The following is a 57,671-nucleotide window of genomic DNA, read 5'->3' as shown; positions in this document are numbered from 1 at the left end:
CACAAACTATATTTTCTCGTTATTTGCAGAAAAAGAGAAAAGACATGAAAGGATTAACAGCAAAAGAAGAAGAAATCATGGGATTCTTCTGGGAGAAAGGTCCCTTGTTCGTCAAGGAAATACTGGCGTTCTACGATGATCCGAAGCCGCATTTCAATACGTTATCGACTATTGTGAGAGGATTGGAAGAAAAAGGATATCTGGCACACGAAGCTTTCGGGAATACATACCGGTATTTTGCGGCTGTCACGCAAGATGAATTCCGATCCAAAACACTCAAGGGTGTGATCAGTAAATACTTCAATAACTCCTACCTCAGCGCTGTTTCTACGCTGGTCAAGAAAGAAGAAATTTCGATAGAAGAATTGAAACAGCTTATTCAGGAAGTGGAAAACGCTCATCGCACATCTAACCCTTAAAATAATTCATACCATGGGAGTTTTTATTGCGTATATGATTAAATCCGGCTTCTGCTTGCTGCTGTTCTACCTATTATATAAATGGCAACTGGCAAAAGAAACTTTTTTCCGACTAAACCGGATCATGCTGCTTGGCTTTTGGATATTGGCATTCCTATTACCGGCCATTCCGTTAGTCAACTGGGGAAATACGGATTTACCGGCAGGGTTGGATGTAAACAGGCCGGAAATCTTGAATTCACTGACGAACATTTCTCTTTCTGCGGAAACCAATACCGATCATCAAGCCTTCATTTGGACTTGGCTGATCTGTACTGGATATATAGTAGGTGTTGTCTTGATCGCAAGTAAACAGCTTGTTTCGTGGACCCGACTTTATTTACTCATCCGGCGAGGGCGGCATATTGAAAACGGGCCTTTTCATCTGATTCTGATCGAAGGGAATCAACCTCCATTCAGTTGGATGCATTACATCGTCTTGTCAGAAAAGGATTACCGGGAAAATCCGACGGAAATCTTAACGCACGAGATGGCGCACATCCGGCATCACCATTCATGGGATCTGTTATTGGCAGATATTGGTATTCTGCTGCAATGGTTTAATCCGGCTGCCTGGCTACTCAAACAGGAAATGCAGTCGGTACACGAATACGAAGCCGATGATGCCGTGCTTGCCGCCGGGGTCGATGCCAAGTCCTATCAGTTATTGCTTATTAAAAAAGCTGTCGGCACCAGTCGCTACACTATGGCCAACAGCTTTAATCACAGTTCACTTAAAAAACGTATCACTATGATGTTAAAAGAAAAATCAAGCCCGCAAGCTCGTGCGAAGTACATCTATATACTTCCACTGGCAGCCTTATCGGTGATGGCATTTGCCCGTCCCGAAGTATCAGACGCATCAGCCGTCTTAACAAAAGCCAAAGTTACAGATTTGTGGACAATTCCGCAAGAAAAAACTCCGGAAGTGAAAGCGCAGTTCCCGGGCGGAGAAAAAGCTTTTTTAAATTTTCTGGCCCGCAACGTAAAATATCCGACACTCGCGCTGGAAGCTGGTAAACAAGGTCGTGTTGCATGCCTCGCAACTATTGGGGTAGACGGAACAATAAAAGAGGTTGAAATCACCAAGAGTGTGGATCCAGCATTAGATGCAGAGGTAATCCGTGTCATTAAAAAGACACCGAAATGGGAACCGGCGCAACTCGCCGGAAAAACTGTTGAATCAAAAATTCCTTTAGGCTTCTTATTCAAAGTTGAAGGTAGTGATTTACAAACAGAATCTGATACCGATATCGTTATTGTGGGATATGGACCTCAACCCAAAGAGAAATAAAAACAACGTTGCTACGGCAAACGGGCAATCGGATTGAAAACTCATTTTTATTGATATGATTTGATTGCTCTCTCTCTGTTGTGCAAATTCGCTACTGCTCTGTTCCGAGTTTGCACAACTTTTTATAGATCTTATTTATATATAAATTATTCTTTTAAATATACTTTACTTGCAGGAAACTACACATCCCTTGTTGAATTCAACAGGTGGCTTTGTCGGAATCAACATACCCTTTGCTGAAAACAACTACCTTTCCCCCTAAAAACGGCAGTGTCTGCAACCAGCAAAGGGCATTATCACCGTGAAAACCTACATTATTACCGTAAAAGCCCGAATTATCACCGTGCAAACTCCCATTATGTCAATAAAAACGGCAATTATCACAGCAAAAAACCGTAATAAGTACAGCTAAAAGCCACCCATGATAATAACTTTTATTTGAGTGGCGAAGAGTATTTTATCATATAGCTGTTTAAACTATTGATAAAAATCGAGTAATCATGGTGAAAGCGGTCTCGCGTCAGGAAATAATTGAATAAATTCTTCGGTTTGCATACCTTTTCCAGTACTTCGTCACAATAAGCAATAAAAGCCTGATGAATCGATTCGAACCCATAACGGGTTTCCAGATCCAGAAAACCTTGCTTCTGCTGGTTCGTCAATACCACTGTTGTCGGATGTAGCTTACGGGTCGGCTTTATATCCAGCTTTCCATTATTATACATTTCCCGCCGTTCGTTTAATGTCTCTTCCAGCATCACCCGGATTTCTTCAATCCGTTTTTCCTCCTGATTTTTCTTGGGCTTTTCCTTAACTGCCGAAGGACATAGAGCTTTAAACTCCTCATCGGCATGATATTCCATATAAGCACGCATCGCCTCGAATAACGTCGATTTTTCTCGAACCAACTTGACCAACACCTCTTCTTCGGCTAGTTTCGGGAAATTCACATAAAAATAACGGATCTGTCCTTCCGAATTCGGCATCTTGTCAACATAGGTTTGCAGAAACCCCATTTCCTCAAACTTCTTGATGATTGCCTCATAACGGGTCCGTTTCACACGAGTCTCCTTCTCGATTCGTTTTTGGGAATAAAAGAATCTTTTATAATGAAATGATATGGCCTTCACAACCAAAGAATCAAAAATAATCAATTCGTCGGGCGTTAACAAATAATCATGTACGCGTAATACATTCGTACAAAGAGGACAAATTGGCGCATCATCTGTTTCTTGAGCTTTCATAGTTACTTATTTTTAATTAAACAATATGTAAAAATAAAAACAATTTTATAGACAGCCAATTATTTGAGGAAGAAAAATGTTGTAATAACCAAAAAAATTCATGCCTAAGAAATCTTCAAAACACGCCGGCTTTTTTATCATTCACGCCGGCTTTTCATCAAAAGACGCCGGCTTTTCAGGAAAAAGCTTATAGGTTTGAAAAAGGATTCCCGAGGGTTTTAAAAAGGATTCCTATGGGTTTCGATTTCGATCCTCGTGAGTTTCGTTTCAAAAGTAAATAAAAAGAATTTCCTGCTGCTGATTTCCGGAAAATCCGTTAATTTTATCCCGCAAACAATCATATATTATCATGGGTAAAAAAGAATATATACAAGCCAATCAGGAATGGCTGGCGGCGAAAGCGCAGGAAGAAGGGGTGAAACCGCTTCCGAAAGGAATTTATTACAAAGTGCTGGCGACTGGAAAGAATGACGGGAAACATCCTACGCCCCGAAGCATCGTTACGGCGCATTATACCGGATGGACCATCAACGGAAAGAAGTTCGACAGTAGCCGGGGCGGCACACCGATTGCTTTCCGTCTGAGCGATCTGATTGAAGGATGGATTATTGCCATGCAACAGATGTGTGTCGGCGACAAATGGGAAATCTATCTTCCGGCAGAAATGGGATACGGGAAATTCTCGCAACCGGGCATTCCCGGAGGTTCAACCCTCATTTTTGAAATCGAGTTAGTAGGCATTGCCTGAAAGGGGAAATAATATTTTCCCCACTTATTTCCCCTGACAGACAATCGGGATTGTTTCTATCCCACCTGATATTATTTTAATCCCAGTTCATACAGACAGGCTTCCACTTCGCGGTCACTACCCATGTGTTTGCCCATATCGTCAGAAAGCTTCACGCATTCGCGCCACGGCTGATTTACATTCATCTTGCAACGGGCCAGCTTCATCACGACATTCGATGGCTTATAACCGGCATCGTTGGTCAGATTCGTTCCGATACCAAAAGCACAGCGAATCTTTCCCTTGCAATATTGCTGAATGCGCAGCGCCTTTTCAAAATCAAGCGCATTACTGAAGATAATGGTCTTCGTTGTCGAGTCAATACCAAAATCCCGATAACGGCTTACCAGTTCATCCACAAAAGCAAACTCATCACCCGAATCACAGCGAACACCGTCAAACAACTTCGCCTGCTTACGACTCAAATTCGTCAGAAATGACTCCGACGTATACGTATCTGCCAAGGCTGTTCCCAAATCGCCGTCGTACACATTCACCCAGTTTTCGAGCGCCATATAATTGGCATGCTTGTAACCAAACTGGGCTCCGTGGAACATAAACCACTCGTGTGGATGCGTTCCCATCATTTTCATGTTGTATTTCATGGCGAAATGGCAATTGGAAGTTCCCGTACAATAAAAAGAGTTTTCGTTCAGATAATTGATCACAGCATCCTGAACTCCCAGCGAAAAACGGCGGCGCGTACCAAACTCGGAAAACGAAATCTGATGCTTGTTCGACAGTTCTACCTTTTCAAACAGCTTAGCCAGTACCTGATCCTTGTCGGCCACATTTCCCAAAGTCAGATTCTGCAATTCTGTGACAATTGCCAGCAAAGGCACTTCATAAAGCGTTACCTTATATAAATAATCGGTCACCTCAATATGAAGGTGTTTTTCATCGTCCAGATAAATCTGAACCTTTTCAGGATCAAAGCGAAACGACGAAAGCCACTCCCAATAAACACGAGGCACAAAGCGGCAATGCGAACACATATACTCCAATTCGTCAGTACGCAACTGCACGTTGGCCAAATCATGTACTTCAGCTTTCAAACGGGAAAGGAACTCATCCGAGCAGATGGTTTCGTCGCGATCTTTAAAAACAAATGTACCCCAGGCATTTGGAAACAATTTCACGTATGCGTATGAGGTCGTAAATTTATATAAATCCGTATCTAAAAGACTATTTATAATCATAATCCACTGAAATTTCTTTTCTTTTTGTAAAAATACATCAAGTTTCTTTATCCGTGTATCTTTTCCCATAAAAAACATGTTGGAAATAAAAAAAGCTACCCAAAACATTTGCATGTTTGAATAAAAGCATTACCTTTGCAGCGCATTTGAGAGAAAATGCAATAGAAAAGTAACATGTTGCCCAGGTGGCGGAATTGGTAGACGCGCTCGTTTCAGGTGCGAGTGGCTTTGCGGTCGTGCAGGTTCGAGTCCTGTTCTGGGCACAGAAAGGTTGATTCAAAAGAATCAACCTTTTTTATTTTCCACCTTTCCTAAATCACCATACACCGGATTCCTCTCTTCGAGGTATGAACAAAATGGCAAAAAATCCGTAAGTTTGTCGGCAAAAAAACAAAACACATGATGTATAAACGCTATTTCATTCTGCTGTTATTAGGTTATACAACGCTTGGATGGAGCCAGGAAAAATGGCGTAATCCGCTGGAGTTTCCTTTATATCTGGCCGGTAATTTCGGCGAATTACGAGCCAATCACTTTCATTCGGGTATTGACATGAAAACGCAAGGAGTAACCGGCAAAGCCGTTCATGCCGTTCAGGAAGGCTATGTCTCCCGTGTATCCGTCAGTCCCTGGGGATATGGAAATGCATTATATTTATCTCATCCCGACGGAACTACGACCGTTTACGGACATCTGGATCATTTCATTCCCAAGATAGCCGATTATATCCGCCAGCAGCAATACAAACTCGAACGTTTCCAGGTAGATTTAACCCTCACGCCCGATCAGATTCCGGTGAAAGAAGGAGAAATCGTTGCATACAGTGGAAATACCGGAAGTTCAGGCGGCCCGCATGTTCACTTTGAAATCCGGGATACAGAAACAGAAGAAGTAATGGATCCCCTACCTTATTATAAACACCTGATCAAAGACAACAAGCCGCCCAAATTCGCAGGCATTCTGATTTGTCCGCAACCGGGAAGCGGCATTGTCAACGGAAAGACAGGCAAGACAGAACTGAAGGTTACGTATGATGCTAAACAACGGCCGATAGTCAATGCCAAAATCACAGCCTGGGGAAAAATCGGCTTTGCCATCAAAGCCAACGACTACATGAACGAAACCAGCAATGTATATGGAGTCCGGCAGATCAAACTGACGGAAGGGAAACAAACCCTCTTCCTTTCCGACCTGGATCGTTTTGCCTTCTCAGAAACCCGTTATCTGAACAGCCTCATCGACTATTCATACTGGAGCAAGCATCGTTCTTTTTATACCAAATGTTTTATCGACCCAGGCAACCGGTTGCGCTTTCTTTCTGCCAAGAACCGAGGGATCATCGATATTGAGGAAGAAAAGACATACACCTTTACCTTTACAATTACCGATGATTTCGGTAACCAAAGCCGGATGAATCTGCAAGTAGTCGGAAAGAAACAGGCGATTCCCGCATCCAAAGATCAGGGAACAGAGTTATTCCACTGGCATTGCAGCAATCAATTCGGAGCCAAAGGAATCCGGTTATTTATACCCAAGGGAAATTTATACACCGACCTGGACTTTGTTTATCGAGTCAAAGAAGAAGTCGGCCGACTGGCAGACATCCACATTTTGCATAACGAACCGGTTCCACTCCACGAAAAGGCCAAATTGTCTTTACGGATTTTACGTGATACGTTAGAACACAAGAACCAGTACGGTATCGTACAATGGAAAGGAAAACGGGGAGCATGGATCGGCGGCACTTACCGGAATGGCTGGATAGACGGAAATATCCGCGAACTGGGAACTTATACCGTTTCGGCTGATACGGTGGCTCCGAATATCAAACCCATCCAACCGGAGCAGTGGAACCGGAAGCGCATCATCCGTTTCCAACTGACCGACAATTTGAGTGGTGTTGATACCTACAAAGGAACCATCGACGGAAAATTCGTTCTCTTCCAGATGAACAACCGTTCCGTTATCAGTTGCCAGCTCAATCAGGAACAAATCAAACGAGGCGACAAGCATCAGTTACATCTGGTCGTTACGGATGCCTGCGGAAACCGCTCGGAATATAACTATTCCTTTGCCTGGTAAAGAAATAGATACACTTTTTTACGAAAAAGATTGGAATTGACTGAAAAATCACTACATTTGTTAGTCTATAATTTTATGGAAACATTTCAATCAAAATAACATTGTGCAAGACATGGAAAACAATGAATTATTACAAGCAGTAAGAAGTAAGGCACAAGGTTGGCTTACTGACAGTTATGACGCTGAAACAAAAGCAGCTGTACAAGCATTATTAGACAAAGAAGATCCTACAGATCTGATCGAAGCGTTCTACAAGGATCTGGAATTCGGAACAGGTGGTCTGCGCGGTATCATGGGCGTAGGTTCTAACCGGATGAACATCTATACAGTGGGTGCAGCCACTCAGGGTTTATCCAACTATCTGAAGCAAGAATTTGCGGATCTGGATCAGATTAAAGTCGTTATCGGTCACGATTGCCGTAATAACAGCCGTAAATTTGCTGAAATATCAGCTGATATCTTCTCAGCCAATGGTATCAAGGTATATCTGTTCGAAAGTCTGCGTCCGACACCGGAAATGTCATACGCCATCCGTAAAATGGGATGCCAGAGCGGTATTATCCTGACGGCTTCACACAATCCGAAAGAATACAACGGATATAAGGCTTATTGGAGCGACGGAGCCCAGATGATTTCTCCGCATGACAAAAATACAATCGCCGAAGTGAATAAGATCCGTTCGGCAGCAGATATCAAATTCAAAGGTAATAAGGATTTGATTGAAATCATCGGTGAAGAAATTGACAGTGCATTCGTTAATGACTTGACGAAGATTTCATTGTCAAAAGAAGCTATTCAGCGTCATCATGACATGAAGATCGTCTATACACCGATCCATGGAACAGGTGTGAAACTGATCCCGCGTGCTTTGGCAGCATTTGGTTTCACCAATATTATCCATGTACCAGAACAAGATGTTGTCAGTGGAGACTTCCCGACTGTTGTTTCTCCGAACCCAGAAGAACCGGCAGCTTTGTCTATGGCAGTTGAGAAAGCCAAGGAAACAGATGCCGAACTGGTATTGGCTTCTGACCCGGATGCTGACCGTGTAGGTGCTGCAGTTAAGAACAATGAAGGCGAATGGGTATTGCTGAACGGTAACCAGACTGCATTGATGTTCGTTTATTATCTGATCACCCGCTGGAAAGAATTAGGCAAGATCCAAGGTAAAGAATATATCGTCAAGACGATTGTAACAACAGAAACAATCAAGACTATTGCCGATCGCAACGGTGTTGGTTTCTATGATGTTTATACCGGATTCAAATGGATTGCCAACGTCATGAAACAGAACGAAGGTAAACTGAACTATATCGGTGGCGGTGAAGAAAGTTACGGATTCTTGTGCGAAGATTTCGTACGTGATAAAGATGCCGTTTCAGCTTGTGCCGTATTGGCTGAAATCGCAGCTTGGGCGAAAGACCAAGGCATGTCAATGTATCAGTTGCTGCAGAAGATCTATGTTGAATATGGATTCTCGAAAGAAAAAGGTATTTCTGTTGTGAAGAAAGGTAAGAGCGGTGCTGAAGAAATCGAAGCAATGATGAAACATTTCCGCGAAAACCCGTTGAAGGAAATCGCCGGTTCTAAAGTAACTTATTTCTACGACTATTCAACATTGAAAGGAATCGACTATCTGGAAAACGAAACACTGACACTGGATATGCCGGTTACTTCGAATGTTCTGCAGTTCTTCACCGAAGACGGAACCAAGGTTTCTATCCGTCCTTCCGGAACAGAACCGAAGATCAAGTTCTACTGCGAAGTACATTCTAAAGTAAACAGCGTAGAAGAATTGGATGCAGCCGATAAAGCCGCCACAGAAAAGATTGAAGCCATCAAAGCTTCTTTAGGTATCTGATAACCAAAGTTCATCTCTTATAAAGCAAAGCCGGGAGTTCTTCTTCCGGCTTTTTTATTAGATTATTCCGCCGAATTTCCGTAAGTTTGCAATGTCGAATGACAGATTTCCAATAGTAAGCATATTTTATGAAAGAGAATGAAATGATATTCGGCATTCGTGCCGTGATTGAAGCCATACAAGCAGACAAGGAAATAGACAAAATCCTGGTCAGAAGAGATCTGCAAGGAGAACTGGCCAAAGAACTGTTTGACGTATTGCATGGGACAACCATTCAGGTACAACGCGTGCCGCAAGAACGGCTAGATCGTTATACCCGTAAGAATCATCAGGGTGTGATTGCTTTTATATCAGCCATTACTTATCAAAAGCTGGAAGACATTATTCCTTTTGTATATGAGCAGGGCCGTGATCCTTTCATTGTCTTGCTCGACGGTGTAACGGATGTACGCAACTTCGGAGCCATTGCCCGTACGTGTGAATGCGCAGGCGTAGATGCCATCGTCATCCCGGCCAAAGGAAGTGTGAGTGTCAATGCCGACGCCATCAAGACTTCGGCAGGAGCTTTGCACGTATTGCCGGTATGCAAGGAGAAAAGTATCAACCAGGCGATCCGTTTCCTGCAACAGAGCGGGGTAAAAGTCTATGCGGCTTCCGAAAAAGCAGCCGAGAATTATACACACATTGCCTACGACGGTCCGACTGCCATCGTCATGGGAGCTGAAGACACCGGTGTATCCTACGAAAATCTTCGTATCTGTGATGCCATGATCAAGATACCGCAATTCGGAACGATCGGTTCACTGAATGTATCCGTGGCTTCATCCATCCTGATTTATGAAGTCGTACGCCAGCGAATGAACAAAACAGAATATGAACAATCATAAAAACAGACAACAATGAAAAAAGTAATTGCAACAACCAAGGCACCGGCAGCTATCGGTCCGTATAATCAAGCTATTCAAGTAGGAAACATGTTGTTCGCTTCAGGCCAGCTCGGTTTGGATCCGGCCACAGGCAATTTCCCGGAAGGCGGTGTAAAAGAGCAGACCATCCAGTCATTCCAGAACGTAAAGGCAATTCTGGAAGAAGCCGGTTTCTCAATCAACGACGTGGTAAAAACAACGGTATTTCTGGCAGACATGGCTGATTTCGCCGCAATGAACGAAATCTATGCTTCTCAGTTTGAAGGTGATTTTCCGGCTCGCTCGGCTGTAGCCGTAAAGACACTGCCGAAAAACGCTTTGGTAGAAGTAGAAGTGATAGCTGTTAAAGCATAAGAGCAAACACCTCTCCACATAAGAAGAAGGCGTGCCTCCAGCATCTGTCATAAGCTTAAGGCACGCCTTTTTTATAAATCTTCTCTCCTATCATGACCGGCTTTCCAAACTCACTGGTTTCAAAAGCAATTCCCGGGAGTTTCCCAATCAATTCCCGTATCTTTTGATTCCAGACTTCGCCGGAAACGCATCAGGGGAATTTAGGATAATCTTCAAACCGCGGACGACGTTTTTCCAAGAAAGCTTTTCCGCCTTCCTGCGCCTCATCCGTGAGGTAATACAACATCGTGGCATCACCGGCCAATTCCTGAATACCCGCCTGACCATCCAGTTCGGCATTCAATCCGGCCTTGATCATTCGTAAAGCCAACGGACTGTGCTGCATCATCGTTTCTGCCCATTCCACCACTTCATCTTCCAGTCTTTCCAAAGGTACTACCTTATTCACCATGCCCATTTCATAGGCTTCCTGCGCTGTGTACTGGCGGCACATAAACCAAATCTCGCGAGCCCGCTTCTGCCCTACGCAACGAGCCAGGTAAGAAGAACCGAAACCGGCATCAAAACTTCCCACGCGCGGACCCGTTTGTCCGAAGCGTGCATTTTCGGAAGCAATGGTCAAGTCGCAGACCACATGCAGGACATGTCCGCCACCGATAGCATATCCATTTACCATGGCAATCACTGGCTTCGGAAGAGACCGGATCTGCTTCTGTACATCCAACACATTCAAGCGTGGAACACCATCTGTTCCGACATAGCCGCCGCGCCCTTTTACGTTCATATCACCACCGGCACAAAAAGCCTTGTCGCCGGCTCCCGTCAAAACGACCACATTGATATCCTGCCGTTCCCGACAGATATACAACGCATCACTCATCTCCGTCGTTGTGGTCGGCGTAAAAGCATTCCGGTATCGCTCCCGATTGATCGTAATCTTGGCGATTCCATTATACAACTCAAAAAGGATCTCTTTATACTCTTTTATCGGTTTCCATTCACGTTTCTGCTCCATACCATTTATTTTTATTAGTAACAGACAAAGATAGCGTTTTTCTTTGGAAAGCCTTCCATACGATCTCCAAGACGAAGTGTATATCTTTGATTTCCATCCGTTATTTTCAAGATAATTCAAAACTTAGGAAGAAATTCGACAAAAAATTTGGCTCTTTCAAAAATAGTCCATACCTTTGCACTCGCAATCGAGAAACAATTGCATATAGGTTTGATTCGCTAGCTCAGCAGGTAGAGCACAACACTTTTAATGTTGGGGTCCTGGGTTCGAGCCCCAGGCGGATCACGGAAACAGCTGATAATGAATCATTATCAGCTGTTTTTATATCCATACCACAAATTGGAGCAGTTTCCTCTTTCCATACATTATATTCAGAGAGGAAGCCGTTATACCGTATTCAACTAGATCTACAAGTAAGGATAAAAAAGAAGTATCATGACTTACGCAACTCTTCTAACTTTAAATCTAAATCTCTTAAAAAAACGTGTACAAAGTCACCTCTTTCATTACTTAGAAATTTAAAATTGATTGACCCTACATTATATATAAAAAACTTCTGACCCATCAAAAAGCTAGTACGTGTCGAGAAGTAGCTGGAACAATGTTAGCAGTTACGAGACAAATATACCAAAGTTTTACACGAAGGTTCCGAACAAATCATAGAGTTAAAAGTAAAACATCTGTTATCTTCTTCTACCGAACAACTCATCGGAAATATCATCATGGCTGGTGGCTTTGAAGATACTAGTTATTTTGTACGCTCAATCAAACAAATATTTGATGTAACACTAGCTCAATTCAGTCCCCCCAATTATTGTATAACGTCAAATAGAAAAATCATTTTTAAAAGTAGGATAACTAAAACACTGAAAATTATATATATAATATTTTTTTATATCAAAATAATACTAATTACACCAACGAAAAATAGTCCGAAAATCCTGATATTTAACCTGATTATCCTAACCCTCGGACATAAATTCTGATACTTTTGCGACTATAGTTATAAAATAAGTGTATCGTAACATTGTGAAGCACATGAACACTTATTTATATGTATTAGACGAAAAGAACATTAGTATTGAAATAGATGAGTATTTAATTACTAACCAAATTATTACATATATGAGAACAAGAGTAATCATTACAATGCTGGCTCTAATCGGTATTTTCCAGTTTGCCGGTGCACAAACTATTCGTGACAACTCCAACGTTACTATTGGAAAAATTGAACGTGACGGGACAGTGAGAAATGCTGGCAACATTAAAATTGGGTCTATTTCATCCTCAGGAGAAATACGCAATACTGGCAACATCTTAATAGGAAAGATTGACAGTAACGGGAAAGTGTGGAACAAAAACAACAGTCAGTTGGGATCCATTGACAGCGATGGCACTGTAAAAAACGCGTCCAACATTAAAATTGGAAAAGTAGAAAGCAATGGCAGTGTGAAAAATGCGTCCAACATTACAATCGGGAAAGCCGAAAATGTTTCCACTAAGCATGCTGCTCTCTTTTTCTTTTTCGGCTTCTTTAAATAGAAGGTGGGGTTAAATAAATTAAGTTATGAAATAAAAAAGCGGAATTACCACAAGCATGGTCTCATATTGTATAATAAAAAATAGTGGTGGATCTTACCGAAGGGAATCGTACAGCAGCCATGGAAGTGGAAGCTATAGTGGCAGCAGCTCCTGGGGCGGAGCTGCTGCCAGTAAATTACAAAATCAAATTTAGAAGGAATATGACAACGACAATACTTACTTTTGCCATTACCCTATTATCCGTAACAGGTGCATGGGCATACGATTTCAAAGTCGGTGATTTATGTTACAATATTACCGACAAAGACTCAAAAAACGTAGAAGTGACGTTTGAGCAAGAAAGTCTTGAGAATAATTACAGCTATCTTTCTGTATTGTAACCATCCCATTCACAGCAACTTATAATGATACAGACTTTAGTGTGACAAGCATTGGTGAGTTTGCGTTTTACAATTGTTCCGCTCTCACACAAATTACCATATTGGCTGCCGAGCCTCCAAGAATATCAACATTCCTTTTTATAATATCAGTCCGGATATATTTATATCTGTGCCCGTTGAAGCATTGGATGCATATCAAAAGGCAGAAACTTGGAAAGAATTCAAATTACAAGGATTCCCATAATAGTTATAGACTTTTTATACTCTTCAAGTTTTTCAAGTTCAACTTTCAGGAGTTAAAGAAGTTATACAAACTGTAAAACCTAAAATATAAAATTATTATTGAACGGTTACTTAATGGAATATATCGGGATACAGACACAGAAAAGGAGAAACGACTTCCGTTCGACGCTCCTGCTTTTTATGTTCCCATGTCTTGTCTTAGGTGTGGTGTACATTTTTTTCATTCTTTTCGCATGGCTGGGTTTTATTGAAGAAGCTGAGACAGAGGGGCACTTCTGGCTTTCCGTCAACTCAGTTTATTCGAACTCGGTTCCTTATGTTCTTGGAGTGATTTTCGCATGGTTCACCATAGCCTATTTTTGGAATACGTATATAATAAAAGTGTCAACAGGAGCAACGACACTTGAAAGAAAAAAAAACAAACGTGTCTACAATCTGGTAGAGAATCTTTGCATGAGCCAAGGTATGAAGATACCGAAAATCAATATTATAAATGACGAGTCGCTCAATGCCTTCGCAAGCGGAATCAATGAACGGACATATACGGTTACGTTGTCGAAAGGGTTAATAAATAGACTAAAAGATGATGAGTTAGAAGCGGTCATTGCGCACGAACTGTCGCACATACGCAACCACGATGTACATCTGCTCATTGTTTCTATTGTGTTTGTAGGTGTGTTTTCTATGATTGCACGTTTAGCATTCGAGTCAATATTTTCTTCTTCTGATAGCAGTTCCAATAAAAAGGATGGTAATAGTAATGGAGCTGTCATAATAGTACTGCTTCTGGCACTCATAGTTGCCCTGATAGGTTTATTGTTTGCTAAACTGATGAGGTTCGCCATTTCACGAAAAAGGGAATATCTGGCTGATGCCGAAGCAGCTGAAATGACAAAGAATCCGCTTGCGCTTGCTTCTGCCCTACGCAAGATTGCCAAAGACCCTAACATTGAGGCAGTGACACGTGAAGATGTCGCCCAGTTGTTTATTCAGCATCCGGGGAAGCAGGCTGTAGGTTTTATCGGAAGTCTTGGAGGTATATTCGACACACACCCTCCGATTGAAAAAAGAATAAGCATTCTTGAACAATTTTAATTATCGAATATCCTGATATAGATGTATCAACTAAGAAACAAATTCAAATTCAAACAGAAAAACAAGGGAAAAAATTTCCGAAGTAACCCACTAAACGCCTGCCAGGCAAAGAATATAATGTTAACTTTGCTAACAGAAACATATGTGATTTTTATTAACAGAGCGATGAAGCTCTTTACAAGTCAAGTCAGAATGTAAGTTGTATAAAAAATACAGGAACGGTTTATGAAAACATATCTATATATCCTTATTACAGGACTCTCAATATTATTCGCTTGCCGGAAGAGTGATTCGCCTCTGTATTCGGAAGAGGCTAGAAAAGAAATTGATTCGATTTTACAAAAAAATTGTAACACAGATTCTTTATTGATCTTTCTTGATTCTTTTAAAGTAGCAAACAATATGTACGGGCAGGTTGCCACGTACGGACAATTAGGAAAAGTATATCGTGAAAATGCCTCTTTTGACGATGCCATTCAATATCATAAAAGAGGTCTGGAGATGGCTACTCAGATGAATGACACGCTTGAAATCGTGAAGGCGCTGAATAATCTTGGAACCAACTACCGGCGTATCGGGATATTGACCGAAGCTTCCGAATACCATTTCAGGGCATTGGGCCTGATAGAGAAAATGAAGGGAAGAACGTATGACATCAAGAAAAACCGGTTGGTTGCCATGAATGGAATCGGGAATATTTATCTCTCCTTGGGGAATAATAATGCGGCTGAAAGAGTTTTCCGTAATTCCTTAGCCGGAGAAAAGGAATTGAACAGCGCATTGGGACAGGCAATCAACACGGCCAACTTAGGTTTTATATTTGAAAGCCGTGAAGAATACGACTCGGCTTATATCTATTTCAAGCAATCTTTGTCATACAATCAGCAGGCTAAATCCGATTTAGGAATATCCCTTTGCTATAACCATTTCGGAAACCTTCACGAAAAAAAAGGTGAACTTGATGAAGCTCTAGCCAACTACCACAAAGCCTATGACATAATGAAAGGGAAAAGCGACCATTGGCATTGGTTGGAGTCATGTATTTCGATGGCACGTGTACTTCTCAAACTTAACAACCCTGCCCTAGCACAAACTTATTTGTCGCAGGCAAGGAAAACGGCACGGGACATTAATTCATTTGAACATCTGAGTGCGATCCATAAGCTGGATTATATATACTTTTTAGGGCAAAACGACTGCAAAAGAGCTTTGGAAAGTTACATACAGAGCCAGGCATATGCTGACAGCGTGAAAAATGAGGAAAGCATCAATCATCTCCAAAATCTGAGAATTAAATACGAAATAGAAAAAAACGCACAGGAAATTGATTTGGTTAAAAAGAATTTCATTGAGGAACAACGCAACAAGCGAATCATCCTAACTGTGAGCATTCTGATTCTTTTGATGACTTGTTCGGCCATAGCATTCCTTTGGTATGCTTTGCGGATGAGGTCAAAAACAAACCGTACTTTACGACAGGTAGAACAGATACGTACCGGATTCTTCACCAATATCACACATGAGTTCCGTACACCGCTCACCGTAATCCTGGGATTGGTGGAGCAAATGCGGAATAACGATGTATCTAAAGACGAGACGGAACGTTACCTTAACTCCATTCAACGGCAGGGCAACAATTTGCTGGAATTGGTAAATCAATTGCTGGACATGTCAAAACTTATGGCAAAGGCTGATCGTAAACAGTGGTATCGGGGAAATATTGTCGCATTCATACGCATGACTCTTGACAGTTATCGCGAATATGCCTGTTCGCAGTACATTAATTTGCTGTTCATTCCGGAATCGAATACCATCGAGATGGATTTTATACCTGAGTATTTTAATAAAATAATGCGCAATCTGCTTTCAAATGCACTGAAATATACGCCTGCCAATGGAATTATCAGGATAGAAATGAAAAAAGATAAATCATTGTTGAGGTTGCAGGTTTTCAATACCGGAAATGAGATTCCCGAAGAGGAAATGCCACGGTTGTTCGATACGTTTTACCAAGGTTCAAACAACGAGAAGCAGATAGGAACAGGTATAGGACTTCCCTACACACGCCAGATGGTGGAAAGTATGAACGGAAACATCAAAGTTTACAACAAGAAAGGTGAAGGGGTTGTTTTTTCAGTCTATATACCACTTGATCAAGATTCGATAGAGAGACTTCCATGGATCGATGCTACCAACGTTACAGAACGAATTCGTGGAAAGAATGATCTGGAAAAGATTCAGGTTAAGAATAATGTCGCTGAAAATAGTCTTAGTCCTTCCATACTGATTGTGGAGGACAATCTGGATATTTCATTTTACATCAGCACCCTACTAAAGGGGAAATACCATCTTAATTATGCTTCTGACGGCAAAGAAGGCATTGATAAAGCGAAAAATTACATGCCCGACCTTATCCTGACAGACCTGATGATGCCAGGCATGGATGGCTATATGCTCTGCCATGAAATCCGGCAGTCTGAGATATTGAACCACATCCCTATCATTATCATCACAGCGAAAAGCAGTGACGCGGACCGCATACGAGGTTTGGAAGAAGGAGCGGACGCATACTTGATCAAGCCTTTCAATGCAGAAGAGTTACTTGTGCGTGTCGAAAAATTGTTGGAGCAGCGCCGGCAATTGCGAGACAAATTCTCTAAGGCCTTACAAGAAGGTTCTGCTCAAAATGTGGAATTATCATCTAGAGACCGTGATTTCCTGAATCGACTAACATCAATTATACATAGCCATTTAGCGGACAAAGATTTGAACGCAGATTTTATTGCCGACAAAATGTGTATGAGTAGAACGCAATTGAATCGGAAAATCCGTTCGATTGCCGACTATACAGCTACCACTTACATTCTTCAGATTCGGATGGAAAAAGCCAAACGTCTGCTAGCTTCTACAGAACAAGCCATCGGAGATATCGCCACGACTTGTGGTTTTGAAGATACCAGTTATTTTACACGTGTCTTTAAACAAATGTTCAATGTCACACCCAGTCAATACAGAAAAACTCCTAAATTGTAGAATATCTACAAAAAACCATTCTGCTTTTGAGAGAGAAAACAGGACAATTAAAACATTGTAAATCAAAAAATATACACCCATTTTATATTCAAAAAATCCTGATTGTACCACAGAAAAAAGGTTTAATAATACCGATTTTTGATCTAATATTCCTAACTGAAGGTAATAAATACTGATATATTTGCTTCAGACATCAATTATATAGATAACATGATTTATTAATTTAAAATTTAAAGACTATGGGAGCTATTATTTCAAATTTCATGGAGATTATCCTTGGCAAGTATGCCCAGTTCAAAGGACGTGCCGGTAGAAGTGAATTTTGGATGTTTTATTTGGTCTATTTCATCATTGGGGCTGTCTTCTCTATCTTGATGAACCTTGTGGCAAGTATCTCTTTCCTTTATTATATCATTTTAGTACTGCAAGTAATTATCATATTGGGACTGCTTGTACCTACATTGGCTGTCAGCGTGCGTAGGCTTCACGATATAGGCAAAGGAGGAGAATGGATATTTATTAATCTAATACCTCTTATAGGTTCTATCTGGTTTCTTATTCTGCTGATAAAAGAAGGCGAGAAAGTCGCGAACCGTTTTGGCAATCCAGCCTGATAAAAAAGTCGTGTTTTTCATTAAATCTAAATTTATGGCAAAATGGATATTTCCACGGGACAATCTTTTAGCTCTCTTTACTATGGCTCTGTTTTCCCAGAGCCATGCTAAGGGACCCGACCCAATAAGAATAACGGTCAGGAATGTTTTGACGAAGTGACACAAACGGAATTTAAACTCCATGCTTATAAAGGAATTGTACGTTATACCATGAATCGGGAAACGTATCTATGTACAAGAACCAAGCGTAGGCTAATAATAACCCATAAAACAAAATGAGATGAGGATAAAAGATTTTAGAAGACATGTATTGATGGCAGCAATATTGCTTGCCATAGGTTTAGTTGCTGAAGCACAAGTAGGTAATTTCCTACAACGGGCAAAAAAAACAGTAGCAGAAAAAACAAATATGGTTGCAGAAAATGTAACAAGTAAAACTCTTAGTACTACAATTAATGTCTTATATGTGAGCATTGAAAGGGGAAGCGCGAGAGCGGAGGGAACAAAAGACGCTCCGATGAAGGATATACAGAAAGCCGTTGACAAAGCGGCTGATGGAGATATAATCCGTATAGCACAGGGTAATTATCTCGGCAACCTAGATCGTGGATGGATTCAGATAAAAGGAAAATACGTCAGCCTTGAAGGGGGATGGAATGATGATTTCACAGAACGCAACCCTATAAAACATATTACTCGCATTCAGCCTTCGGTTGAACAAAGAGGTACAATAGGTCAGGGACTTCTGATGATTGAGTCTACAGCAAACAAAAATGCGCAGATGATTATTGACGGATTGTTCTTCGATCTGGGATTGGTACACGAATATGCCAAGGCAGACCCTACAGACGCGCGTTTCGGCTGTCCGGAAGGATGCGAGACCGGACGTATCATGCCGGTGGGGAATCCGCCCAACAAAACCATACGCCTGATTGGCGGAAAAATGGCTGGAAAACTTGTTATCCGCAACTGCATGTTCCTTAATGCCTCGTTCAACGCCATCATCATGACAAACATGGGGGGCGATTGGGAAATATATAATAATGTATTTGTGTCCAATCTGTATGCTTCCTGCGAGATTAACGGAGGCTTGAACCAGAATACAGGCGCTCATCAGTCTACGGTTGATTTCCATCACAACACTGTACTGTTCTCATGGCCTACAACAAAAGAAATGGAAAGTATGGGCTACGGATACCGGTTCAAGAATGGAGCCGACCATAATGTACACCATAACATATTCGGATGCAACAACTACGGTGCGCTCGATGGCGGATGGGATGATTCTAACCTTCCTGCCGACAAACGCAAAATCTGTTCCGCATACGACAACCTCTTCTTTATGAACAGAGGCGATTTGGTCATGGCGGCAAACAGCGGAGGCAAATGGCTTTACGTGCCTGGAAAACGCTTCGATGAAGTTGAAATGCTGACCAAATACGAAAACAACAGGGAACTTCCAAGTACAAGCAAGTTCAAAGATGTTATTGACCAGGCATATTTGAAAGGATATGCATCTCTGGAAATAATAACTACAGAAAGTTATGATCCTAATTCCGCAGCAAACCTTTTCAGAGAGGCTCTCGGATTGAATAAACAGGGCACAATGACCACCCGCGTGACAATGTTCGGCAACCGCTACAATTTCGACAAGGCAGTACAGCTGTTCGGCGCGGAACCCGGATATGGAGCACAGCTCCCTGAATGACAGCAAAATACGAATAACAGACTAAAAATAAAGAATATAAATTCTGTAATATTATGGCTTATCAGGAAACAAAAACAACAGGATATAGAACCCGGTTGTCTAATTCCATAAGAGGTATCGGAACCGGATTCCTGATGTTACTGGGCGGTACGGTTTTATTGTGGTGGAACGAAGGACGTGCCGTGAAGACAACCCAAATGCTGGAGGAAGCACAAGGAGTCGCAGTACATGTGGATGACGTATCGAATGCCGACCCGTCCTTAAATGGAAAACTCATTCATGCCATAGCTTTCACCCAAACAAAGGATTCTCTCTGCGACGCGACTTTCGGTATAGGAAGCGTAGCGATAAAACTTGACCGTAGCGTACAATACTATCAATGGGTAGAGCATTCAAAGACCGAGACAAAAGATAAAATTGGAGGAAGCAAGGAAGAAGTAACAACCTACTACTATGAGAAGGAATGGAATGGAAGTCCCGTCAATTCTCAAGAGTTCAGCGATCCGGATTATCAAAACAGGAACTTTGTAGTGATGAATATCGAAGACCAAAGTTATATGGCAGAAAATGTAACATTCGGAGCATACAAACTGCCTAAGGATCTGATTCGTTCCATTTCCGGTACAGCCCCGATGAACCTGAGTTTCAGCCAAGAGCAACTAAGCGACTGGAACAGGGATGTCAAGAAGGTTTTCGAAAGCATGGCTGCACCCACAGTAAACAATACAGCCGCCGTTACCGATGAAACTCCTGCTGCTGCCAAAGGAGACTCTGCAAAGGTAGAGGCTGTCGCAACTGCGGAAACAGAACAGATAGCCAAACAGAAGTTCGATTATGTCCATGTCAATGGCAACGTGCTTTATTTCGGAAAGAATCCCAACAATCCGCAAATCGGAGATATGTCTGTCACCTTTACAAAAGTAATGCCCGGAGAGGCATCAGTCATAGCCGTGGTAAATGGAGACAAACTGCAGTCGTATGTCGCAAAAAATGGTAAGACATTGTCAGTACTCACGTCAGGAGCCGTAAGTATGGAAAATATGTTCGAAAACCAGCATAAGAGTAATAGCTTCATGACTTGGATACTACGTTTCATAGGTCTGTTCTTGGTAGTCACTGGATTTAAGGGGATTTTCGGTATCTTGGTAGATTTGTTGAAAGTCCTGCCATTCATGGCCGATATTGTCGGACTTGGTGTCGGCTTGATATGTAAAGTATTGGGATTGGCATGGTCGCTTCTCATAATTGCCATGGCATGGCTGTTTTATCGTCCTGTCATTGCCGGAGTACTGTTGGCGGCTATCGTTGCCCTCATAGTGTTCCTTGTGAAAAAAGGAAAAGATAATAAAAAAGCCGAAGTGTCAAACGTGTAGATGTAAGGAATAATAGGAATGAAAGCTTTTATGAGCAGTTTTGGAACAGATCCACGCCTTTACAATGGGCAGTCTACCATGTGCGAAAACAGCAACACTTATTACTTATTCAGAGTTTTTGTTTTGTTGTTAGCGGCAATATCTTTTGCCGACAGTATTCAAAGTACCGTAGCCAGAACGCCTGTAAAAGGGATTCCAGCTCCTGTATACGTTCGTTCTGTCGACGAGTTTTTTCTCATGGAAATCAAGGAATACCACGTATTCAATGCGAGAGCGGCCGATTCGTACGTGAAAGTTCTGTTCTCAACCACTACCGTGATAAAGGATTTCAAGGTACTCAAACTCAGCGAGTGCGAAATAGACGACAACGGCAGAATCTCGTTCCACGAAGAAACGCTTTACGAACAGTTTGAGCTGTTACCAGAATGCCCCATCATGGTGATTATGACTTTCTTTGGCAGCATACCCAACAATGGTTTCTCATATATCGACAAGGATGGAACGACGCGTAAATTCACTGTAAACTTAAGCGGCAAGGACGGTAGAGTTGAGATAGAGGAGTATTGAACAAAAAAATGGGAACAGATCAAACTTAGCAAGTTTAGCAATCTGATTTTAGTTTACAAAAACACGTTCGTATGATCCCTATGGACAAATGCAGCAACTATAATAGAAAAGAGGATGCGTCAAAAGAGGCATCCTCTTTTTCCTTCCAGTAGATTATTCCATTCTACCATATTTCATTTCGTCTCCGTTCTGATCATATTGTTTACGTTTACCTGTAGGCGGAGCTGAAAGCGTAATCCGGACTACTGCCGTACGATGCAGGCTACGACGGACCGCCTCTTCAAAAGCATCCATATGCTGAGGCAGAAAACGCTGACTGATAGCCCGAAGCGCTTGGATCTTCTCTTCCGTATCCGTCACTATTTCGGCTTTGCCAAAAGCGATGGCCGATCGATACTGAAGGGTAAAAGAACCGTCTTTAGGTCCTACCGTAGGTTGGCATTTAGTCACTGCGGAAAGGCAGACTTCAGGATGTACAGCTATTGCCTCCAATTTATCACCTTCCGGCGCACAATGAAAGTACCATAAATCATCACTCATACAAGCCAAGGAAAGCGGAACTCCATAAGCAGTCCCGTCGGCTCGTGTAAAACTCACTGTAATATAAGGGGCTTTGCGCATAATCTCCAAAGCCCACTTACTATCCATTTCTCTACTTTCTTTTCTCATACATTATGATAATACATTACAATCCTATCTATAACAGATCCGTTATTTAAAACTGTCCACCCAACTTTGAAGAGCTTTCGGACTGACGTTATTCATCAGACGCCCGCTTTCCCATTCCAAATCAGGATAAGTTTTCTTTAACGTATTTACACTGTTACCAATTTCGCTACTGCCAGAAGTAGCAAAAGGAATCAATTTCTTACCTTCCAAATGGTGACTTTCAATAAATGTATTGATGATCCGTGGAGCCTGATCCCACCAAATCGGATAACCGATAAAGACCGTGTCATAATCCTGCATATTCTCTTTTTGTCCTTTTAATGCCGGACGAGATTTCGCATCATTCATTTCCAAAGAACTTCGCGACTTTTGATTATGCCAATCCAAATCAGCTTTCGTATAAGATTGTTCCGGAGTTATTTCATAAATATCCCCTTTTGAAATCTCCGCAATGCGATGAGCAACTTTGGCCGTTGTGCCCGTTGCCGAGAAATAAGCTACTAAAATATTTGTTTTTTCCATATTACTGTTTTTTTGTTGTGCACTGACAGAAAAACATGCCATACAAAGCACTGAAAGTGATACTAAAATTTTGTTCATAATCATTTCTATTAAATATAAGTTACTGTTCCCAATAAGCTAATCCAATCCTTTATTGGATCATTTAAAGATAATCATTTTCTATTCTCCTTGTATCTTATTTATCGATTTGACTTTCTGTAAAAGGATCTGCTCTATGTCCCATCAAACCTATTTTAGAATATTCCCGATCAAACTCTTCCATTTCATAAGCTGTAAGATATACATCTGTTGCCCCCATCAAATCATCTAAATGATCAAGGTTTGTCGTACCAGGAATCGGAACAATCCACGACTTACGGGAAAGTATCCACATAAGAGAGAATTGAGCCGGGGTCACACCTTTGCGTTTTGCCCATTCACGAACGAGAACAACAAGAGGCATATTATGTTTTAAGGCTTCAGGAGTAAACCGGGGCAATGTAGCACGACGATCAGATTTGTCAAAGCGATTATTTTCATCAATAACTCCTGTAAGAAAAGCCCTGCCTAACGGACAATAAGGTACAAAACCGATTCCTAGTTCTTCAAGTGTAGGAAATATTTTGGTTTCTGGTTCACGCCACCAAATAGCATATTCACTCTGTACAGCAGAAAGAGGACAAACAGCGTGAGCCTGTCGGATAGAACGTGCACTAGCTTCAGACATTCCCCAATGCAAGATTTTTCCCTCTTGCATCAAATCAAGCATGACACCCGCCACATCTTCTACCGGTACTTTCGGATCAACACGATGCTGATATAATAGATCAATATGGTCGGTACGTAAACGTCTTAACGATCCTTCCACAGCCCGACGAATATGATCAGGACGACTATTCAAAGCCGTTGGTTGTTTTTCTTCGACTCCAAAACCAAACTTTGTACCAATTTTCACTTCATTCCGAAAAGGCGCCACTGCCTCTCCCACCCATTCTTCACTTAGATAAGGGCCATACACTTCTGCTGTATCAAAGAAAGTTATTCCTTTCTCGTACGCCCGACGAATCAAAGCAATCATATCTTGCTTATTATATTTTCCTCCATAGTAACCCACCATCGGAAGACAACCCAATCCAATTGAAGAAACCTTCAAATCTTTTAATTCCCTACATTCCATCATATTGGAAGAATTATTATTCCGATCAATCTGCAACGATGACCGACTAAAACCTTTTGCTCCAGTCCAAGCACTGATAGCAGAAAATGTTGTCATGGACGACATTTTCAGAAAATCTCTTCTATCCATAAATTTTGATAATTACATGAACATCCATTTCTTTTATTCATCAACTCTGATTTCTTACAATGCAAAAATAGGAAGCAACTTACGATTAAAAGTAACCATAAAAAGGAAGTTCATACCATTATTACTGATTTCCCCAAAGTTGATGTTCCAATTTCTGATGATAATCATTATGTACTATTCTCGCCTTAATCCTCTATCAAAACATTACAAACTTGTTCTTTTATTTTGAAAAAAGAAATAAAAATAGTACGTTTGCAGAATAACTTTATGTATTTTCTACAAATATCTTATAACATGAAAATAAAACACTTAACCTTTACTGCCCTTGCAGTACTTACAGTAACATCCTGCTCGGAAAAGAAGCAGAATTATCCGTTCCAAAATCCGGATCTCCCGATTGAAGAACGTGTGGACGATTTGTTAAACAGACTGACTCCGGAAGAGAAAGTAGGACAAATGATGAATCAGACACCAGCTATCGAACGGTTGAATATTCCTCCATACGATTGGTGGAACGAGGCTTTGCATGGTGTGGCACGCGCCGGAAGAGCCACTGTTTTCCCTCAGGCAATCGCTTTAGCTGCAACTTTCAACGATGAAGATGTCTATGAGACGTTCAATATTGTCAGCGATGAAGCACGAGCTAAATATCATCAGTATCAAAAGGACAAAGAATACGACAGATACAAAGGATTGACATTCTGGACACCGAATATCAATATATTCCGTGATCCTCGTTGGGGACGTGGTATGGAAACGTACGGAGAAGATCCGTATCTGACTTCACGCATGGGTGTTGCCGTAGTAAAAGGTTTACAGGGTAACGATCCGAAATACTTCAAAACACATGCCTGTGCCAAGCATTATGCCGTACATAGTGGTCCCGAATGGAACCGACATGAATACAATGCAGAAGTCTCTCCCCGCGATTTATGGACCACTTATCTTCCGGCTTTCGAAGCTTTGGTAGAAGAAGCGAATGTACAGGAAGTCATGTGTGCTTACAACCGTTTCGAAGGAAAACCGTGTTGCAGTAGTGATAAGTTATTGATAGATATCCTTCGGAACACGTGGGGATACGATGAAATTATTTTATCCGACTGTGGAGCAATCGACGATTTCTGGCAGAAAGATAAAAATACACCCCGCCACGAAACACATCCCGATGCAGAAAGCGCTTCAGCTGATGCTGTTTTAAGCGGAACCGATTTGGAATGTGGCGGCAGTTATCATGCCCTTTTAAAAGCTATTCAGGACGGAAAGATTAAAGAATCTGATTTAGACGTTTCGCTTCGCCGTCTGTTCAGAGCCCGCATGGAATTAGGTATGTTTGATCCGGACGACCGTGCTCCTTTCTCTAACATACCTTACAGCGTAGTAGAAAGTCCTGAACACGTAGCCAAGGCTCTCGATATGGCTCGTCAAAGTATGGTTCTACTCAAGAACAAGAATCAGATCCTGCCTTTGAGCAAAGAATTGAAGAAAATAGCCGTTGTTGGTCCTAATGCAGCCGATTCAACTATGTTGTGGGCCAACTATAATGGTTTCCCGACTCATACAGTAACAATATTGGATGGTATCAAAGCCAAGGTGCCCAATACAGAAGTTATTTATACATTAGGTTGTAATCATACTGAAAACTTCCTGATGAAAGATTTAGGACAATGTGTTACTTCCGAAAAAGGTAACGGATTGAAATCCGAATTCTTCAACAATACAGAATTTAAAGGAGAACCCGTTTATTCCGGACTGGCAAAAGAACTGCATTACACAACAGGTGGAAATACACAATTTGCACCCAATGTTAACTTAACAGACTTTTCGGCACGTTTCACCGGCGAATTCACTTCACCGCAGAGTGGTGACATTGAATTTACTATTTCCGGAAATGATGGTTTCCGTCTCTTCATCGGAGAAGAAAAAGTAGCTGAAAGCTGGACAAACGAATACGGTAGTACTCAAAAATATACCTTAAAAGCAGAAGAAGGAAAGAAATATCCGATCAAAATCGAATACATGCAAGCGAAAGGATCGGCTGATTTGAATTTCTCCATAGCCGTTCGTACTCCGGTAGATTATCAGGCAACAGCCAACGAAGTGAAGGATGCCGACGTTATCATCTTTGTCGGAGGAATATCTCCAAGACTTGAAGGCGAAGAAATGCCGGTGGATGCTGAAGGCTTCAAGAAAGGCGACCGCCTGAATATCGAAATCCCGACTGTACAGAAAGAAATGGTAAAAGCCTTGAAAGCAACAGGCAAGCCTATTGTCTATGTTGTCTGCACAGGAAGTGCCTTAGCTTTGAATTGGGAGAACGAAAATCTGGATGCTATCCTGAATGCCTGGTACGGCGGTCAGGAAGCCGGTACTGCGGTAGCTGATGTTTTGTTTGGTGATTATAATCCGGCAGGACGTCTTCCTGTTACATTCTATAAATCCATCGATCAGTTGCCTGACTTCGAAGACTATAACATGCAGGGACGTACTTACCGGTATATGACCGAAACTCCGCTTTATCCATTCGGTTACGGATTAAGCTATACTTCATTTGCCTACAAGAATGCTAAGTTATCAAAGGACAAGATCAATGCAAATGAAAACCTGACTGTTACTTTAGATATTCAGAACACAGGTAAAATAGATGGAGACGAAGTTGCCCAGCTTTACATAAAGAATTCTAATGATCCGAAAGGACCGCTAAAGAGCTTGCAAGGATTCAAACGTACTCATATCGCTGCGGGAGAAACACAAACCATCAGCTTCGAATTGACACCGAAAGCCTTCTGGTCTTTCAATGATGAAACACAAACCATGGAAGTTCGCCCAGGAAAATACGAAATTCTTTATGGTCCTTCATCAGCCGATAAAGATTTGAAGAGTCTGACACTGACAATTGAATAAACATTGTTTTTATATCCGGCAGAGAATATAACTGAAAAACTCTCTGCCGGATATTTTATTTGAAAGGCTGCATGCCAAAGTAAAAAGCAGCTTATTCTTTTATTTTTCGGAATTAATAAAGGCTTTATCTAACAGCTCTCGGATGGGTTCTGGAATAAAAAAGCGAACATCTTTCTTATCGCGCAAAGCTTGTCGGATAAAAGTAGAAGAAAGTTCTATTTCGGGAGCATCCACTACATGTACTTGTGGAAACTGTTTGGTATCTACCAGTGAGCTACTTCCCTTACGCGGATAAACAATCAACTCGCACACAGATAAAATTTCCTGATAGTCTTTCCACCGGTCAAACTTATTCCAATTGTCGGCTCCCATAATCAAGGAGAAAGACAAAGAAGGATATAAATCCTTTAATGCCTTTAACGTAGAAATAGTATAAGAAGGTTTGGGTAAATGGAATTCCAAATCACAAACCCTGAACTTAGGATAGCCGGCTATGGCCTTTTCAACCATCTCCAAGCGAAGCTGATCATCTATCAAATCGGTTCTTTCTTTGAAAGGATTATGAGGTGTTACCATAAACCACACCTCATCAAGATCCGTAAATTCACACAGCCAATTAGCCAAAGCTAAATGACCGATGTGAATCGGATTAAAGGAGCCGGAATAAATTCCTATTTTTTTCTGGAATGATTCTGAACCCATTGTATAATATTCATCACTTGTACACCAACGACCAGTCCTGTTGCAACCATGACGGTTACATCCTGTTTAACAAAGGCCCAGCCTAATACACCTAATGCGGCTATGGCTATTACAATAAATCCGTAAAGCCATTTCTTCGATAAATTCCGTTCGTTCATTTATCCTTGATAAAATTTTCTATGACTTGCAAAGCTTCTGCTTTTGCCTTTTCCAAATCATCATTAACGATGACCACGTCGAACTTGGATGCGAAACCTAATTCATACGATGCTTTTGCAATCCGGCTTTCAATCACTTCCGGCGCATCTGTTGCACGACCTACCAGACGGCGACGCAATTCTTCGATACTTGGTGGCTGAATAAACATCGACAAAGCCCGGTCGCCATAATACTTCTTGATATTACAGCCGCCCACTACATCCACATCAAAAATCACATTATCGCCTTCCGCCAGAATTCTTTCAACTTCACTTTTCAAGGTTCCATAGAACTTGTCTGTATATACTTCTTCATATTCCAGAAAATCACCGGCAGCGATGCGGGCACGAAACTCTTCCGGAGAAAGGAAATAATATTCCACTCCATTTTTCTCTGTTCCACGCGGTGCACGACTGGTTGCTGAAATAGAAAAGCGAAGTCGCAGATTCTGTGTCAGCAAATAATTAATGATGGTTGACTTTCCAGATCCGGACGGTGCCGAAAATATAATTAATTTTCCTGCCATTCTCTATCCTTTTACTTATAAGACATTCAACACCTGTTCTTTTATCTGCTCCAATTCATCTTTCATGCGAACAACTATTTTCTGCATATCCGCATGATTACTCTTTGAGCCCAGTGTATTTATTTCGCGACCCATTTCCTGAGCGATAAATCCAAGTTTCTTACCCTGACCATGTCCGGTTTCCATCGTTTCAAGAAAATACTTCAAATGATTATCCAGTCGGTTCTTTTCTTCATTGACATCCAACTTTTCGATGTAGTAAATCATTTCCTGCTCAAAACGATTCTTATCATAATCGACAGCCAACTTCTCCAGATTGTCCAATATACGAGCTTTAATCTTCTCAATCCGTTCTTTCTCGTACGGTTCGACATCTTTCAGCAAAGCTGCAATATTCGATACCTTCTGGACAAACAAATTCTGCAACATGGCTCCTTCCTGAATACGGAAATCACACAAATGCTGAATAGCCTCATCAATTGTCTTGCTTACAACATTCCATTCTTCTTCGTCTGCTTCTACCGGATCTGTCTTGATCACATCCGGCATTCTCAGCAGCAACTGCAATTCATTCCAGCTTGAAGGAACATTGATTCCTAATTTATCAGACAATTCTTTCAACTGAGCAAAATAAGACATCACTGCCTCTTGATTTATCTGCGATGAAGCATCCTTTCCTATATATTCTATATAAATAGCAAAATCAACTTTTCCACGTTCAAGAGTCTGCAACAACCGACTGCGGATTTGCATTTCCTTATCTTTATAAATAGAAGGAATACGTGTTGACAAATCCAGTTGTTTGCTATTAAGCGCCTTAATCTCTACGGTTACTTTTTTGGTAGGCAATTCGGCAGTAACCTTACCGAAACCTGTCATTGATTGTATCATGCTACTTAAAAATTTCTACAAAGTTAGCTTTTTCAGCCAACAATTAATAATCTATTGCTTACAAGATTCCTATTTTTATTCAGCCAGCCAGTTTCGGTTGTAAACTTTCTCGTTAGGAGTCTTGTAAAACATATCATTTACCTGAGGAATCAACAGCTCATATGTCTTTCCGGCTGTCACGAGTTTCCGATCTCTTAACCAAGGATTAAACCGCTTCAGATCAGCATACGTTATGCCCTGATTCTTGGCAAAGGATGCCAGATCCGGAATATCAGAAGAAACTTCTACCGATTTACAGTTTATCGGCTTATATAAATCCCGCTCACGTAAAACAAAGCCATATCTATAAGGATTCTCGAAAATCAATTTGATAGCCAGTATCCGATAGACATAGCGTGTTGTCTCTTCAACCAGCCATAAATCCAATGAACTTTCCACATCCTGTTTACTCAATTCTCCCGATATTCGTCCCATTCCTGCATTATAGGAAGAAGCAACAGCTACCCAATCACCATATTTGGCATAAGCGTCCTTCAGGTATTTACAAGCAGCTATGGTCGATTTCTCTACATGGCTACGTTCATCCACAGTAGTCGTTATTGTCAATCCATAATCTCTGGCTGTTCCTTCCATAAACTGCCACATACCGACGGCACGAGCCGGCGACTTCACCCGAGGATCCAAGTTACTTTCTATGACAGCCAGGTATTTAAAGTCTGTCGGAACTCCATATTCTTTCAAAATAGGTTCAATGATCGGGAAATAACGATTTGCCCGCTTGAAGTTTAACATGGTAGTTGCGTGCAAATAGCAGAAAGACGACAATTCCCGATCAATTCCTTCGTGCATATTATAACGTGTCAAATCGATGGACTGACCACAAAAGTCAATCTGATCCGGTATTTCTGGCGTCATAATCATGGACGGAACCACTGGCTTTTCTCGCTTAATCGTTGCTGAATCATCCGAACAAACCGATATGCAGGCAAAGAAAAACAACAGGCACACCGCTAGTACTGACATTATCTTTGTTTTCATCTTTATTGAATAATAAGTTCTACATTTCCGTACTTCCGCTTCCCGAAGATTCAAAGTTACGTTCTTTCTTCGGACGCAAGATATTTATATCTCCTTTTTTCTTGTATTTAATTCCATCCGAACCTTCGGCTTCTATCACATAGAAATAAACACCGGGCGCTACATACTTTCCTCCTTTTTTCCCATCCCAGCCTTCCGCTGGATTCGTCCAATGGTAAATCTGCTGCCCCCAACGGTTGAAGATCCAGCAGGAGAACTTAACCAACGATTTATAGGCCACTCGAAATTCATCGTTAACGCCGGGTGTTGTTCCCGGAGAAAAGGCATTGGGCACATCCAAAAAAGATTCGGCCACTTCTATTTCAAAGGGATAAGAAGCATAACATTTACCAGTCCGGTCGCTTACTTCCACTTCAGCCGTATATTTTCCATACTCAGAAAATGTATATTCCACTTCGGGTTCGGTAAAACGAATCAAGGCATTATCAGCTCCTTCTTCCGTCTTATAGATTTTCCAGATATACAACGAAGCTACCGGTTCGTTGGCATAAGCCGTGAAACGAATCGTTACCGGAGCTGAAAGCGCTTCAGAGGTGGCTGTCATATTCTCGGCTGCCTCCAGGAATACGGTTGTATCGGCCTGCAACAGTACAGAAGATGTTTCATAAAAATCGGTAGTAGCCGATTGAGGTTTACCAAAATGAGAAGCAAACTGATCACCCGTCAGCGTGAAATTCGTATCCGCATAAACCGAATCAATCAACTGTTGGAACGGATTTCCTTCCAGCTTCTTTACCTTTTCCACCGAATTGAGAACCTTCGCTTCTTCATCCCATTCCAAGGATTCATAAGAGACTTCAAATTCTCTGTTCAACTGACGGTTGATACCACTTGTCGGATCCGAATAGGTCAGATTATCCATCTTGTAATTACCCGTCAAGATAACGCCCGAACAAGGATCACTGTCGTCCGAAACAGCCAGATTATTTATTTCAAATGGATGCTTGCTGTAATCAATGATCCAGACATACGAAGACAAAGGACCTTCTTCTACAAAATAACCATAACCATCTTCTACCTGCGTAATCGTAGATGTTGTTCCCTGTTGTTCACAGGCAATAGGTTCAGCTTCCAACCTTTTTGTCTTATATCGATACCATTGATGGCTGGAGGAAGTTGATGTATAGCTGATAGAAACGCCTTCTGTTCCGTTCACTACATAAACTTTCAATTTCAATGATGTTTCTTCTTTTGCCAGCATCGGTTCACCTTGTCCGCCCTTCACTACATATTCTTCTGCTGATAAAGGGAAAATCATTCCCAATAAAAAGAAAAGCCAGCACCACTTTCCAAGTGTTTTCATTTTCATACGCTTACTAATTGACTCCAAAATTACAATAAATCCTGATACAATGCCCTCCTAACCTCAAGAAGGACAGCTTTCCCGTTCTCTTTTTACCTTTTTTATAGGAAACTAACAGCTTAAAGAAGTCTGGTAGTCGCAGGGAAGTTATTTCATTTGTCGTATGATTTTAATTTTTTGACAGATGTGCTAAAGCTTTACTATATATGTGCTAAAGCTTTTTGACAGATATGGAAAAGCTTTTCGACAACTGTGCTAAAAAGACTTTGTAACGACCGAACAGCTACATGCCCTCGAGCCGCTCTGTTCTACTTAATAAGATTTAAGCAGTTTCCCAAGGCCTTTATTAGCTTTTTTTGCAGACTTACACTATCTTTGTCCCGATTAAACAATGAAAAAATGAATCGACTAAAGACCGTTATATGCACGTGTGTATTCAGCTTTGCCAGTCTCTTCACCTTCGGACAGGAAAGTAAAACGTTTCAACATACCATTGAACAAGGAGAAACAGTATATGCAATCGCTACCATGTATGGCGTCAGTACAGAAGCCATCTATAAGTTAAATCCGGGAAGCAAAGAAGGAATCAAAGCCGGTGAAGTGCTACTCATTCCTCAAAAGAAGGTTTCTACATCCGGAAATAATACGGAAACTTATACTTTCCATACTATCGAACCCAAGGAAACGCTATATGCTGTTTCCATGAAATATAAGGTTCCAGCACAGTATATCCTGCAAGCCAATCCAGGCCTTTCGGTAAAGACGTTTCAGAAAGGACGTACCATCCGTATTCCTTCTCAGGAAAACATACAGGCAATGGCACAGGTCTCTCAAACAGAAAATACACCACAGCCCGAAGAAAAACCTGTCAAGGAAACGACATATACGATACAGAAAAAAGAGACGATGTATAGTTTGTGCCGGAAATTCAAGGTTTCCAGTTACGAACTCATTAAACTGAATCCGCAATTAAAGAACGGAGTCAAAGCCGGAGTTGAAATCAAAGTACCGGTAAAAGAAGAGGCTGTTGCCAGCAAGACCGATAATAATACTTCAGCCGAATCATTCATTCAGTCGGAATCTGAAGTAAATGCCTTGTTGTCGGCTCCTAAAAGCACAAAAGAACTTAACCAGCTCAAGGTTGCTTTGTTATTACCCTTCAATCCAAGTAAGAAGACAGCCGCATCGTCTCGTTTCATTGAATACTACGAAGGTATGCTGCTGGCTGTTGACAGCTTGCAGAATCAAGGACTTTCTTTAGACTTATCAGTCTATGATACAGGAGAAGGAACAAGCCGGATCCGTGAAATCCTTACCGGTGAAACTTTGCCGAATGCGGATCTGATCATCGGAGCCGTTCAAAATGATCAGATTAAAATGATTGCAGACTTTGCCAAAGAACATCGTATCAAATACGTCATTCCTTTCACCTCAAAGAATGATGATGTCTTGTCGAACAACTTTGTCTTCCAAGTAAACACGCCTCATTCTTATTTATACTCAAAGGCAGCCGAACGCGGACGCAAGTTGTTTGCCAACGATAATATCATCTTTGTCAAGATTCACGACAAAGAAGAGAAAAAGCCTTTCATCAAAGCGCTACAAGAAGAGTTGAAAGATCATAAGGTTCCCTTCAAGGAAATCGAATACAACGGCGAAACTTTTGCCGAAGATTTAGACTCCCTTTATATGGTGGATCAAACCCGCAATGTGATTATTCCGACTTCATCATCCTTGGAAGCATTGCAGAAAATCAAAACACCGTTACGAGTTTTAGCCGAAACACAAACCGATTATACCATTTCGTTATTTGGTTATCCTGAATGGCAAACCTACGTACGGGAAGCTCTCGACGACTTCTATGCTCTCGATACCTATATTTATACCAACTTTTATGCAGACAATCTGTCAAAACCCATGCAGGATTTCTACAATAAATTCAAGACTTGGTATAGTAAGGATTTGATCAATACCTATCCGAAATATGGTATCCTTGGCTTTGATACAGGTATGTTCTTCTTCGGTGCCATGAAGAAATATGGTGTAAACTTCGAAGAAGAGCTCGACAACATCCGTTATCCAAGTATCCAGACAGGCTTTGATTTCCATCGTGTCAACAACTGGGGAGGTTTCATCAATACACAAATCTTTATTGTTCATTATAATAGAGATTTTACCGTAACTCGTGAATAATATAGAAAAGATGACAAAGTATTTGTTTATAATAGCCTCTTTGCTGCTCTTTTCAATTGATAACGGGCAAGCGCAAACCAACTCGTTCAAACAGGAACTATCCTTGGGTGTTTCCTTTGGTATGAACTTTTCTTCGGTATCTTTCTCTCCGAAAGTAAACCAGAAAATGAAACAAGGTTACCAAGGAGGTGTAACGCTCCGTTGGATTACAGAAAATCATCTGGGACTTCAAGCCGAATTGAATTATGCACAGCAAGGCTGGGAAGAAGAATTTGAAGAACAACCGGAATATCAATACAGTCGGACGATCAATTATATAGAACTTCCGTTCCTGACTCATATCTATTTCGGAGGAAAACGTTTCAAGTTCTTCTTCAACTTAGGACCGAAAATCGGTTACGCCTTGAGCGAAAGCACAAAAAGCAATCTGAACGGTGCTGAACCTAATCGGAATAATATGCAACACGACATGCCTATTGAAAAGAAATTCGATTGGGGATTGTGTGGCGGACCCGGATTGGAATTATCTACCGGTATCGGCCATTTCTTGTTGGAAGGCCGATACTATTATGCGTTGGGAGACATTTACGGTAGTCAGAAAAAGGATCCTTTTGCCCGTTCTGCCAGCCAGACAATCGGAGTTAAGTTAACCTATCTCTTTCCTCTCTGGCGATAAACGGGCACGAACAGCCTTTACTTCTTGAGCAAGTCCGGACGAAGACGGGCTGTTCGCTCCTGAGCCTGTTGCAAACGCCATTCTTCTATCTTGCGTTGATGACCGGACAATAGAATATCAGGCACTTTCCATCCTTTATATTCTGCCGGACGTGTATAAACTGGCGGAGCCAATAAGTTATCCTGGAAGGAATCAGACAAGGCACTCTGCTCATCGCCTATCGCTCCCGGAATCAGGCGAACTACGGCATCCGTGATAATGGCAGCAGCCAATTCTCCTCCGGTCAATACATAATCGCCCACTGAGATTTCTTTCGTAATCAAATGCTCGCGGATTCTATAATCGATACCTTTGTAATGACCACACAAAATAATCAGATTATTCAATAACGACATCTGGTTAGCCATTGGTTGATTAAAAGTCTCCCCATCCGGCGAAGTATAAATTACTTCATCATACGTCCGTTCTTCTTTCAATGCAGAAATAGCCCGGTCGATCGGTTCTATCTGCATCACCATTCCGGCTTCTCCACCAAAGGGATAATCGTCTACTCTACGCCATTTATTCGTCGTATAATCTCTCAGGTTATGTAAATGAATTTCAGCCAAACCTTTATCTTGGGCACGCTTTACGATAGAACAATTTACCATTCCTTCTATCATTTCCGGCAATACTGTCAAAATATCTATACGCATATATGTTCAATACATTATCAATTCTTCAATCAGACAACAAAGATACGCTTTTTATCTGAATCCGATAAGGGAATAAAGCCGCTCAAAACTGACATTTATCCTGTATTCCCGTAGTTTTTCTTATCATAAGTCAAGAAAGAAGAGGATTTCTTTATTTTTCTGCTTCGAAAAGAACAACGTACAAATGAAGAAAGTATTTTTGTGTCGTAAAACATAACTATGCAACACTAAAGTAAAAAGATTGTTTAGTTATTACTCCGATTTATAGGAGTTTCGATCCTAACTTTATAGATTTCTAGTAAATCAGAAAAGACCGGATCCAGATTGTTTAGGTAATGGTTGGAATAGTATCCAAAAAGAGATTGAAAGGTTTTATTAAGGTTATCATTAAAATAAGAAGGATCTCTTCCAACCGCATTATTAACTATTTAAAATTTTAACGACAATGAAAAAGTTTTTAGTTGCCATGTGGCAGAAATGTGCTAAGTATTTGGCAGAAGTAGGCAAAAGTGAAATGCTAAGATGGGAAAACGGATATTTATAATATCCCAATTCCCTTTATGATTGAAACGTAATTCTGAAAAGACTATATAAAAGAGGACTTCGCTTGAAGTCCTTTTTTGCTTTTATTGAGATGAGTAACTTTCGCATTCTTGTATTTGGCAGATAATTCTACCTCAATATATATAACCCATTATTCTCTACAAGGAATCCAAATTCTTCCTACATTTGTAGGAGAAGATAACAGTCCGCCTTATCAATTGGCAAAGGAAAATGAGAATAAACGCCGTTTCTGTGGCCTGATGAATAAATCACCTGCCAATTCACCAACAAATGCGATTCTCGCTTGTTATCTTAATAGGAAGAATCAAATGCATAAAACATAATAAAAATGAGAAGAACAAACATTGGCATCCTGCGAGGTGCGTTGGCCCTGATCTTGGGCTTTGTATTAATTATGTGGCCCGAAGCCGCCATTATCTATATGATTATGGTAATCGGTGCCTGTTTCCTGTTGCCTGGAATCTACTCGATTGTCGGTTATTTCTTGCGGAACAAAGAAGATGAAGTAACACCGCCACTCTTCCCGCTCGACGGACTTGGAAGCTTACTGTTAGGCGGCTGGTTGCTCCTGATGCCGAATTTCTTTGTCAACATCCTGATGTATTTATTAGGAGCCGTATTGGTTTTGGCCGGCATACAACAGATCAGTACGCTTATCAGAGCACGTAAATGGAGCGTAGTGCCTTATGGTTTTTACATCTTGCCTTCACTGATTCTGCTTGTCGGAGTCATGATTCTGGTATATCCGATGGATATTATGGCAAACACGCTTACGATCTTCGGCGTTGCCACTCTCTTTTACGGAGCCAATGAATTGATAAACTGGTATAAGTTCCGTAAAAGAGATTATATACAAATCGACTAACGCTTAGAGACATCAGGAATTTTTCCGGTATTCCATCGGAGACATTCCTGCATGTTTCTTAAAGAATTTACCAAAAGTGGATTGATCAGAGAAATGCAAGGCATCTGCCACTTGCTGAACGGTTGCCTGAGGAGCCTTCAATAAGATCTTGGCTTCTTGCATCAAAGCCTCATCAATCCATTTGTTGGCCGACCTACCGGTCAGTTCCTTTAAGATTAAAGACAAATACTGAGGCGTAATATACAATTGTTCGGCATAGAACGAAACCACATGCTGTTCCTTACAATACATATATAATATACGTAAGAACGATTCGAACAATTCTTCCTTACGGGTCAACGAAGGCGGTGTATTGTATTCTTTCCGCTCTGAGAAAATATTCCCCATCTCAATAAAAAAGCCCATCAATGTATTCTGAATCAACAAGCGTTGCAAATGATGGCTCGTCTGAAGGATTGTCTGGCGCAGACGAAGCATACACTCGTCCAACGTTTTGATTTCTGATTCCTGCAAAAGGATGGTCGGGTTTTTCCGAATCTTCATATATTGAATCATCGACGATGAATGGTTCGGCATCATTGATTGTTCCAAAAACGCACGCGAAACCGCCATCAATCGGCCTTTGAAGTTTGGACTGTATTTCATTACCTTGGTAATATGCGTCGGCATTATTGTAACAACCGTATTAGTCGAAGCTTGAAAAAGAACATAATCTATACTCAAATCAATCGAGCCCTCCAATACCAGCAATACCTGCAAAGCATTTACACGGACAGGATCATTTAGGAAAACGTCCTGACTGTTCAGATCTGCAACTAAAATATCAGCTTGATAGCTCTCATACATATACAACCTCGATTTCAATGAGTCAAAATCAATTAAGGGCAATTCCATCATATACGAATTTCGATTTATAGTCAATTCAATACTATTCTATACAAACATACACATAAGATTTGAAAAGCGTGTGTTTCCTTTTAGTTTTTTTATAAGATTTATAAATACAGCACACCTTCTTTTCGTAGTCCAGAAAAGAAATCTGAAGCAGCACACAAAACACCCAAGCAGCCTTACAAAAGAGTCACAGTTCACCATAAATTCTTTAGTGTACGACGTGAACTAAGTAATCCACAGCGTGAACTGAACTATTACTAACCGGAATCAAAAGAATAATCCCAATCATCACCCATTAAAAAAGAATAAAATCAAACTTATATATTTGCCTGTAAAATAAAAAATCACTACCTTTGCCGCGTTTTCTACCCGTGTGATGGGAAAATTAGAAAGCGAATTAGAAAAACAATCTAATTTTGAGTAACACATTTAATTAGTTAAAATGAAAACATTTCAATTAGAAGGTAAGTCAAGAGAGATCGCTGCATGTCCGGCTGATCAGAAGAGAGCTTTGAAAGCTATGCGTAAAAACGATGAAATCCCTGCCGTTCTGTACGGAGGTGAGAAAGTAATCCACTTTTCAGTTACTAACAGCGCAGTTCGTAACTTGGTTTACACTCCGGATATCTATGCAGTTGAATTGACAATTGACGGAGAAAAGAAAACTGTAGTTATGAAAGATATCCAGTTCCACCCGGTAACTGACGCTATCCTTCACATCGACTTCTTGGAAGTATGTGATACTAAACCAATCGTAATGGAAGTTCCGGTTGTTTTGGAAGGTCACGCTGAAGGTGTTAAAGCCGGTGGTAAGCTTCAGTTACAGATGAGAAAACTGAAAGTGAAAGCTGTTTATACAGAAATCCCTGAAAGATTGGTTATCAACGTTGATCACCTGGGCTTAGGTAAGACTATGCAGGTAGGTGAAATCCACTTCGAAGGCTTGGAAATCATGAACGCTAAGAACGCTGTTGTTTGCGCTGTTCAGTTGACTCGTGCCGCTCGTGGTGCTCAGGCTAAAGCTTAATACGTACATTTTATAAGATAAAGAATATCTTATCATTCATAAGATTTAGTCAGAAAAGGGGTTTGTTCTTCCGAATAAACCCCTTTATTTTTCTGTTTAAATTCATCGAAACATCATATGAAATACTTAATTACCGGATTAGGAAACATCGGTTCTGAATATTGGGGAACCCGTCATAATGTCGGATTCCGTGTTGTCAATCATTTGGTAGAACAGGCAGGAGCCTCTTTCACCGACGAACGGTATGGAGCCGTAGCCCGTATGCGGATCAAGAACTGCGAGCTGGTTGTCCTGAAGCCCAATACGTATATGAACTTGAGCGGTAATGCTGTCCGTTATTGGTTGCAGAAGGAAAACATCCCGGTCGAAAACCTTTTGATCGTTGTAGACGACCTGGCTCTTCCCTTCGGTACGCTCCGATTGAAACCGAAAGGTAGCGATGCCGGACATAACGGATTGAAGAACATTGCCCAGATGTTGAACACACAAAACTATGCCCGCCTGCGTTTCGGACTGGGAAATGATTTTCCAAGGGGCGGACAAATTGACTTTGTGTTGGGAAAGTTTCCACAAGAAGAACTCGACCAAATGCCTGCAATACTGGACCGCGCAACCGAAATCATCAAAAGTTTCTGTTTGGCGGGTATTCAATTAACGATGAATCAATTCAACAATAAATAGATATAAGATGAACGAGGTTCGTATCGATAAATGGATGTGGGCAACGCGCATCTTCAAAACCAGAAGCATTGCAGCGGATGCCTGTAAAAAAGGACGTGTCATGATTGGCGGAGTCAATGTCAAACCGTCCAGAATGATTAAAGTGGGTGATATTATCCAGGTACGGAAACCGCCCGTTACCTTTTCGTTCAAAGTATTGGACCTGACCGAAAACCGGATGGGTGCCAAACTTGTTCCGCAGTTCATGGAAAACGTAACGACACCCGACCAGTATGAAATTCTGGAGATGAATCGTATCTCGGGCTTTGTCAATCGGGCTAAAGGTTTGGGCAGACCCACGAAAAAAGACCGCCGCGAACTGGAGCAGTTTACGGGAGCAGATTTCTATGAAGGTGGCGACGATTTCGATTTTGACTTCGATTTCGATTCGGATGATGAGGATTGAAACGAAAATCTATTATCTTTGCCAAACAAATTAAAAGAATTTATACAAATGAAAAACATTAAAATCTTCTCGAAAGACTGGCTTGCCCTGCATCCGTATGTACAAAGCACGCCGGTTGACTCGTATTATACGAATATTGCCAATCGCATTTACGATATATTAGTAGCAACCGAATTGATCAACTCGTTTGAAGGAGACGAAGCCAAGCAAATCTCTATCCGCATGGCTGCTTACTTTGAAGATGTTATCTCACAAACCAATATTTGGAGAACTTTCATCAGCGGATTCAAAGAACGTTATGGACGCTATCTGCCTTTCTTTACGACGAGCGACCATTACTACGAAGATGAAGCCAACTTGGAAGATGTTCGTTTTCTGTTGTGGCACTTTACTCAACAATATCATGGATGGAGAAAAGGAACATTCGTTAATCCGGATAATCCAGCCAATCAGGCAGCAGCCAACATGATTTATAAAATCTTCTGCGACGAATGGACTGTTGCTCCTGAAAATATCCGCATGCAGGAGTTGTTCAGCAATGAAACCCGCTACGATGAGCCAGATAAATACAACAACTTGCTGTATTGGTTCCACTATAATTCGTATCTGCTTACGGACACCAACGAAGAACTGACAGAAACGACCAAAAGTTATTGGAAAGAACAAGGCATCCAGACGAACGAACGTGATGTCCTGATCATCCATAACCTGCTGGCTCACGTCAGCCGTCTGCCGTTCCTGGCTTATACATCTCCGCAGTGGCTGTATAAAATCATTTCACCCGAACATCCGGATTATGCTATCTTTAAAGAAGAAGCTGAGAATAGCATGGCTTTCATCGACCCGAAAGAAAAGGAAAGAAGAGATAGCGTACAGGACGATTATAAGAAATTCAAGGAAGTTGTACCGGACGATGTCCTGATTTACATGCAAAGTGAAGTGGAACTATACAACTTCCTGACAGAAAAGATTGGGAAAGTATTCACGGAAGGCAAACCGACAGATGCACCGCGTAAGTTTGGTGTTTATGCTTCTCCCGAAGACGGTATTCAAGTTCTTACACTTGACATTGATTGCATTAAGGACGAGAAGAACCCGTTCTATAATAAAGAAAGAGCCGAAAAGGCCGCTTTGGGATTTTTCATCGTTAAGCATTGCAGCACCAGTATCCTGATTGAAATGACCAAGCGAGGTATGCTGGCCGACGCACAAACGAAGAGTTTGGCCGGTCCTGAGCGTGGCAAAGAGATTATCCAAGACAATTGGAAATTCTTAATTGAATATTTCCATAAAGAAGAAGTAAAATAAATAGAGGAATACTGACAACAGGGTGTTTTATACTTCTTGGCGAAAAGGAGTATTAAACACCCTGTTTTTTATACCTCTTGGGAAAAAGAAGTACTAAAAACACCGTTTTCGATACTTCTTTTGGAAAAGGAGCACTAAAAACACCGTTTTCGACACTTCTTCTGGAAAAGGAGCACTAAAAACGCTGTTTTCAATACTTCTTCTGTCAGATTCTTTTATTCCGCCAGTTTCCTTTCAGTAAATAGAAATAAGAAGTCAAAACCATCAGGTCATAAACGTGTTCGGTAGTCCAACAAGCAGCCACATCGGCTTTTCTGACAACAACAATCCAAATAATATACAGGATATAGATGAATATACTCATCATCTCCAGACGAAGAGCTACACCCGTGTTGCCCGTTCCCGAAACACTCATGAAATACACAAATGCAGGAACAGCTATCAGATAAGAAGAAAGCATCACCCACAACGAAGGAACTGCACTTGCTACCAGATCCATATTATCGGTATAGATACGTAAAACAACCGTCGGGAATATTGCCATCAATAAAGCCAGTGGCAAGACAAACGAATAACACAAGCGAATCATCTGCCGGCACAAAGGCATGACTTTCTCCGTTTTCCCCGCCCCGATCAGATTACTCACCAGCGAACTGTTGGTCGAAGCAAAGGCATTGACAAACATAAACAGGAAGGATGAAATACTACGCACCACGTTGGTGATAGCCAAAGGCCGCTCTCCATGATGCTCCATCGCTACAAAAAAGATAAACCATCCGCAGAAAGCAATACCATTCTGCATCATGATCCAAACCGATACCCGCATGATCTGCCGGAAAATCCGGAACTCGAAACGCCATTTGCCAAAGAGGTCGTACTTCTTATAATCTACATACTTGAACGTATATATAATGAAGAACAACATCGACACGGCTTCCGAAATAGAAGAAGCAATGGCTGCACCTTTAATTCCCAAAGCCGGTAATCCCAATTTTCCGAATATCAGGATATAATTCAGGATAACATTCGTCCCGACCATCGCCAGAGAACTTGCCGTCAGTATCTTGGTATGTGTTGTTCCGACGTAAAAGGCACGGAACATAACCGAGACAAATGAGAAGAAAAAGCCATATACACGCCAGTCAATATAATCGACCGTAGCCTGAAACACTGCATCCGATTCGATCAGTCCCCGTAACAGAACGGGCGAATAGGCATGGGAACAGAAAAACAGCAAGGTAGCAAAAGCCAACAGAAACAGTGTTCCCTGCCGGAATACATCACCGATACTATGATAATTACCTTCGCCATTCCGCCGGGCAATCAATACCTGTGCTCCTACACTGAAACCAAAACCCAGCATATAAATCACCAGATAATAAACACCCGCCAAAGCCGAAGCACCTAATTCCACCTCTCCTACGCGTCCCAGATAAGCTGTATCGGTCAATCCTATCAAATGTTCCATCAGCAAACTGACCAATACAGGAAATGTAATCTTGAGAATCTGTTTGTTCGTGTATTGCATAATCTCCACCAAATAATATAAATCAGACAATCATTTACAAAATATAATCTTACCTTTGTCCCGACAAAGATACAATAATCCTGCGTGGATTCCCGTTTATAGAAAAAATATCCGAACATGAAGAATATGAAGAAAATAATAGGCAGTTTATTCTTTCTTGCCATATCTATCTGCAGCTGCAACAGCCAACCTTCCAATATCCAGACTCCAACGGATACACTTCCGATTCATATCCAACGGTTTGACAAGGCTTTGCTGGCGTATATCGAAACACAAGATACGACTTTGGAAAAGGAACTGCTGAAAGAATATCCGGCAATGCTCGACATCGTAGGAAAAGGAATCCTGAATCTGCAATCGCCCGAAATATCCGGCTTCTTCGATCAGGTTATTGCTTATTATTCCGAGCCGACACTCAAAAATCTATATAAGGATGCAGTCCGTGAATACGATCATGTGACTGATATCGAAAATCAACTGGGGAAAGGTTTCGCTTTCCTCAAAGTAAACTTCCCGAATATGCAGATTCCAGCTTGTTACATGCACGTATCCGGATTCAATCAGAACGTACTGGCAGCAGACAGCCTGCTGTCTTTATCGATCGACAAGTACATGGGCGAAGCGTATCCGCTTTATCAGGATTTCTTTTACGACTACCAACGCATCAAGATGCAGCGAACACTGGCTGCAGCCGATTATCTGGCCGGCTGGCTGATGAGCGAATATCCATTCGAAGGAAACGAGAATATACTGCTCGACCGGATGATTTATGAAGGAAAGATCAAATATATCGTTCATCTTGCCTTACCGGAAATTACACCTGCCCAACTAATGGGATATCAGGAGAAAGATTATGAATGGTGTGTAGCCAACGAGTTGACGCTCTGGAACACCATTATTCAGCGCAAGCATCTTTATACTCCGGATCAGATCACCACTTCCAAATATCTGGATGACAAACCATGTACGTTTTTGTCGGACGAAACTCCGGGAAATATCGGAACCTGGATTGGCTGGCAAATCGTATCCAGTTACATGAAAGAGAACAATGCTTCGCTACAAACACTTATGCAACAACAAAATGCCCAGGAGTTTTTATCGCAAGCTAAATACAAGCCGTAAAATTCGCTAAAAAGTGTTTTCCGAATAAACGCTGTCCGTTTTTCTCCGTCTTAAAGAACAGAATGAAAAAACAAAGCCTGGAAATTTCTTTTGAACTGGTACCAACATCAGAAATGAAGAGCTTATTTTCATCCTATAATAAAGTATAAACTATTAAACGACGAAAGATGATGAAAAACGTAAAAGTATGGCTGGCCATTTTGGCATTGACAACAGTTTGTAGTGGAAACATATGGTCTCAGAACCGCCCGAAGGCACCACGTAAAGCGATGTCTCCCGAGCAACGTATAGAAATGCGTGTTGAACGGATGCAACGTCACTTGATGCTCGACGATAAAACAGCAGCTCAATTTGCTCCGGTATATAAAGAGTATTTACAAGCATTGGAGGATTGTAAACCTCAAAAGCCAGAAACCAAGCCGGCAGCAATGGACGACAAGCAGATAGAAGAGCACTTGACAGCTCAGTTTGAACGGCAACAAAAATTGTTGGATACACGTAAGGAATATTATAACAAGTTCAAGAAGATGCTGACCATGCGACAAGTAAAAATGGTCCTCCAATCAGACAGGCCTCATCCCATGATGCCTAAAAACAAACAGATGAAAGACAAACCCCAAGGGCCTTGTTGTCTTCAGCAAAATGCTTGTGTGTTTGATTGATCCGCATAAAAGCTAACAATAGCTAAACCTCTATAAAATGCAAAGCCGTCCTATTCTCACGAACGGGACGGACAGCAAACCTAACTTAATTCTAATACCATGAAAAACACTATATACTAAGAACAAGAGCCACCGAAAAAAAGTTCTCCAAAAAGTGAAATTATTAGCAAAATTTTCTATCTTTACATTTGTTAATAATTTAAGTAATAACTTACATCGCTAAAACACATGAAAAAGAACTTACTTCTTGCCGGATTAGTTGCTGTCTGTACCCCGATCTGGGCTGCCGATACTTTATTTGTCCATGCGCCTCAAATCCCATTGTTGATCAATCAATCGGATAATGTTTTGTTTGAATTTCGTATGGACGCAGACAAAGGAGATGTATTGAATGAAATTTCCATTGAGTTTGATCAAGAAACCAACTTGGCCGATATCGAATCTGTTCGCCTTTTCTATAGCGGAACGGAAGGTGTCGCCAGGAAAGGAACATATTATGCTCCATCCCATAGTTACAGACAGGATTATCTGCGAACTTCATTAGCAGAAAAAGGGATCAAGTTCACTCCCGAAATATCTGATCAACGGAGTTTACAGCAACTGAAAAGTACAAACCGAGATTACTCCATCCAACAGGATGAAGTAAACCAGCCAGCATCATCCATCCAGTTATCCAGTCAGCAACCTTTATTAAAAGGAACAAACTATTTCTGGGTAAGTGTACAGGTCAAGAATTCTTCTTCGTTGGAATCCTTGATTTCAGCACGCATCAGTCAGGCTCAGATCAACCGACAGCCGGCAGTTATTTCCGGAGACCAGCAGAGTGGTAAACGCAGAAAAGGCGTAGCTGTCCGTCAGGCATGGGACGACGGTGTGGCAGCCTTCAGGATTCCAGGAATCGTTACGACGAACAAAGGGACGTTGATTGGTTGCTATGATGTCCGATATAACAGTTCTGTCGATCTGCAGGAAAAGATTGACATTGGTGTCAGCCGTAGCCTTGACAAAGGTCAGACGTGGGAACCCATGCAAATTGCCGTGAGCTTTGGTGAAACCGGAGGTCTGCCTCATGCCCAGAATGGTGTGGGTGATCCTTCAATTTTAGTGGATGAAACCAACAATACCATCTGGATTGTAGCAGCCTGGTGTCATGGTATGGGAAATCAACGGGCATGGTTTAACTCACAACAAGGGATGACTATGGATGAAACCGCCCAACTTGTACTCTGTAAAAGCGAAGATGACGGAAAAACATGGAGCGAACCGATCAACATTACCGAACAGGTAAAAGATCCTTCCTGGTATTTCTTGCTACAAGGTCCGGGACGCGGTATCACGATGAGCGACGGAACACTTGTATTCCCTATCCAATTCATCGACGCCAACAAAATACCCAATGCGGGAATCATGTATAGTAAAGATCACGGGAAAACATGGCATCTGCATAATGCTGCCCGAAGCAATACGACCGAATCACAGGTAGCAGAAATAGAACCTGGCGTATTGATGCTGAATATGCGCGATAACCGAGGCGGAAGCCGGGCTGTATCCATTACAAAAGATTTAGGAAAGACTTGGACGGAACATCCATCCAACCGTTCTGCTCTGCAAGAACCGATCTGTATGGCCAGCCTCATCAAGATTCCGGCAGAAAAGAATTGCCTGAAGAAGGATATTCTGCTGTTCTCCAACCCAAACACAACGAAAAACAGAAATCACATTACCATCAAGGCAAGCCTGGACGGCGGACTGACATGGCCCGAAGAGTATCAAATCCTACTTGATGAAGGAGAAGGCTGGGGTTATACTTGTCTGACGCTAGTTGATGAAGAAACCGTCGGTATTTTCTACGAGTCGAGTGTCGCACACATGACTTTCCAAAAAGTCAAGCTACGCGAATTGATCCGTCCATAAAATAACAAGCTCTTTGGTCTCCGGGATTCGGTCAGAGAACAGGTAAAAGAAACTAAAAATAAAACCAACGAGAATCGTTTTCATTTCTCGTTGGTTTTATTTTTAATCCTCGTTTATTTGCAATCGGAACTTTCTACTTCCGGGGATAACGATGCATAATCTCCATCTGTACATATTGTTCGGAGCTGGCTCCAACAAAGCCTAAACCATTCTCTACATTCGAAGGAACAATCACGGGTTCCATCAGCATCTCCATATTTTCCAAATCGTCCGACTGAAGGAAAGTCAAGGCCCGCAGGTAACGGTATTCCTCTTCTGTAATCTGCAACAGGCGGATTCGGGCATATCCACAAATATGTTGGTCCCAATCGTACCAATAATCATCTGCAGGTCTGTAACCAGTATAAACATTCAAGGTATAATCCCGATCTTCAAAGTAGGTATCTGTAAATACCTGATAAATATTCGGTACATCTGTTTGAAAGGGATTGTAATCCTCATCCCCACTCGTCTGATGATGTCCCTGACTCAATACGAATTCTTCCTGATCATAGATGGTCTGCACTTCACTTGGTATCCATCCTTCGGGTGGACGTTCGGCATAATAGATACCATTCTGGATAATGAGACGATAATAATTCCGTTCGTCCGGCAAATCCCGTATCCGAATCTTGTATTGAATGGCATCAAATTCGGAATTGCCCGTCCATAATTGGGTAACCATTGTATCCACTTGTTCAATTACGGCTGGAGCAGACGGCATTATCACTTCAGCCGAAGCCTGATACTTTCCCTGTTCGGCTGAAACCTCCAGACGAACGACATCTTCAGGCGACAAAACGGTTTTCAGCAGACAACTTAACCGTTGCGCTTCTTCGTCCCATTGATGCCGATACCCACCTTCAACCGTTTCCCGACATACACCATTGACATACAACTTCAACGTTACCTGACGGACCGGCTTTATCACCGATTTTCCACTCAGACTCAGAAAGACCCGATTTTCCGTAGCACCAGCTTCCAATAAAGCATTCATCGTCAGCTGAGGTTCTTGTTCTCCCATGTAATAATCCAGTTCATGCTCACAGCCCGGCAAGAGGATGCAACATAATCCTATCCAAAATATCAACTGTTCTATTTTCATTTCTCAAAACTTAAAGGTATAGGTAATTGATGGAATACAAGGAAGTAAAGTTACTTTCTTCAGGTGATTCCTTACTTCCGTCCAATAATACGGTTTACCGCTCGGTAACGTAATCGAATGTTCCAGTACCTCTTTATCCATAAATACCAGATTCGGAGTCATGGCATTATAGACATTGTAAACAGAAACATTCCAAATATGCGTTCCGCGACGTGCGTTCTTACGGTAATTGACACCCACATTCAAACGATGACTACTAGGCAACCGGAAATTATTCCGCGCCGGGATATAATTCGTTCCTGCCGTTTCGTTGTTATCCGGATAAAGTACGTCCATCCGTTGTTCGGCAACGGTAACGGTTCCACCAGTATTAAACACCCACGACACTCCGACATCCCATTGCTGATTAAACGTATGGTTGACGCAGAAGTTTAGGTTGTGCCTCCGATCGTATTTATAAGGGAATCGATTTCCGTTATTGATATTCCCATTCTCAAAGATCCGGTCACTTTTTGCCAACGTATAAGCAATCCATCCGGTTGTCTTTCCTGACGTCTTCTGAGCCAGAAACTCCACTCCCATCGAACGGCCGTTTCCCATTTCCACCTTATCTTCCCAGCCGGATGAAGAAGCCAGGAAGGAAGCTCCATCCTGATATTCCAACACATGAAACATATTCTTATAATAGGCCTCCATGGAAAACTCCCAGCCTTTTATTCCTGTATAATATCCACCCAACGCGTATTGATCGGAACGCATCGGACGAATGTTTTTCGTTACCGGTACCCACAGATCCGTCGGTAAAGCAATGGTGGAAGAAGACAACAGATGAACATATTGCGCCATCTGGGTAAACGAAGCTTTGATAGCGACCTCGTCGGTCAGCCCATAGCGGGCCGACAAACGGGGCTGGGCAGAAAAGTAATTCTTCCCCTGTGTATTAAATAATGAAAAGTATATGCCTGCATTTACCCGGAAACGACCCAAGGAAATATCGTCCTCGGCATACAAAGACCATTCATGCCCCAAAATATCTCCATTCGATATGGCAGTATACGTCGTATCCCGCTGAACAGTTTCCTCTTCTTCTTCCTTTACCCGTGAAACCATCACTTCCGGTTGGAATACATGATACAGATAAGAAGTACCAAATTTCAGATGATGAGCCGGATGCGGTGTATAATCAAAATCGGCCTGAACACTGTAATCGTGAATACCGGAATGATAGTCCGAATCATATACATAAAGTGTTTCTCCTTTATGCACCTTGTCCAAGTTCTGATAGCCAGTCGACATTTTCATATCATAATGATTGTATGCCATCGTTGCCTGGAAGAAAAGCTGATGGTTGAACACATAATTCCAACGGGCAGCTGCAATGGTATTTCCCCAGTTCAGATCCATACCGTCATTATAATAATAACTGGCATAATCATATTCATAAGCTGTATTCCGGGTATAGTCACAATGATCTTTCCCCTTATAGAAACTCAGGAAAAAACGGCTGCGGTCTGAAAACTTATGATTCACCTTTGCATTGATATCGTAGAAGTAATAACCGTATTTCTTGTCTTTATCCAGGAACGGACGGGCCAACCAGTCCAGATAAGTCCGCCGGACCGATACGTTAAATGCCGTACGATCTTTCCAGACAGGTCCTTCCAAATGAATCTTACTGGTCAGTAATCCCAAGCTGGCCGTACCATGATACTGTTTCATGTCGCCATCGTTTGTCCGGATATCTACCACAGAAGACAGGCGACTCCCAAAACGGGCCGGAAAAGCACCTTTATACAAGGTAACCCGTTTCATGGCTTCCGGCGTGAAAATAGAAAAGACACCCAGCAGATGGTCGGCATTATAGACCGGAATTCCATCCAGAAGAATCAGATTCTGATCTGGGCCTCCACCTCGGACATACAAACCGCTGAATCCTTCCGTAGCGGCCTGTACACCAGGCAACAGCTGAATGGTCTTCAACAGATCCGCTTCTCCCAACAAAGCCGGCGTATTTCGTATCTGGGTCAGCGGCACATCGTGCGAACTCATACCGGTAGCATAAATACCGGCCTCTTTCCGGTCGGAAAGAACCAACAGTTCTTCCAACCGGTTATTGGCCGTCAACTGCACAGGAATCATCGTATCTTTCTGCAGACAAAACCGGATGGTCTGCACATCATATCCTAAATACGAGAAATTCAACTCCACTTCCCCTTCCGGAACAGTCAACGTATAGAATCCAAATGAATTGGTATAAGTGCCCGTATGACGAATCCCTTCCAAGATATTCGCACCAATTAATGTCTCGGCAGAAGACCGGTCGGTTACATACCCGCAAATGGTATATCGCTTTTCCTTCGGCAACGGACGGCGAAACAACAGAATATGATTCTTCTCCAACCGGAAACCGATCGGTTCCCGCTTAAAAGCCTCTTCCAATATTTCCCCGACCGTCTGTTGTTTCACCGAAAGCGTAATGGGTTGGCGTAACGAAACATCTTCTCCATAAATAAAAGAATACCCTGATTCTTTCTCCACCAGTCGGACAAACTGCTCCAAAGAAGCATTTTCTACCGACACATCTAAACGCAATGCCTCCTGCTGGGCTTTCAGAACTCCTGCAAAGCATATCCAACAGAGCATGATCCACATACTCACCCGTTTCATCTTCTACTCCTGCTTTGCTTGAATGACAATCTGATCACCTGTACGCTCATAAGAGAAAGAGACGGTTTCTTTCAGCAAAGAAAGCATCTCATCCAAGGTTTCCTGAGAAGAAAAACGGGCACGAATCCGATAATCGGCCAATGAATCATCCTGAATGATGATTGGAGTATCAAATGCATGTGAAAGTTTCCGGGCGATTTCCCGCAAAGGTTCGTTATCAAATACAAAATCTCCCTGCCGCCAGGCAATTTCAGGATTGGTCTTTTTTGTCCGGATTGTAGATAAACGCCGGACAGAACGGGAATAAACAGCCGCCTCATTAGGCGACAAACGGGCAACACCACCAGGTGAAGTCACCGCCACAGCACCTTCCAGCAATGTTGTTTTTATTTCCGGATCATCCGGATATGCTTCCAGATTGAAATGAGTTCCCAAGACTTTCACTTCTACTTCATCCGCCTGGACGATAAAAGGATGACGGGCATCTTTACGGACTTCAAAATAGGCTTCGCCCGACAACGAGACATTCCGGTTCTTTCCCTTAAAACGCACCGGACAAGTCAGCGTAGAATAGCGGTTCAGCGTTACTTCCGTACTGTCGGGCAACAGAATCGTTCTCACTTCCGCATAAGCAGCATAAGTTTGTTCTCTCGGCGGAATCACATATTCATAGATACCCCATCCAGCCAGACACAAAAGAATAACCGCCGCCAAAGAAGCCACCCGATGATACCAAAGATACCATCCGAAGCCGCCTTGGATGCGTTTCTGCAACAAAGGCCAACTCTTTTCAGCCGTAAATTGTCCATGAGGCGAACGTGTAGAAGCCACCAGCTTGTCCAATAATTCATCGCTCTCTTTTTGATTTCTATATACCATATTCTTTCACCATTTATCCATAAAGAGAGGTTTCTGATGGATTCTCACTACGTCTATTCCGTGAATTTATCTTAAATTTCATTCAGATCTGTGGCAGGAAAACCTTTCCTTGGATGAATTAATCTTTTCCTGCCTACAGAAAAAGGGATTTATGTGTTTATTCTTCTTCAAGTTTACGGACGAGTACTTTATCAATGCGGGCACCATCCATATCTACAATCTCAAACTCAAAGTTCATCCAGCGCAACTTCTCGCCGGTCTTCGGCAAGCGTTCCAGGATTTCCAGAATCAAACCACTCAAGGTATTATAATCATGCTCGGCATACAAATCTTCCATGTCAAAGTAAGCCAGGAAGTCATAAAACGAATACTGCCCGTCAACTAACCAGGTTCCGTCACTTCGTTCGGTAATTTCCTGTTCATCTCCCATTTCAGGAACTTGTCCGACCAAACCTTCCATAATATCCTTCAACGTGACAATTCCCTGGATACCGCCAAACTCATCCGTTACAATTGCATACTTCACGCGAGCCCGCTTAAACTGTTCCAACGTTGTATAAACACTTTGATTTTCCGGAACATAATGAGCAGGACGGACAATACTCTTCAAATTAAAATCAGGAGAATCGATATGTAAGAACAAATCCTTTAAATAGACAATACCTAAGAAATCATCAAACTTCCCGGATGCTACCGGATAAATATCAAACAAATTGGATTCTACTTTCTCCTTAATCTTTTCGGTCGAATCCATCACATCCAACCAAACCATTTCTCCGCGGTGTGTCATAATGGAATCGACACGTCTGTCGCCCAAAGTAAAGACACGCTCTACGATGTCATGCTCTACCTCCTGTACTTCTCCATCATCATATCCTTCTTTGACGATAGCCTTGATTTCTTCTTCCGTCACTTTGGAGTCTTCAGCCGTATCAATTCCCAGCATTTTTACAACCACTGCCGTACTCTTCGACAACAACCAGACAAAAGGAGAAGCTATAAGAGACAACAAATGCATCGGACGGGCAATCAACATCGATACCCGTTCGGCACAACCCATACCAATTCGCTTCGGAACCAATTCACCAAATATAAGCGTCAAGTATGTTACCACCACTACAATCAAAGATTTGGATATAAGCAAAGCATACGGAGCTATATAAGGAACAGCCGAGAAATAAACGGCAAGATCACCAGCCAAGGCTTCGCCCGAGTATAAACCGGTAAGAATACCTATTAATGTAATACCTATTTGAATAGTTGATAGAAAACGATCTGGTTCTTCCGCCAGATCCAAAGCCTTACGAGCGCCTCGGTTTCCTTTTTTAGCTTCAGTTTCCAACTTGGTTTTTCGGGCCGAGACTAGTGCAATTTCAGACATGGACAAAACGCCATTCAGTAAAATAAGAACAATAATGATAACTATTTCCATTGATTAAATAAAGTAAATTCCTTTCCGTAACAACTATAAAATAAAGTAAATGCGTCCTTCTTCCTAAAAACAACCAAAAGAACTACACTCACTGAATGATAGTTATTTTACGGTGCGAATATACAGAAATAATATTTTAATCCACATAATTCTGACAGATAATAATGTGAAAAAGATAATTTATATAAAAATTTAATTGCCTTTATAATTGCAGTATTCAAAATAAAGGCCTACATTTGCACGTCGAATATCAAAAATGTATAACGAAGAATGATTGATAAGATAAAATCTCTGCTTCAAGAAGTAGAAAAAATCAAAGCAGCAAATGCTGAAGAGCTAGAGGCTTTACGCATCAAATATCTCAGCAAAAAGGGAGAAATCTCGATGCTGATGAATGACTTCAGAAATGTTCCGGCGGAACAGAAGCGCGAGGTGGGCAAATTCATCAACGAATTAAAAGAGACTGCTCAAAATAAAATCAACGAATTAAAAGAAAGCTTCGAAAATACGCAGACGATCAATAATGATATTGATCTAACACGTTCGGCTTATCCTTTGGAATTAGGTACACGTCATCCGCTTTCCTTAGTAAAGAAAGAAATTTGTGACATCTTTGGTCGTCTGGGATTCAGTATTGCTGAAGGGCCGGAAATCGAAGATGACTGGCATGTATTCTCTTCTCTGAACTTTGCAGAAGATCATCCGGCACGCGACATGCAGGATACTTTCTTCATTCAACATAATCCAGATGTATTGCTTCGTACACATACTTCATCTGTACAATCAAGAGTCATGGAAAAACAGGAACCGCCTATCCGTATCATTTGTCCAGGGCGTGTTTATCGAAATGAAGCAATTTCTTATCGTGCTCACTGTTTCTTCCACCAGGTTGAAGCGTTGTATGTAGACAAGAATGTTTCATTTGCCGACTTAAAACAGGCGTTGTTGTTCTTTGCCAAAGAAATGTTTGGTCCGGAAACCAAGATTCGTCTGCGCCCGTCTTATTTCCCATTTACAGAGCCATCAGCAGAAATGGATATTTCATGCGACTTATGTGGCGGTAAAGGATGTGCATTCTGTAAACATACCGGATGGGTTGAGATCCTGGGTTGTGGTATGGTCGATCCGAATGTATTGGAGAATTGTGGTATCGACAGCAAAGTTTATACAGGCTATGCGCTTGGAATGGGTATCGAAAGAATTACAAACCTAAAATATAGAGTAAAAGATTTGCGTATGTTCTCAGAAAACGATGTTCGTTTCCTGAGAGAATTTGAATCAGCCAATTAAAATTGTAACCTAAAATCAAGAAAGATGTACCAACATCCCCGGACTCTAACCAAGTCCGGGGAAAAACACATTCTTGAGGAATAGGGTACAATTTATAAAGGCGTTATTTGAGTTGGAAAAGCAAAGATGCTTTTCCATTTTTTTTGCCCTAATATTTCGTCCTAGCCATGAGTATCAGAAAAAAAATGTATATTCGCATACTTGATTCTGATAATTATGCGCAAAGAAGAACGATATAAAGGTGTTTTAGACTGGTTTCAGGCAAATGTTCCTGTTGCGGAAACCGAACTTCATTACAATAATCCGTATGAATTGCTAGTTGCAGTCATTTTATCTGCCCAATGCACAGATAAAAGAGTAAACATGATTACACCGGCTTTGTTCGAAGCCTTTCCTACGCCTGAAGTGATGGCCGTATCTACTCCCGAAGTAGTTTATGAATATATCAAAAGCGTTTCTTATCCGAATAATAAAGCCAAACATCTGGTAGGCATGGCCAAAATGCTGGTAGAAGAATTCAAAGGTATTGTTCCTTCTGATATTAAGGAACTGCAAAAGTTACCGGGTGTAGGAAGAAAGACGGCCAATGTCATTGCTTCTGTCGTATATGATAAACCGGCAATGGCTGTGGATACACATGTTTTCCGTGTATCGAATCGGATAGGCCTGACTGTAAATAGCAAGACTCCGCTTGAAACAGAAAAGGAACTGACAAAACATATTCCGAAAAGTCTGATCCCTATTGCCCACCATTGGCTGATCTTACACGGGCGTTACGTTTGTACGGCACGAAATCCGAAATGCGAATCCTGTGGGTTAAAACCCTGGTGTAATTATTTTCTGCATCAGAAATGAAGTTTCGGTGGCGGGATATAGTGATCTTGTTCCTGGTCCTTTCTTTGGCAGGAAGTTTCGTTTACCATCTATTCAAACACATTTATGAAGAAGATGCCCGAACGGACATTAATATGTATGCTCTGTTTCCTGCTCCGCCCAAAGCCTTGGTTCGCGTTCAGCAAACCCAATACTGGAATCGTTCGTCGAGTGACAAACAAACCATTCAACAGCTTTTCGGCGAGCAAATGCCCAGACTTTACCAGCAATTATTTGCTCTGCATCCGGTAAACAATGTGTGGTTCTGTCTGTATCCCGAAGGTATGATCTGTATTTTGCCGACCACACCCGAAGAAGCGGGAAAACTACAACAGAAGATGAAACAACTGCTGAACACATTTCCTCCGCAGAAAGTTTCACAAAACGGTATTGATGTCTATTATTATGCTGATGCAGAAAATGAATTTGCCGGAGCTTTCTATGCAAACGGATTATGGGTGTCCAGTTATAATAAAGTACTGCTTGATCAGACTTTACAACGGATTAACTTACAGATCCATCCAACTCAAGAAACAAATATTCCGCTAGCTCATGCAACTACCAGCCTGCTGATTCCGGCTTCGGAATTATCCTTCCGTGTATGCTCCGATGATTCTGTCTGCTGGCAATATACAGATACTTGGCTCAGTACAGATATCTATCGTTCTGATCAGAAGATGACATTTATCTTTAATCTACCGATCTCATCCTCTCAGAACGATTCGCTTCCGGCAGTGATTACAGATTCCTTGCAACAAAGCATTTCCCGCTACCTGCAACTGAAGCCGGAACGCATCGGTTCAACTTATAAGGCAGAAGACGGGAATTTATACATTGCTTTGGATTATCCAACGGATCTGCCTTAAAACTCAATTTGCAGATTATCGTATGCCAGATGAACATGCGGAGGAAGTAACTTCTCAGCCTGTGCATGAAGGCCTATTTTATGCGACTCATGAATCAGATAGGCTTCTTTGGGCTGAATACGTTCAATATAAGCCAACGCTTCATCCAGTCCGGCATGTGTCGGATGCTTACTATCCAGACGCAAGGCATTGATCACCAACAGATCCAATCCTTCCAACTTACTGAACTCAGATTCGGGAATCACCTTGAGATCTGTCAGATAAGCCATACGTCCGATCCGATAGCCGACGATTGGCAACCGACCGTGCATCAAACGGATAGGTATAATATCTATCCCGGCAGCCTTAAACGGCTGAAGAGAGATGGAATGCATTTCAATATTCGGAACTCCCGGATACTTATGCTCGGCAAACACATATGGAATACGCGTCTTTATAGCATAGGCTACATTCTCCTCGGCATAGACATGGACTTCTCCATAGCGACAAAACGGACGTAAATCGTCCAGTCCACCAACGTGGTCATAATGTTCATGCGTAATCAGGACCGCATCCAAGCGATAAATTTTATTTGTAATCACCTGCCAACGGAAATCGGGTCCGCAGTCAATCAGAATCCGTTTTCCCTCCGTTTCTATTACAGCCGAAGTCCGCAAGCGCCAGTCTCGTTTATCCTGACTGGTACAAACTTCGCACTGACATCCTATCTCCGGAACTCCCGTAGAAGTTCCGGTTCCCAGAAAGATTATTTTCATTATGCAATATATTTAACCTCAGGCATCAGTTCTATTCCAAAACGATCCTTTACGGCAGAGCGGATACTCTCGGCCATCAAGGCGATCTCATCACCGGTTGCATTACCTAAATTCACGAGAACCAAGGCTTGCTTCTCATAAACTCCTACTTCACCATGTTGCTTTCCTTTGAAGCCACACTGCTCAATCAGCCAGCCAGCCGGTACTTTTATCTTTCCTTCTGCTGCCGGATAAGAAGGAATCTCGGGATATTGCTGACGGATCTTCTCAAAATGTGCGGTATCTATCACGGGATTCATGAAGAAACTTCCGGCATTTCCCAACACTTCCGGATCAGGCAGTTTCGCCTGTCGTATAGCTATAACGGCATCCCGCACAGTCTGTAGTGTAATCTTCTTATCTTTCAAAACGTCCTGCAAGGTTCCATAAGACAACTTAAAGTCGGGTTGCTTGTGTAATTTCAGAGTTACATACGTCACAATATGCGGATCCTGATGCGGATCTTTAAAACGGCTGGTCCGATACCCATAACCACACTCGTCAGCTCGGAAGACATGCTTTTCAAAAGTCAACTGATTCCAAGCCTCGACCGTTTCAATGGCATCTTTAATTTCCATACCATACGCTCCAATATTCTGAACGGCAGCCGCACCTGTTTCACCCGGTATCAATGAAAGATTCTCGATTCCTCCCCAGCCCTTTGATACGGCATAGGCAACAACTTCATCCCATACTTCGGCAGCTCCTACCCGAAGCCAGACAAACGAGTCGTCTTCACGGACAACTTCCAAACCCCGGATGGCCGAATGCAGAATGATTCCGTTATAATCATTAATAAACAACAAATTGCTACCTTTACCTATATGCAATGAAAGACATTCCTGAAAATACTCATCATGTAGGATTTTCTGCAAATCGTCTTCATTTTCGTATTCCATAAACCAGCGGGTCTTGGCTGGAAGATGGAATGTATTGTACTTCTCTAACGAGAAATTCTGTTCGATTCTCATACCTCAACTGTTTTCAGGCAAAGATACTTCAAATGCTCCAAGTAATCAATCAATCCGCATACAAAACTCTTCCGCCTATTCTTTAAAGGCAAGCAAATTTAGCTGATTAACAAGCAATTCCAAATTACAAATAGTTCAACGGACAAAACTCACGGGAATTAAAATCGGAAGTAACGGGAATCAAAAACAAAACTGTCATACTACAGATTTACTTTACACCCATTTAACAAAAAAAGAGAAAGCAATGGGAAAGAAAGGAATCAGTCATCGCAAATTCAGTATTGAGTTCAAATTGTCCGTTTTATCGGATT

At 41.7% G+C, this 57,671-nt stretch carries 50 protein-coding genes and 2 tRNA genes; 31 read left to right on the top strand and 21 right to left on the bottom strand.

The features are described from left to right. Nucleotides 1–44 precede the first annotated feature (44 nt). Entirely contained in the window at nucleotides 45–419 is a 375-nt protein-coding gene (locus MUN53_RS07715; protein ID WP_243324508.1) for a BlaI/MecI/CopY family transcriptional regulator, read from the top strand. 13 nt (nucleotides 420–432) lie between these two features. Then, complete coding sequence (locus MUN53_RS07710) at nucleotides 433–1,752, top strand: M56 family metallopeptidase (protein WP_243324506.1); 1,320 nt, start codon at nucleotides 433–435, stop codon at nucleotides 1,750–1,752. A gap of 434 nt (nucleotides 1,753–2,186) precedes the next feature. On the opposite strand, the gene MUN53_RS07705 is transcribed toward MUN53_RS07710, so the two are convergent. Continuing rightward, nucleotides 2,187–2,996, bottom strand: a complete 810-nt coding sequence (locus tag MUN53_RS07705; protein WP_243324504.1) for a hypothetical protein — start codon at nucleotides 2,994–2,996, stop codon at nucleotides 2,187–2,189. Between the two features lie 349 nt (nucleotides 2,997–3,345). Between MUN53_RS07705 and MUN53_RS07700 the strand changes: the two genes are divergently transcribed. Next, nucleotides 3,346–3,744, top strand: coding sequence for an FKBP-type peptidyl-prolyl cis-trans isomerase (locus tag MUN53_RS07700; RefSeq protein WP_243324502.1), 399 nt, complete (start codon nucleotides 3,346–3,348; stop codon nucleotides 3,742–3,744). A gap of 71 nt (nucleotides 3,745–3,815) precedes the next feature. Here the strand turns inward: MUN53_RS07700 and pncB are convergent, their stop codons facing one another. Next, a complete protein-coding gene (gene pncB / locus MUN53_RS07695) occupies nucleotides 3,816–4,982 on the bottom strand; it encodes a nicotinate phosphoribosyltransferase (protein ID WP_243324498.1) in 1,167 nt (388 codons plus the stop codon). 179 nt (nucleotides 4,983–5,161) lie between these two features. Between pncB and MUN53_RS07690 the strand changes: the two genes are divergently transcribed. From MUN53_RS07690 to MUN53_RS07670, 5 genes are all read left to right on the top strand, one after another. Further along, nucleotides 5,162–5,245 (top strand) — tRNA-Leu (locus MUN53_RS07690). A gap of 136 nt (nucleotides 5,246–5,381) precedes the next feature. After that, complete coding sequence (locus tag MUN53_RS07685; protein ID WP_243324497.1) at nucleotides 5,382–7,064, top strand: M23 family metallopeptidase; 1,683 nt, start codon at nucleotides 5,382–5,384, stop codon at nucleotides 7,062–7,064. A gap of 112 nt (nucleotides 7,065–7,176) precedes the next feature. Continuing rightward, on the top strand, nucleotides 7,177–8,925 hold the full coding sequence (locus MUN53_RS07680; protein WP_022456399.1) for a phospho-sugar mutase: 1,749 nt from the start codon (nucleotides 7,177–7,179) through the stop codon (nucleotides 8,923–8,925). 128 nt (nucleotides 8,926–9,053) lie between these two features. Next, nucleotides 9,054–9,812 carry a 23S rRNA (guanosine(2251)-2'-O)-methyltransferase RlmB gene (rlmB, locus tag MUN53_RS07675; protein ID WP_243324496.1) on the top strand — a complete coding sequence of 253 codons (759 nt, stop codon included), beginning with the start codon at nucleotides 9,054–9,056 and terminating at the stop codon, nucleotides 9,810–9,812. Nucleotides 9,813–9,824: 12 nt separating this feature from the next. Further along, nucleotides 9,825–10,205 carry a RidA family protein gene (locus tag MUN53_RS07670; RefSeq protein ID WP_243324495.1) on the top strand — a complete coding sequence of 127 codons (381 nt, stop codon included), beginning with the start codon at nucleotides 9,825–9,827 and terminating at the stop codon, nucleotides 10,203–10,205. A 190-nt stretch (nucleotides 10,206–10,395) separates the two neighbouring features. Here the strand turns inward: MUN53_RS07670 and menB are convergent, their stop codons facing one another. Next, entirely contained in the window at nucleotides 10,396–11,220 is an 825-nt protein-coding gene (menB, locus tag MUN53_RS07665) for a 1,4-dihydroxy-2-naphthoyl-CoA synthase (RefSeq protein WP_243324494.1), read from the bottom strand. Nucleotides 11,221–11,432: 212 nt separating this feature from the next. Here menB and MUN53_RS07660 point away from each other — a divergent pair. From MUN53_RS07660 to MUN53_RS07620, 9 genes are all read left to right on the top strand, one after another. Next, a tRNA-Lys gene (locus tag MUN53_RS07660) sits at nucleotides 11,433–11,505 on the top strand. A gap of 840 nt (nucleotides 11,506–12,345) precedes the next feature. Next, nucleotides 12,346–12,762 carry a 5-fold beta-flower protein gene (locus MUN53_RS07655; protein WP_243324493.1) on the top strand — a complete coding sequence of 139 codons (417 nt, stop codon included), beginning with the start codon at nucleotides 12,346–12,348 and terminating at the stop codon, nucleotides 12,760–12,762. Nucleotides 12,763–12,962: 200 nt separating this feature from the next. Then, nucleotides 12,963–13,142: a hypothetical protein gene (locus tag MUN53_RS07650; RefSeq protein ID WP_022456403.1), complete on the top strand. Its 180-nt coding sequence runs from the start codon at nucleotides 12,963–12,965 to the stop codon at nucleotides 13,140–13,142. A gap of 357 nt (nucleotides 13,143–13,499) precedes the next feature. Next, nucleotides 13,500–14,480 (top strand): M48 family metallopeptidase, encoded by a 981-nt coding sequence (locus MUN53_RS07645; protein WP_243324492.1) that lies wholly within the window; start codon nucleotides 13,500–13,502, stop codon nucleotides 14,478–14,480. Nucleotides 14,481–14,882: 402 nt separating this feature from the next. After that, nucleotides 14,883–17,513 carry a hybrid sensor histidine kinase/response regulator transcription factor gene (locus MUN53_RS07640; RefSeq protein ID WP_243324491.1) on the top strand — a complete coding sequence of 877 codons (2,631 nt, stop codon included), beginning with the start codon at nucleotides 14,883–14,885 and terminating at the stop codon, nucleotides 17,511–17,513. Nucleotides 17,514–17,752: 239 nt separating this feature from the next. Beyond that, the gene (locus tag MUN53_RS07635; RefSeq protein WP_022456406.1) at nucleotides 17,753–18,127 is read left to right on the top strand and encodes a DUF805 domain-containing protein; all 375 of its coding nucleotides are present in this window, start codon (nucleotides 17,753–17,755) and stop codon (nucleotides 18,125–18,127) included. A 313-nt stretch (nucleotides 18,128–18,440) separates the two neighbouring features. Further along, nucleotides 18,441–19,835: a hypothetical protein gene (locus tag MUN53_RS07630; protein WP_022456407.1), complete on the top strand. Its 1,395-nt coding sequence runs from the start codon at nucleotides 18,441–18,443 to the stop codon at nucleotides 19,833–19,835. Nucleotides 19,836–19,888: 53 nt separating this feature from the next. Then, the gene (locus tag MUN53_RS07625; RefSeq protein ID WP_022456408.1) at nucleotides 19,889–21,208 is read left to right on the top strand and encodes a TMEM43 family protein; all 1,320 of its coding nucleotides are present in this window, start codon (nucleotides 19,889–19,891) and stop codon (nucleotides 21,206–21,208) included. A gap of 18 nt (nucleotides 21,209–21,226) precedes the next feature. Beyond that, complete coding sequence (locus MUN53_RS07620; RefSeq protein ID WP_022456409.1) at nucleotides 21,227–21,775, top strand: hypothetical protein; 549 nt, start codon at nucleotides 21,227–21,229, stop codon at nucleotides 21,773–21,775. A gap of 153 nt (nucleotides 21,776–21,928) precedes the next feature. On the opposite strand, the gene MUN53_RS07615 is transcribed toward MUN53_RS07620, so the two are convergent. The 3 genes from MUN53_RS07615 to MUN53_RS07605 all read right to left on the bottom strand — a co-directional run bounded on the left by MUN53_RS07615 (nucleotide 21,929) and on the right by MUN53_RS07605 (nucleotide 24,251). Continuing rightward, nucleotides 21,929–22,444, bottom strand: coding sequence for a pyridoxamine 5'-phosphate oxidase family protein (locus MUN53_RS07615; protein ID WP_243324489.1), 516 nt, complete (start codon nucleotides 22,442–22,444; stop codon nucleotides 21,929–21,931). A gap of 42 nt (nucleotides 22,445–22,486) precedes the next feature. Further along, a complete protein-coding gene (locus tag MUN53_RS07610; RefSeq protein WP_243324487.1) occupies nucleotides 22,487–23,044 on the bottom strand; it encodes a flavodoxin in 558 nt (185 codons plus the stop codon). Nucleotides 23,045–23,141: 97 nt separating this feature from the next. Continuing rightward, nucleotides 23,142–24,251, bottom strand: coding sequence for an aldo/keto reductase (locus tag MUN53_RS07605; RefSeq protein ID WP_243324486.1), 1,110 nt, complete (start codon nucleotides 24,249–24,251; stop codon nucleotides 23,142–23,144). A 294-nt stretch (nucleotides 24,252–24,545) separates the two neighbouring features. On the opposite strand from MUN53_RS07605, the gene xyl3A reads away from it, so the two are divergent. After that, nucleotides 24,546–27,152, top strand: coding sequence for a xylan 1,4-beta-xylosidase (xyl3A, locus tag MUN53_RS07600; protein WP_243324485.1), 2,607 nt, complete (start codon nucleotides 24,546–24,548; stop codon nucleotides 27,150–27,152). Between the two features lie 99 nt (nucleotides 27,153–27,251). Here xyl3A and nadD read toward each other — a convergent pair whose 3' ends face one another. From nadD to MUN53_RS07570, 6 genes are all read right to left on the bottom strand, one after another. After that, nucleotides 27,252–27,854 (bottom strand): nicotinate (nicotinamide) nucleotide adenylyltransferase, encoded by a 603-nt coding sequence (gene nadD / locus MUN53_RS07595; protein WP_243324484.1) that lies wholly within the window; start codon nucleotides 27,852–27,854, stop codon nucleotides 27,252–27,254. Next, entirely contained in the window at nucleotides 27,824–28,012 is a 189-nt protein-coding gene (locus MUN53_RS07590; protein ID WP_022456414.1) for a hypothetical protein, read from the bottom strand. Before MUN53_RS07590 ends, nadD begins: the two co-directional genes overlap by 31 nt. Beyond that, nucleotides 28,009–28,578, bottom strand: a complete 570-nt coding sequence (gene gmk / locus MUN53_RS07585; protein WP_243324483.1) for a guanylate kinase — start codon at nucleotides 28,576–28,578, stop codon at nucleotides 28,009–28,011. The genes MUN53_RS07590 and gmk overlap by 4 nt, the downstream gene beginning before the upstream one ends. A 15-nt stretch (nucleotides 28,579–28,593) precedes the next feature. Further along, the gene (locus MUN53_RS07580; protein WP_022456416.1) at nucleotides 28,594–29,469 is read right to left on the bottom strand and encodes a YicC/YloC family endoribonuclease; all 876 of its coding nucleotides are present in this window, start codon (nucleotides 29,467–29,469) and stop codon (nucleotides 28,594–28,596) included. 75 nt (nucleotides 29,470–29,544) lie between these two features. Further along, nucleotides 29,545–30,513, bottom strand: coding sequence for a lytic transglycosylase domain-containing protein (locus MUN53_RS07575; RefSeq protein WP_394803057.1), 969 nt, complete (start codon nucleotides 30,511–30,513; stop codon nucleotides 29,545–29,547). Between the two features lie 13 nt (nucleotides 30,514–30,526). Beyond that, entirely contained in the window at nucleotides 30,527–31,876 is a 1,350-nt protein-coding gene (locus MUN53_RS07570) for a T9SS type B sorting domain-containing protein (RefSeq protein ID WP_243324481.1), read from the bottom strand. 393 nt (nucleotides 31,877–32,269) lie between these two features. On the opposite strand from MUN53_RS07570, the gene MUN53_RS07565 reads away from it, so the two are divergent. Next, a complete protein-coding gene (locus MUN53_RS07565; RefSeq protein ID WP_243324480.1) occupies nucleotides 32,270–34,063 on the top strand; it encodes a PBP1 and LysM peptidoglycan-binding domain-containing protein in 1,794 nt (597 codons plus the stop codon). A 10-nt stretch (nucleotides 34,064–34,073) separates the two neighbouring features. Next, nucleotides 34,074–34,739 (top strand): porin family protein, encoded by a 666-nt coding sequence (locus MUN53_RS07560; RefSeq protein ID WP_243324479.1) that lies wholly within the window; start codon nucleotides 34,074–34,076, stop codon nucleotides 34,737–34,739. 17 nt (nucleotides 34,740–34,756) lie between these two features. Here MUN53_RS07560 and trmD read toward each other — a convergent pair whose 3' ends face one another. Beyond that, complete coding sequence (gene trmD, locus MUN53_RS07555; RefSeq protein WP_243324476.1) at nucleotides 34,757–35,434, bottom strand: tRNA (guanosine(37)-N1)-methyltransferase TrmD; 678 nt, start codon at nucleotides 35,432–35,434, stop codon at nucleotides 34,757–34,759. 892 nt (nucleotides 35,435–36,326) lie between these two features. On the opposite strand from trmD, the gene MUN53_RS07550 reads away from it, so the two are divergent. Further along, complete coding sequence (locus tag MUN53_RS07550; RefSeq protein WP_243324474.1) at nucleotides 36,327–36,863, top strand: HdeD family acid-resistance protein; 537 nt, start codon at nucleotides 36,327–36,329, stop codon at nucleotides 36,861–36,863. 12 nt (nucleotides 36,864–36,875) lie between these two features. On the opposite strand, the gene MUN53_RS07545 is transcribed toward MUN53_RS07550, so the two are convergent. Beyond that, nucleotides 36,876–37,709: a helix-turn-helix domain-containing protein gene (locus tag MUN53_RS07545; RefSeq protein WP_243324472.1), complete on the bottom strand. Its 834-nt coding sequence runs from the start codon at nucleotides 37,707–37,709 to the stop codon at nucleotides 36,876–36,878. 490 nt (nucleotides 37,710–38,199) lie between these two features. Here MUN53_RS07545 and MUN53_RS07540 point away from each other — a divergent pair, with 490 nt between their 5' ends. The 4 genes from MUN53_RS07540 to MUN53_RS07525 all read left to right on the top strand — a co-directional run bounded on the left by MUN53_RS07540 (nucleotide 38,200) and on the right by MUN53_RS07525 (nucleotide 41,218). Next, nucleotides 38,200–38,784, top strand: a complete 585-nt coding sequence (locus tag MUN53_RS07540) for a 50S ribosomal protein L25/general stress protein Ctc (RefSeq protein WP_022456425.1) — start codon at nucleotides 38,200–38,202, stop codon at nucleotides 38,782–38,784. Nucleotides 38,785–38,901: 117 nt separating this feature from the next. Then, nucleotides 38,902–39,465 (top strand): aminoacyl-tRNA hydrolase, encoded by a 564-nt coding sequence (gene pth, locus MUN53_RS07535; protein WP_243324470.1) that lies wholly within the window; start codon nucleotides 38,902–38,904, stop codon nucleotides 39,463–39,465. A gap of 7 nt (nucleotides 39,466–39,472) precedes the next feature. Further along, nucleotides 39,473–39,910 (top strand): RNA-binding S4 domain-containing protein, encoded by a 438-nt coding sequence (locus tag MUN53_RS07530; protein ID WP_022456427.1) that lies wholly within the window; start codon nucleotides 39,473–39,475, stop codon nucleotides 39,908–39,910. Nucleotides 39,911–39,958: 48 nt separating this feature from the next. Beyond that, on the top strand, nucleotides 39,959–41,218 hold the full coding sequence (locus MUN53_RS07525) for a DUF3843 family protein (protein ID WP_243324468.1): 1,260 nt from the start codon (nucleotides 39,959–39,961) through the stop codon (nucleotides 41,216–41,218). Between the two features lie 205 nt (nucleotides 41,219–41,423). Here the strand turns inward: MUN53_RS07525 and MUN53_RS07520 are convergent, their stop codons facing one another. Further along, nucleotides 41,424–42,746 (bottom strand): MATE family efflux transporter, encoded by a 1,323-nt coding sequence (locus tag MUN53_RS07520; protein ID WP_243324466.1) that lies wholly within the window; start codon nucleotides 42,744–42,746, stop codon nucleotides 41,424–41,426. Between the two features lie 126 nt (nucleotides 42,747–42,872). On the opposite strand from MUN53_RS07520, the gene gldB reads away from it, so the two are divergent. The 3 genes from gldB (at nucleotide 42,873) to MUN53_RS07505 (ending at nucleotide 46,444) form a co-directional block, all read left to right on the top strand. After that, on the top strand, nucleotides 42,873–43,868 hold the full coding sequence (gene gldB, locus MUN53_RS07515; RefSeq protein WP_243324465.1) for a gliding motility lipoprotein GldB: 996 nt from the start codon (nucleotides 42,873–42,875) through the stop codon (nucleotides 43,866–43,868). Nucleotides 43,869–44,035: 167 nt separating this feature from the next. Continuing rightward, entirely contained in the window at nucleotides 44,036–44,530 is a 495-nt protein-coding gene (locus MUN53_RS07510; RefSeq protein WP_243324463.1) for a hypothetical protein, read from the top strand. 228 nt (nucleotides 44,531–44,758) lie between these two features. Continuing rightward, nucleotides 44,759–46,444 carry a sialidase family protein gene (locus MUN53_RS07505; RefSeq protein WP_243324462.1) on the top strand — a complete coding sequence of 562 codons (1,686 nt, stop codon included), beginning with the start codon at nucleotides 44,759–44,761 and terminating at the stop codon, nucleotides 46,442–46,444. 133 nt (nucleotides 46,445–46,577) lie between these two features. Here the strand turns inward: MUN53_RS07505 and MUN53_RS07500 are convergent, their stop codons facing one another. The 4 genes from MUN53_RS07500 to MUN53_RS07485 all read right to left on the bottom strand — a co-directional run bounded on the left by MUN53_RS07500 (nucleotide 46,578) and on the right by MUN53_RS07485 (nucleotide 52,566). After that, nucleotides 46,578–47,588, bottom strand: coding sequence for a DUF4249 domain-containing protein (locus MUN53_RS07500; protein ID WP_243324461.1), 1,011 nt, complete (start codon nucleotides 47,586–47,588; stop codon nucleotides 46,578–46,580). A 3-nt stretch (nucleotides 47,589–47,591) separates the two neighbouring features. Then, the gene (locus MUN53_RS07495; RefSeq protein ID WP_243324450.1) at nucleotides 47,592–50,255 is read right to left on the bottom strand and encodes a TonB-dependent receptor; all 2,664 of its coding nucleotides are present in this window, start codon (nucleotides 50,253–50,255) and stop codon (nucleotides 47,592–47,594) included. Between the two features lie 3 nt (nucleotides 50,256–50,258). Then, nucleotides 50,259–51,134: a FecR family protein gene (locus MUN53_RS07490; protein ID WP_243324448.1), complete on the bottom strand. Its 876-nt coding sequence runs from the start codon at nucleotides 51,132–51,134 to the stop codon at nucleotides 50,259–50,261. Between the two features lie 157 nt (nucleotides 51,135–51,291). Then, nucleotides 51,292–52,566, bottom strand: coding sequence for a hemolysin family protein (locus tag MUN53_RS07485; protein WP_022456436.1), 1,275 nt, complete (start codon nucleotides 52,564–52,566; stop codon nucleotides 51,292–51,294). A gap of 270 nt (nucleotides 52,567–52,836) precedes the next feature. On the opposite strand from MUN53_RS07485, the gene pheS reads away from it, so the two are divergent. The 3 genes from pheS (at nucleotide 52,837) to MUN53_RS07470 (ending at nucleotide 55,595) form a co-directional block, all read left to right on the top strand. Continuing rightward, nucleotides 52,837–53,856, top strand: a complete 1,020-nt coding sequence (pheS, locus tag MUN53_RS07480; protein ID WP_022456437.1) for a phenylalanine--tRNA ligase subunit alpha — start codon at nucleotides 52,837–52,839, stop codon at nucleotides 53,854–53,856. Nucleotides 53,857–54,072: 216 nt separating this feature from the next. Then, nucleotides 54,073–54,711, top strand: coding sequence for an endonuclease III (gene nth, locus MUN53_RS07475; RefSeq protein WP_243324445.1), 639 nt, complete (start codon nucleotides 54,073–54,075; stop codon nucleotides 54,709–54,711). Beyond that, complete coding sequence (locus MUN53_RS07470; protein WP_243324444.1) at nucleotides 54,708–55,595, top strand: hypothetical protein; 888 nt, start codon at nucleotides 54,708–54,710, stop codon at nucleotides 55,593–55,595. Before nth ends, MUN53_RS07470 begins: the two co-directional genes overlap by 4 nt. On the opposite strand, the gene MUN53_RS07465 is transcribed toward MUN53_RS07470, so the two are convergent. Continuing rightward, the gene (locus MUN53_RS07465) at nucleotides 55,592–56,350 is read right to left on the bottom strand and encodes an MBL fold metallo-hydrolase (protein WP_243324441.1); all 759 of its coding nucleotides are present in this window, start codon (nucleotides 56,348–56,350) and stop codon (nucleotides 55,592–55,594) included. The two genes, MUN53_RS07470 and MUN53_RS07465, sit on opposite strands and share 4 nt — an antisense overlap. Continuing rightward, a complete protein-coding gene (gene murB / locus MUN53_RS07460; RefSeq protein WP_243324439.1) occupies nucleotides 56,350–57,360 on the bottom strand; it encodes a UDP-N-acetylmuramate dehydrogenase in 1,011 nt (336 codons plus the stop codon). Before murB ends, MUN53_RS07465 begins: the two co-directional genes overlap by 1 nt. Between the last annotated feature and the right edge of the window lie 311 nt (nucleotides 57,361–57,671).

It is taken from the genome of Parabacteroides faecalis (assembly GCF_022809355.1).
In the GTDB taxonomy this organism is placed as follows: domain Bacteria; phylum Bacteroidota; class Bacteroidia; order Bacteroidales; family Tannerellaceae; genus Parabacteroides; species Parabacteroides faecalis.
This window is presented reverse-complemented; position numbering and strand designations above follow the sequence as displayed.

What these genes read in the sequence shown, in the direction of transcription:
- gmk (WP_243324483.1), bottom strand. Translation starts at nt 28,578, where the DNA reads ATGGCAGGAAAATTAATTATATTTTCGGCACCGTCCGGATCTGGAAAG.
- MUN53_RS07640 (WP_243324491.1), top strand. Translation starts at nt 14,883, where the DNA reads ATGTACGGGCAGGTTGCCACGTACGGACAATTAGGAAAAGTATATCGT.
- MUN53_RS07470 (WP_243324444.1), top strand. Translation starts at nt 54,708, where the DNA reads ATGAAGTTTCGGTGGCGGGATATAGTGATCTTGTTCCTGGTCCTTTCT.
- MUN53_RS07525 (WP_243324468.1), top strand. Translation starts at nt 39,959, where the DNA reads ATGAAAAACATTAAAATCTTCTCGAAAGACTGGCTTGCCCTGCATCCG.
- pth (WP_243324470.1), top strand. Translation starts at nt 38,902, where the DNA reads ATGAAATACTTAATTACCGGATTAGGAAACATCGGTTCTGAATATTGG.
- MUN53_RS07625 (WP_022456408.1), top strand. Translation starts at nt 19,889, where the DNA reads ATGGCTTATCAGGAAACAAAAACAACAGGATATAGAACCCGGTTGTCT.
- MUN53_RS07715 (WP_243324508.1), top strand. Translation starts at nt 45, where the DNA reads ATGAAAGGATTAACAGCAAAAGAAGAAGAAATCATGGGATTCTTCTGG.
- xyl3A (WP_243324485.1), top strand. Translation starts at nt 24,546, where the DNA reads ATGAAAATAAAACACTTAACCTTTACTGCCCTTGCAGTACTTACAGTA.
- MUN53_RS07500 (WP_243324461.1), bottom strand. Translation starts at nt 47,588, where the DNA reads ATGAAAATAGAACAGTTGATATTTTGGATAGGATTATGTTGCATCCTC.
- MUN53_RS07505 (WP_243324462.1), top strand. Translation starts at nt 44,759, where the DNA reads ATGAAAAAGAACTTACTTCTTGCCGGATTAGTTGCTGTCTGTACCCCG.
- MUN53_RS07560 (WP_243324479.1), top strand. Translation starts at nt 34,074, where the DNA reads ATGACAAAGTATTTGTTTATAATAGCCTCTTTGCTGCTCTTTTCAATT.
- gldB (WP_243324465.1), top strand. Translation starts at nt 42,873, where the DNA reads ATGAAGAAAATAATAGGCAGTTTATTCTTTCTTGCCATATCTATCTGC.
- MUN53_RS07610 (WP_243324487.1), bottom strand. Translation starts at nt 23,044, where the DNA reads ATGAACAAAATTTTAGTATCACTTTCAGTGCTTTGTATGGCATGTTTT.
- MUN53_RS07645 (WP_243324492.1), top strand. Translation starts at nt 13,500, where the DNA reads ATGGAATATATCGGGATACAGACACAGAAAAGGAGAAACGACTTCCGT.
- MUN53_RS07630 (WP_022456407.1), top strand. Translation starts at nt 18,441, where the DNA reads ATGGCAGCAATATTGCTTGCCATAGGTTTAGTTGCTGAAGCACAAGTA.
- MUN53_RS07700 (WP_243324502.1), top strand. Translation starts at nt 3,346, where the DNA reads ATGGGTAAAAAAGAATATATACAAGCCAATCAGGAATGGCTGGCGGCG.
- MUN53_RS07550 (WP_243324474.1), top strand. Translation starts at nt 36,327, where the DNA reads ATGAGAAGAACAAACATTGGCATCCTGCGAGGTGCGTTGGCCCTGATC.
- rlmB (WP_243324496.1), top strand. Translation starts at nt 9,054, where the DNA reads ATGAAAGAGAATGAAATGATATTCGGCATTCGTGCCGTGATTGAAGCC.
- murB (WP_243324439.1), bottom strand. Translation starts at nt 57,360, where the DNA reads ATGAGAATCGAACAGAATTTCTCGTTAGAGAAGTACAATACATTCCAT.
- MUN53_RS07590 (WP_022456414.1), bottom strand. Translation starts at nt 28,012, where the DNA reads ATGAACGAACGGAATTTATCGAAGAAATGGCTTTACGGATTTATTGTA.
- MUN53_RS07540 (WP_022456425.1), top strand. Translation starts at nt 38,200, where the DNA reads ATGAAAACATTTCAATTAGAAGGTAAGTCAAGAGAGATCGCTGCATGT.
- MUN53_RS07490 (WP_243324448.1), bottom strand. Translation starts at nt 51,134, where the DNA reads ATGGTATATAGAAATCAAAAAGAGAGCGATGAATTATTGGACAAGCTG.
- MUN53_RS07530 (WP_022456427.1), top strand. Translation starts at nt 39,473, where the DNA reads ATGAACGAGGTTCGTATCGATAAATGGATGTGGGCAACGCGCATCTTC.
- MUN53_RS07465 (WP_243324441.1), bottom strand. Translation starts at nt 56,350, where the DNA reads ATGAAAATAATCTTTCTGGGAACCGGAACTTCTACGGGAGTTCCGGAG.
- MUN53_RS07685 (WP_243324497.1), top strand. Translation starts at nt 5,382, where the DNA reads ATGATGTATAAACGCTATTTCATTCTGCTGTTATTAGGTTATACAACG.
- nadD (WP_243324484.1), bottom strand. Translation starts at nt 27,854, where the DNA reads ATGGGTTCAGAATCATTCCAGAAAAAAATAGGAATTTATTCCGGCTCC.
- MUN53_RS07710 (WP_243324506.1), top strand. Translation starts at nt 433, where the DNA reads ATGGGAGTTTTTATTGCGTATATGATTAAATCCGGCTTCTGCTTGCTG.
- MUN53_RS07655 (WP_243324493.1), top strand. Translation starts at nt 12,346, where the DNA reads ATGAGAACAAGAGTAATCATTACAATGCTGGCTCTAATCGGTATTTTC.
- MUN53_RS07495 (WP_243324450.1), bottom strand. Translation starts at nt 50,255, where the DNA reads ATGAAACGGGTGAGTATGTGGATCATGCTCTGTTGGATATGCTTTGCA.
- MUN53_RS07620 (WP_022456409.1), top strand. Translation starts at nt 21,227, where the DNA reads ATGAAAGCTTTTATGAGCAGTTTTGGAACAGATCCACGCCTTTACAAT.
- MUN53_RS07705 (WP_243324504.1), bottom strand. Translation starts at nt 2,996, where the DNA reads ATGAAAGCTCAAGAAACAGATGATGCGCCAATTTGTCCTCTTTGTACG.
- MUN53_RS07485 (WP_022456436.1), bottom strand. Translation starts at nt 52,566, where the DNA reads ATGGAAATAGTTATCATTATTGTTCTTATTTTACTGAATGGCGTTTTG.
- MUN53_RS07680 (WP_022456399.1), top strand. Translation starts at nt 7,177, where the DNA reads ATGGAAAACAATGAATTATTACAAGCAGTAAGAAGTAAGGCACAAGGT.
- MUN53_RS07650 (WP_022456403.1), top strand. Translation starts at nt 12,963, where the DNA reads ATGACAACGACAATACTTACTTTTGCCATTACCCTATTATCCGTAACA.
- MUN53_RS07510 (WP_243324463.1), top strand. Translation starts at nt 44,036, where the DNA reads ATGATGAAAAACGTAAAAGTATGGCTGGCCATTTTGGCATTGACAACA.
- MUN53_RS07615 (WP_243324489.1), bottom strand. Translation starts at nt 22,444, where the DNA reads ATGAGAAAAGAAAGTAGAGAAATGGATAGTAAGTGGGCTTTGGAGATT.
- trmD (WP_243324476.1), bottom strand. Translation starts at nt 35,434, where the DNA reads ATGCGTATAGATATTTTGACAGTATTGCCGGAAATGATAGAAGGAATG.
- nth (WP_243324445.1), top strand. Translation starts at nt 54,073, where the DNA reads ATGCGCAAAGAAGAACGATATAAAGGTGTTTTAGACTGGTTTCAGGCA.
- MUN53_RS07570 (WP_243324481.1), bottom strand. Translation starts at nt 31,876, where the DNA reads ATGAAAATGAAAACACTTGGAAAGTGGTGCTGGCTTTTCTTTTTATTG.
- MUN53_RS07545 (WP_243324472.1), bottom strand. Translation starts at nt 37,709, where the DNA reads ATGTATGAGAGCTATCAAGCTGATATTTTAGTTGCAGATCTGAACAGT.
- MUN53_RS07565 (WP_243324480.1), top strand. Translation starts at nt 32,270, where the DNA reads ATGAATCGACTAAAGACCGTTATATGCACGTGTGTATTCAGCTTTGCC.
- MUN53_RS07580 (WP_022456416.1), bottom strand. Translation starts at nt 29,469, where the DNA reads ATGATACAATCAATGACAGGTTTCGGTAAGGTTACTGCCGAATTGCCT.
- MUN53_RS07635 (WP_022456406.1), top strand. Translation starts at nt 17,753, where the DNA reads ATGGGAGCTATTATTTCAAATTTCATGGAGATTATCCTTGGCAAGTAT.
- MUN53_RS07605 (WP_243324486.1), bottom strand. Translation starts at nt 24,251, where the DNA reads ATGGATAGAAGAGATTTTCTGAAAATGTCGTCCATGACAACATTTTCT.
- pheS (WP_022456437.1), top strand. Translation starts at nt 52,837, where the DNA reads ATGATTGATAAGATAAAATCTCTGCTTCAAGAAGTAGAAAAAATCAAA.
- pncB (WP_243324498.1), bottom strand. Translation starts at nt 4,982, where the DNA reads ATGATTATAAATAGTCTTTTAGATACGGATTTATATAAATTTACGACC.
- MUN53_RS07520 (WP_243324466.1), bottom strand. Translation starts at nt 42,746, where the DNA reads ATGCAATACACGAACAAACAGATTCTCAAGATTACATTTCCTGTATTG.
- menB (WP_243324494.1), bottom strand. Translation starts at nt 11,220, where the DNA reads ATGGAGCAGAAACGTGAATGGAAACCGATAAAAGAGTATAAAGAGATC.
- MUN53_RS07670 (WP_243324495.1), top strand. Translation starts at nt 9,825, where the DNA reads ATGAAAAAAGTAATTGCAACAACCAAGGCACCGGCAGCTATCGGTCCG.